Consider the following 54,631-nt stretch of genomic DNA (forward strand, 5'->3'; position numbering starts at 1 on the left):
CGCGCCGAGCCCTGAGCTGGCGCGGCTGTATGAAGCCATGCGCTACAGCGTGATGAACGGCGGCAAACGGGTGCGCCCGCTGCTGGCCTACGCTGCGTGCGAAGCCCTGGGCGGCAAGGCCGAGCAGGCCAATGGCGCGGCCTGCGCGGTAGAGCTGATCCACGCCTATTCGCTGGTGCACGACGATTTGCCGGCCATGGACGACGACGACCTGCGTCGCGGCCAGCCGACTACGCACAAGAAATTCGATGAAGCCTGCGCGATCCTCGCCGGCGATGGGCTGCAGAGCCTGGCGTTCAGCGCCCTGCTCGACCCGCGCCTGAGCAATGCCGACGCCGAGATCCGCCTGCAGATGGTCAGTGCGCTGGCACTGGCGGCAGGCCCGGCGGGCATGGTCGGCGGCCAGGCCATCGACTTGGGCTCGGTCGGCCTGAAGCTCGATCAGCAAGCGCTGGAATACATGCACCGGCACAAGACCGGCGCGCTGATTGAAGCCAGCGTCAAGCTCGGCGCCCTGGCCAGCGGCCGCGCCGAGAAGGACGAACTCAGGTCCCTGCAGACTTATGCACAGGCCATCGGCCTGGCCTTTCAGGTCCAGGACGACATTCTCGACGTCGAAAGCGATACCCAAACCCTCGGCAAACGCCAGGGCGCTGACATTGCCCGCGACAAGCCGACTTACCCGGCACTGCTCGGCCTCGACGCCGCCAAGGCCTATGCCCTGGAACTGCGCGATCAGGCGCTGCACGCGCTGCGACCGTTTGACGCGGCTGCCGAGCCCCTGCGCGAGCTGGCCCGTTACATCGTCTCGCGTCGCAGCTGACGGCGTATCCGCCAAAAAAGACCAACGCGTGGGCAGGGGCCGATGCATCAGGTAAACTGCCGCATCTTTTATACCTATAACGATTCGCCTGATGCCCACGACGTTCCATGAGATTCCCCGCAAGCGCCCGACCACGCCCCTGCTCGACCGCGCGAACACGCCGGACGGCCTGCGCCGGTTAGGCGAAGCCGAGCTGGAAACCCTGGCCGATGAGTTGCGCCTGGAATTGCTCTACACGGTCGGCCAGACCGGTGGGCATTTCGGTGCAGGCCTGGGCGTCATCGAGCTGACCATCGCGCTGCATTACGTTTTCGACACCCCGGACGACCGGCTGGTGTGGGACGTGGGTCATCAGGCTTATCCGCACAAGATCCTCACCGGTCGTCGCGAGCGCATGGGCACCCTGCGCCAGAAGGACGGCATTGCCGCCTTCCCGCGCCGTTCCGAGAGCGAGTACGACACCTTTGGCGTCGGCCATTCCAGTACTTCGATCAGTGCAGCCCTGGGCATGGCGATTGCCGCCCGCCTGCAGAACAGCGAGCGCAAGGCGATCGCCGTGATCGGCGACGGTGCACTGACGGCCGGCATGGCGTTTGAAGCGCTGAACCACGCGCCGGAAGTGGACGCCAACATGCTGGTGATCCTCAACGACAATGACATGTCGATCTCGCGCAACGTCGGCGGCCTGTCGAATTACCTGGCGAAGATCCTTTCCAGCCGCACCTACGCAAGCATGCGCGAAGGCAGCAAAAAAGTGCTGTCGCGCCTGCCCGGGGCCTGGGAAATCGCCCGTCGTACCGAAGAATACGCAAAAGGCATGCTGGTACCCGGCACGCTGTTCGAGGAGCTGGGCTGGAACTATATCGGCCCGATCGACGGCCACGACCTGCCTACCCTGATCGCCACCCTGCGCAACATGCGCGATCTCAAGGGCCCGCAGTTCCTGCACATCGTCACCAAGAAAGGCAAAGGCTTCGCCCCGGCTGAAGTCGACCCGATCGGTTACCACGCCATCACCAAGCTCGAACCCGTCGATGCGCCGGCCAACCCGCCGAAAAAAGCCAGCGGGCCGAAGTACTCCGGTGTGTTCGGCGAATGGCTGTGCGACATGGCGGCTGCCGACCCGCGCCTGGTCGGGATCACGCCGGCGATGAAGGAAGGCTCGGACCTGGTGGCCTTCAGCGAGCGTTTCCCGCTGCGCTACTTCGACGTGGCGATTGCCGAGCAACATGCGGTGACCCTCGCGGCCGGCATGGCCTGCGAAGGCGCCAAGCCGGTGGTGGCGATCTACTCGACCTTCCTGCAACGCGGTTACGACCAGTTGGTGCATGACGTCGCGGTGCAAAACCTCGACGTGTTGTTCGCCATCGATCGCGCCGGCCTGGTCGGCGAAGACGGCCCGACCCATGCGGGCAGCTTTGACCTGTCGTTCCTGCGTTGCATCCCCGGCATGCTGGTGATGACCCCGAGCGACGAAAACGAATTGCGCAAGATGCTCACCACCGGCCATCTGTACAACGGCCCGGCAGCCGTGCGTTACCCGCGCGGCAATGGCCCGAATGCGACCATCGAGAAAGACCTGGAGCCGATCGAAATCGGCAAGGGCGTGGTTCGCCGCCGGGGGAGCAAGGTCGCCCTGCTGGTGTTCGGCGTGCAACTGGCCGAGGCTCTGAAAGTGGCCGAGACGCTGGACGCAACCGTGGTCGACATGCGGTTCGTCAAACCGCTGGATGAGGAACTGGTTCGCGAGATTGCCGGCAGTCATGAGCTGCTGGTGACCGTCGAAGAAAACGCCATCATGGGCGGCGCCGGTGGCGCCGTCAGTGAGTTCCTCGCCCGCGAGAACATCCTCAAGTCGATGCTGCACCTGGGCTTGCCGGACGTTTACGTCGAACACGCCAAGCCAGCGCAAATGCTGGCTGAGTGTGGGTTGGATGAGGCCGGGATCGAAGCGTCGATCCGCGAACGCCTGCAGTTACTGAACATCTAAACATCAGACTTATGCAAAACCCTGTGGGAGCGAGCCTGCTCGCGATAGCGGACTGACAGTCAACTTGTTCATTGACTGACACACCGTCATCGCGAGCAGGCTCGCTCCCACATTGGTTTTCTGTGATCTTCAAATTCTGTTCGCTCCAACGCACCAACGGACTGCCATGAAACTCTCCCCCCTCGCCCTGACGCTGACCCTTCTGCCGTCCGGACAACTGCTGGCCGACACCTTCGAACGCGACCAGGCCCTGAAACTGCCCGACGTGCTGATCAGCGCCAACCGCCAGGTCGAGGCGCGCAACGACAGCAGCGCCGCCAACACGGTGTTCATCCGCGAAGACATCGATCGCCTGCAACCGAACAGTGTCACTGATCTGCTGCGCCGTGTACCGGGGGTGCAAGTGGTACAAACCGGCGGGCGCGGCAGCTTGCCGGGCATTTACATTCGCGGCACCCAATCGGCCCAGAGCCTGGTGCTGGTGGACGGTCAGCGGATCGGCAACTCGTCCTCCGGCGACAGCAACCTGCAACACATCAACATCGAACAGGTCGAGCGCGTGGAAGTGCTGCGCGGTTCCCGTTCGGTGATTTACGGCAGCGACGCGATTGGCGGCGTGATCCAGATCTTCACCCGACGTGGCGCCGAGCCTGGCCTGCAGCCACGCCTGCATATTGGCGTAGGCAGCAACCAGACCTGGGAACGCAGCCTTGGCTTGTCCGGTGGCGATGAGCAGACCCGCTTCAACCTAGGCGCCAGCCTCGATGAAACTGCTGGAATCGATCGCACCCATGAGTCGTACCCCAGCGACGGCGATCACGACGCCTACCGCAACAAATCCCTGAGCCTGAGCCTGAGTCATGCCCTCACCGATGACCTCGAGATCGGCGCCAACCTGCTGGATAACCGAGGCAAGAGCGAGTACGACAATCCGTTTGGCCGCTTCGACCTGGACACGTTCGAGTCAGTCCAGCAGCAGCCCTACAACGAATTCGACGTGAGCAGTGTCAGCAGCTACGTCGACGCACGGGTCAACGACATGTGGAAAACCCGCGTCGAATTCGGTCACAGCGAAAACCGCGAGAAGACGTTCGACAAGCTCAGCGATGAACGCAGTGTGTTCAATACCTACCGCGACTCGGTGAACTGGCAGAACGACCTGACACTCGACGAGCGCAACAGCCTGATGCTCGGCGGCGACTGGTATCAGGATCGGGTCAACAGCAGCACGCCGTTCGACGAAGACAGTCGCTGGAACCGCGCGGCATTCATCCAGCATCGCTATCAGGCCGACAGCTTCTCCACCGAACTGGGCCTGCGCCGCGACCAGAACCAGCAATTCGGCGGCCAGAACAGCTGGAGCGGCACCTTCACCCTGCCGCTGAACCCGGACAACGAAGTGCTGCTGACCTACAGCGAAGGTTTCCGCGCACCGACCTTCAACGACCTGTATTACCCGGACTTCAGCAACCCGGACCTGAAACCCGAGACTTCAAAAAGTTACGAACTGCAGTGGCGCAGCCAACTGACCGAGAACGCTCGCCTGGAGGCCTCGCTGTACCGCACGGACCTCGAAGACGCGATCATCTTCGGCAGTAATTCACGCCCCGAAAACGTCGCCTCGGCGCGGATCAACGGCTTTGAAGCGGCGTTGAAACAGGAACTGTTCGGCTGGCAAAGCAACCTTGGCCTGGCGATCATCGACCCGCGGGACCGTGACACCGGGCATACCCTGGCCCGTCGTGCCCGGCCTACCTTGAGCTGGGATCTGGATCGACAGTTCGACCGCCTGGGCCTGGGCGGCAGTTGGCAAGCGGTAAGCAGCAGCTACGACGACTTGAACAATCAACAGCCATTGGCGGGTTATGGGTTGCTGGGATTGCGCAGCAGTTGGGCGCTCAACCGTGAAGTCAGCCTGGAGCTGAAGGTCGATAACCTGCTGGACAAGGCATACAGCCGGGCGCTGTACAGCCATGAAGGCAGCCAGTACGGGTATCGCGAAGAGGGTCGGGCGTGGATGTTTGGGGTGACCTGGACCCCGGAGATTTGATTCGAAATTATTGCTGACCAGCCTGGCCTCTTCGCGAGCAAGCCCGCTCCCACACTAGATCGAGGTCAGACAGACAGGCTGTGTACAACACAGATCGAATGTGGGAGCGGGCTTGCTCGCGAAGGCCGCTACTCGGTTTCAGCGTTCGGGCGCAATCAATTGGCACAACTTTGCAGTCGCCTCAACCATCTGCCCACTCGGCCGCTCCAGCCCCTTGTCCGGCACCAACCGCAACTGCCCCTGCCGCACCGCCGCTACCTGCGGCCAAAGCTTCCACGCATCCAGTTGCGCCTGATCACCGGCCAGAATCACCTCGGGATCGCGCTGCAGGACCGCTTCGACACTGATCTGCGGCGCAGGGATTGTCTGGTCGCTGAACATGTTTTGCGCCCCGCACACTTCGAGCGCAGCGCTGATGATCTGCCCACCGCCCACGGTATAAAGTGGCCGGTCCCAGACCTGATAGAACACCCGCAACGGCTGATCGCGCCTGTAGCGCTGACGCAGTTCGGCCAGGCGCTGCCGCAAGCCGCCGGCCAGCGCAGCCCCACGCTCAGGTCGCCCCAGCTGCAAGGCAATCGCCTCGATCTGCGTGGTGAGTTGTTCGAAATCATGCGGTTCGGCGACGTAGGTCGGGATGCCCAGGCGCTTGAGTTGCTCACGCTGGGCCGGGCCGACACTGCCGGGCCACAACAGCAGCAGATCGGGCTTCAGGCTGAGCAGGCGCTCCACGTCCAGCTGGCCGTAACGGCCAACGGAGGGCAAACCCTTGAGTTCGACGAGACGCTCGCCAGCGTCCAGCACGCCGACCAGCAAGTCGGCCGAACCCAGCTCGACAACGATTTCGGAAAGTGAAGGTGCAAGACTGACAACCCGCTCGACCGCCGCGACCGAGCCGCTGCTGGCCAGCAGCAAAATCGCCAGCCAGACCGAGCGCTTCAACCGAGCTGGCGCGGAATACGGTAGAGGTAGAACAGCACCGCGGTCGACAGCGCCAGCAGCATCAGCGGCACCGCTTCGAGGCCGACGAACACCGCCAGTGCAGCGATCCACGCCGGCAGGCCTGCGGCGAGGAACGCCGTGCGCCGCCTGGCCGCCAGATGGATCCACGCGCCAGGCTCTTCAGGGGTATCGAGGGCTTTCTGGGTGTCGATCAACGCATGTTTGTAACCGCCAAAAAACTTCAGGCTGACAAACATCGAGGCGACACCGGCGATGAACAAGGGCATCGCCAGCACCGGCAGGATCGCCTCACTCTGACCGAACACGGCATTGATCACGAACAGCGGCAACAAGGCCAGCGCCAGGTATTGCCACCAGTTGACGGACAGTCGCCGCCGCACCTGTCCGCGGGTCACGCCCGGTCTACCTCGCCCTGATGTTCGTTGCCCATCATGTGATCGAGTTTGCTGGCCTTGGTCGCCAGGTAGAGTTTGTTGTGCGGATTGTGCCCGGTGTGCAGCGGCACGCGCTCAGCGACCACGATACCCATGTCGGTCAAGGCTTTGACCTTGCGCGGGTTGTTGGTCATCAGGCGCAGGGATTTCACCCCCAGGTGCTCAAGCATCGGCAGGCACATGGCGTAGTCACGCTGGTCGGCGGCAAAGCCCAGGCGCTCGTTGGCTTCAACGGTGTCGGCACCGCCGTCCTGCAACTCATAGGCGCGGATCTTGTTCAGCAGGCCAATGCCACGGCCTTCCTGACGCAAGTACAACAGCACGCCCCGACCTTCACGGGCGATGGCCTGCAGTGCGGCCTCAAGTTGCGAGCCGCAGTCGCAACGCTGGCTGAACAAGGCATCGCCAGTCAGGCATTCGGAGTGCAATCGGCCGAGTACCGGGGCACCGTCGGCAATCTCACCCAGGCTCAGCACAACGTGCTCGCGGCCGGTGGCCTCATCGAGAAAGCCGTGCATGATGAATTGCGCAAAAGGCGTTGGCAGCTTGGAAGCGGCGACAAAAACGACAGGCACCGGTGTGCTCCTGATCTAAAAGTCTGAAGATTCGCAGGCCGGCATTGTAACAGCAGGTTCCAACCGACGCTTAGGCTGAATTATCGGCCATAACAATCAAAAAGTTTGATGTCTGCCGACAGGTTAGTTCTCATCGAAGGGATAGGGTTGCTTCCAGTGTTCGAAGATCGGTTTGAGCTCACCGGTTTTCACCAATTGCGCCATGCGCTGGTCGAACAACGCCATCAGGCTGCGGGCCGCCGGGGTCTTGGCAAAGCACAGGTACAACGGCAATTCGGCGATATGCGTGCGGCGGAACTGGGAAGGGTCCTTCGCGCGGCTGAGCACCCAATCGACCTCGGTGAGTGCGTCTATGTAGAAATCGGCGCGGTTCTGCGTCAGCATCGAAACGATGCCGGTGCGCCGTAGCACTTCGTTGTAGCGGCGGATATTGGGCAGATAATCCTGATAATCGTAGCCACGCACCCACGCCAGGCGGTAATTGCCCAGGGTTTGTGGGGTTGGTTGCGGATTGCTGGCCAGGCCCAGGGCATAGATATGGTCGGTATCGAAGTTCCAGCGCGGGTAGAGCACATCGCTGGATTCGCCATGGTAGGAGCCGACACAGGCATCGACCTCACCGCGCTCAGCCAACCCCATCGAGCGCACATAGGGTTCGCTGCGGATGTCCAGCCTGACCCCCGCCGGCTCGAAGACTTTACGCAACACGTCCCAACCCAGGCCGTGGCCGTCGGCGGCGGTATAGTCTTCCCAATCTTCGCTGGCCAGATGAATCACCGATGGCGGGGTGGATGCCTCCTCCGCCTGGGCGAGCGCACCGAACACCGCAAACACCATCGCTACCAACCAGCGTCGAGCCATCCCTAGTTCTCCTAATTAATCCCTCAGGCGAAGATCCATACCAGCCCCTGCATCGCCAGCCAGGCAAATACCCCGGCCAATACATCGTCGAGCATGATGCCGACGCCTCCATGCACATGCCGGTCAACCCAGTGAATCGGCCACGGCTTGAGAATATCGAAGAAGCGGAACACCAGGAATCCCGCCAACAGCCACTGCCAGCCTTCCGGCACCAGCCACAGGGTGATCCACATTCCGACCATTTCGTCCCAGACGATACCTTCGTGGTCGTGTACCCGCAAATCGTCGGCCACCTTGCCGCACAGCCAGAAGCCGAACAGCATGGTAATGCCCAGCATCAGCCAGTAACCCCAGTCGGGCAACATCTGCCATAACGGGATAAAGGGTAGCGCAACCAGCGACCCCCAAGTGCCCGGCGCCTTTGGCAAGGTGCCCGAGCCGAAGCCGAACGCCAGGAAATGCCAGGGATTGCGCCAGACCGATGGCGGTACGAATTCCGCCGGGACCTGTTTGGGGTGATCTGTCACGGTGTCTCCCGAAAATGTTGATAGCCCCGGGTTTGCGGGGTGATGTCATGCCCATCGGTATCCAGCAGCGTCACGCCTTGCCCCGCCACGATCCGCCCGACCACATGAATTGGCCAGCCGTCGGCCACCAATCGAGGTAACTCGACGGACGGTAAGGTGAAGGCCAATACGTAATCGTCTCCACCACTCAGGGCGGCGTTTTGCGCGCCCGGTTGACCGAGGAAGGCGACCAGGGCTTTCGACAGCGGCAAGCGATCCCGTTCGACCAGCACGCCGACCTTCGACGCCAGGGCGATATGCCCGCAATCGGCGAGCAGCCCGTCGGAGATATCCATGGCTGAAGTGGCTTTGCCGCGCAACGCCTGCCCAAGGCGAAGCTGCGGTTGTGGTGACCAGTAATGCGCCAGCAGCGGATCGGCGATGGCGGCTGCTGCGCTACGCTGGCCGAGCACCAGCGGCAAGGCGCCAGCGGCATTGCCCAGCTCACCGCCGACACACAGCAAGTCGCCGGGCCGCGCGCCGCTGCGGGTCAGGGCCTGGCCACCCGGCACCCGGCCGAACACCGTCATGGTCAGGCTCAATGGACCGCGGGTGGTGTCGCCGCCCACCAGCGCCACGCCGCAGCTCGAAGCCATGAGGTTCAAGCCACGGGCGTAGGCCTGCAACCAATCGGCGGTCACCGTCGGCAAGGTCAGGGCAAGGGTAAAGGCAATGGGCGTGGCGCCCATGGCGGCCAGGTCGCTGACCGCAACGGCCAGCGAGCGCTGACCGAGCAGAAACGGATCGCAGGGGTCGGCAAAATGCACACCGGCCACCAACGTATCGGTAGAAATCGCCAACTGTTCCCCGGGAGGAACAGCCAGCAAGGCGCAGTCGTCACCAATCCCCAGGGCAACGCCTTCGCCGCCCTGGGCACAAGGCGCGGCGGCGAAGAAATTGCGGATCAGCTCAAATTCGCCCATGGCTGAGACAAAGTGCTCAAGCGCCAATCAGCGCTTGAACGCCTTCACTTCAGCTTCACGCAGACGCGGGGCCAGTTTGTCGAGCACACCGTTGACGAACTTGTGACCGTCGGTGGAACCGAAGACCTTGGCCAGTTCGATGCCTTCGTTGATCACAACGCGGTACGGCACGTCGACGCGCTTGAGCAGCTCCCAGGTGGACAGGCGCAGAACCGCCAGTTCAACCGGGTCCAGCTCTTCGATGGTCAAGTCCAGGCAAGGCGTGAGCGCCGTGTCGATTTCGGTCTTGAACTGCGGCACCCCGTGCAGGATCTCGCGGAAGTAGGCACCGTCGACATCGGTGAAATCGTTATCGACCCGGAACTGCGCTTCGATCTCGTTCAGCGACTGCTTGGCCATGTGCCATTGGTACAGCGCCTGAGTCGCGAGCTGACGGGCTTCGCGACGCTTGACGCTTTTCGATGGCTTGCCAGCATCCGCAGGTTTTGGATCGCGCGGGTTGAAACGATCGCTTTCGTCGCTAATCACTTGGCCTCCAACTGCGCCAGCAGGCTGACCATTTCCAGAGCGGACAGGGCAGCTTCGGCACCTTTGTTACCGGCCTTGGTGCCGGAACGTTCGATGGCTTGCTCGATGGAATCAACGGTCAGGACGCCGAAAGCGACCGGCACGCCGAACTCCATGGACACCTGGGCCAGGCCTTTGGTGCACTCGCCAGCCACGTATTCGAAGTGCGGAGTACCGCCACGAATGACCGCGCCCAGGGCGATGATTGCCGCGAACTCGCCCTTCTGAGCGACTTTCTGCGCAACCAGCGGGATTTCGAAGGCGCCAGGCGCGCGGATGATGGTGATGTCGCTTTCGCTCACGCCATGGCGAACCAGGGCATCAACAGCACCGCTGACCAGGCTTTCAACGACGAAACTGTTGAAACGGCCCACTACCAGAGCATAGCGGCCTTTAGGGGCGATGAAGGTACCTTCGATGGTCTTCAGGGTCATTCGATAGATCTCTTAAAGAGCCGGGACGCGTTTCGTACGCGCCCCTCAGTGATATTTGAACCGCGAATACAGGCCCGGATACGACCGGTCATTATTCGGAGGGCACGTATTCTACAACTTCCAGATCGAAACCGGATATCGCATTAAATTTCATCGGTGCCGACATCAGGCGCATTTTACGTACACCCAGGTCGCGCAGGATCTGCGAACCGGCACCCACAGTGCTGTAGGTAGTCGGTTTTTTCACCGCCGCGTGGTCGGCGGTTTCGCGGATATGCGCCAGCAACACGTCGCCATCGAGCGGGTGTCCGAGCAACAACACCACGCCACTGCCAGCCTCGGCAACCGCGGACATGGCGGCGCGCAGGCTCCAGCGGCCCGGCTGCTTGACCATCAACAGGTCGCGCAGCGGGTCCATGTTGTGTACGCGAACCAGAGTCGGTTCTTCGGCACATACATTGCCCAGGGTCAGGGCCATGTGCACGTCGCCTTCAACGGAGTCACGATAGGTCACCAGGTTGAATTGGCCCAGTTCGCTGTCCAGAGGCTGCTCGGCAATCCGCTGAACGGTACGTTCGTGGATCATCCGGTAGTGAATCAGGTCGGCGATGGTACCGATCTTGATGTTGTGCTCGGCAGCGAAAGCTTCCAGTTCAGCGCGACGGGACATGGTGCCGTCGTCGTTCATCACCTCGCAAATCACCCCGCTCGGCTCGAAACCGGCCATGCGCGCCAAGTCACACGCGGCTTCGGTGTGGCCAGCACGGGCCAGGGTGCCACCGGCCTGGGCCATCAGCGGGAATATGTGGCCGGGGCTGACGATATCTTCAGCCTTGGCATCACGGGCGGCGGCAGCCTGCACGGTGCGCGCACGGTCGGCGGCGGAGATGCCGGTGGTAACGCCGGTGGCCGCTTCGATCGACACGGTGAACTTGGTGCCGAAGCCGGAACCGTTGCGCGGCGCCATCAGCGGCAGCTTGAGCAGCTCGCAGCGCTCGCGGGTCATCGGCATGCAGATCAGGCCACGGGCGTGCTTGGCCATGAAGTTGATGTGTTCGGGCTGGCAGCACTCGGCGGCCATGATCAGGTCGCCTTCGTTCTCGCGGTCTTCGTCATCCATGAGGATGACCATCTTGCCTTGGCGGATGTCTTCAACCAGTTCTTCGATGCTATTGAGCGCCACTAGGCACCCCCCTTCTTTCGAAATTAGAGCTCAGGATTTGAGGTAGCCGTTTTGGGCCAGAAAGCTTTCAGTGATAGTGCTGCCAGCCGTTGGCTCAGCGGCCTTGTCGCCCAGCAGCAAGCGCTCCAGGTAACGGGCCAGCAAATCCACTTCCAGGTTCACACGGCGACCCGGCTGGTACGACGCCATGATGGTTTCGCTCAAGGTGTGCGGAATGATGGTCAACAGGAACTCGGCGCCATCGACCGCGTTCACGGTCAGGCTGGTGCCGTCGACGGTGATCGAGCCTTTATGGGCGATGTACTTGGCCAGGTCCTTCGGCGCGCGAATGCGAAACTCCACGGCACGCGCGTTCTCGGTACGGGCAACCACTTCGCCCACGCCGTCGACGTGACCGCTGACCAGGTGCCCGCCAAGGCGAGTGGTCGGGGTCAGGGCTTTTTCCAGATTGACCGGGCTGCCGCTTTTGAGGTCGTTCATGGCGGTGCAGTCGAGGGTTTCGCGGCTGACGTCAGCCGCAAATCCGTTGCCCGGCAGTTCAACCGCCGTCAGGCACACGCCGTTGACCGCGATGCTGTCACCCAGCTTGACGTCGCTCAGGTCGAGCTTGCCGGTTTCGACGTGAACCCGCACATCACCGCCCTTTGGGGTCAATGCACGAATACTGCCGATGGATTCGATGATGCCGGTAAACATGAGGTTCTCCTCGAGAACAAAGCCAGCGCTGTAGCGATGGCCGGAAATTATACGCTTGCTGCTGGCGAAGGAATGGCAGTGACCCGCCAGTCATCGCCAACTGCACGAATTTCAGTAATCTTGAGTTGCGGCGCATCCTTCATTTGCGCAAGCGGCCAATCCAGCAGCGGCCGTGCGCTAGAACCAAGGAACTTGCCGGCGATGAATATCTGGAACTCGTCCACCAACCCCAACTGGGCGAAAGCACCGGCCAGCCGTGGTCCGGCCTCGACCAATACCTCGTTGACACCTCGGTTGGCGAGTTCGACCAGAAGCTGACGCAGATCGACCTGACCGTCATAGCCGGGCACGATCAAGCATTCCGGGCCATTGGCGTATTGCTCTTCTACCGCGACGCAGGTAGCGACAAGCGCCGGGCCGGCCTTGAAAAACGGCGCATCCAGCGGCACCCGCAGACGCCCGTCGACCAGTACACGCAGCGGCGGACGGCTCATCACCAGCGCGGTTTGCCCGACGTCCAGGCCCAGCTCATCGGCACGCACGGTCAGGCGAGCGTTGTCCGCCAGCACGGTGTCGGCCCCGGTCAGCACCACACTGGCCTGGGCACGCAGGCGTTGCACCGCCGAACGCGCCGCGGGCCCGGTGATCCACTGGCTTTCGCCGCTTTCCATCGCCGTGCGACCGTCCAGGCTCATGGCCAGCTTGACCCGCACGAACGGCAAGCCGTGTTCCATACGCTTGAGGAAACCCTGATTGAGCTTGCGCGCCTCACCCTCCAGCACACCACTGTCGGTGGCGATGCCGGCCTCGGCCAGGCGTTGCAGACCACGACCGGCCACTTCCGGGTTCGGGTCCTGCATCGCCGCCACGACCCGCGCCACTCCGGCGTTGACCAACGCATCGGCGCAAGGAGGCGTGCGACCGTGGTGACTGCAGGGTTCGAGGGTCACGTAGGCCGTAGCCCCCCGGGCCAGCTCACCGGCGGCGCGCAAGGCGTGGACTTCGGCATGAGGTTCGCCGGCGCGTTCGTGCCAGCCTTCGCCGACGATCTGCCCGTCGCGTACGATCACGCAGCCGACTCGCGGGTTGGGATGAGTCGTGTAATGGCCCTTGCGCGCCAGTTCCAGGGCACGGGCCATGTAATGGGCGTCGAGGATGGCAAGTTCGGCGGACGTGGTCATTCTTTCACCGGTTCCCGGGCCAGGCGATCGATCTCTTCGCGGAACTCGTTGAGGTCCTGGAAGCGGCGATACACCGAAGCGAAGCGGATGTAGGCGACTTCGTCGAGCTTTTGCAACTCGGCCATCACCAACTCACCGACCACGAGGGACTTGACCTCGCGCTCGCCGGTGGCGCGCAGTTTGTGTTTGATGTGCACCAGCGACGATTCGAGGCGCTCGACACTCACCGGGCGCTTTTCCAACGCCCGTTGCATGCCGGCGCGGAGTTTTTCTTCGTCGAACGGCTGGCGACTGCCGTCGGTTTTGATCAGGCGCGGCAACACCAGTTCAGCGGTTTCGAACGTCGTGAAACGTTCGCCGCAGGCCAGGCATTCACGCCGGCGGCGCACCTGTTCGCCCTCGGCGACCAGACGCGAGTCGATGACCTTGGTGTCGTTGGCACCGCAGAAGGGACAGTGCATGGTGGCAGGCAACAAAAAAAGGGAGGGCCATGGTAGCGCATCCCCGTGGCAAGACAAGCCATAGGGTTTGCGGTATACAGATTGGCTATAAATGGATTACGTGTTGCCGGAGCCGCAAATGTCCCTGAGACCACTCGTTTTGCTCAGTTTTTTCAGCCTGTTGGTCGCCTGCAGCAGCGATGCACCCCAGCCCCAGCCGCCAACGCCAGGCCCTGCACCGGAACAGGCGCAGAAAAAAGCCCGGGAATCGGCGAACCTCGGCCCGTTGCCGGCCTATCAGCGCGAATTGAGCGGTACGCTGCAAGGTGTGCCGGCAGGTGCTGAAGTGGAACTGGCGCTGCTGGTGATCGACGAAAAAGATCGTCCACAGCAATTGCTTGCCAGTTCGAGCTTGATCGGCAACAACCAGGTGCTGCCATTTCACCTGCGCTTCAACCCGGAATCGTTTCCAGCCGGCGCCCGCGTAGAACTGCGTGGCCGCGCCAGCCAGTCCGGCCAATTGATTCTGCATCTGCCGTCACAGCCGATTACCCAGCCGACCACCCAGGCCCTGGGCCAACTGCAATTCGTCAAAGCCCCATGATTGCACCGTACGACCTGCAACAGGCCTTGGGTGAACTGCTGGGTGAAGCGCGACTGGTCGCCTGTGAATTACCGGGGACCGATCTGAAGTTGTGGCTGATCGATGGCGACAACATGGACCGCGCCTTCAGCCCGGAAGAAACCCGGCGGATTCTGCATGAACCGCCGTACTGGAGTTTCTGCTGGGCCAGCGGACTGGCGGTGGCGCGTTATCTCGCCGACTTCCCGGAGTGGGTCAAGGGCAAGCGTGTACTGGATTTCGGCGCAGGCTCCGGTGTCGCCGGGATTGCCGCGGTGAAGGCCGGCGCGCTGGAAGTGGTGGCTTGCGACCTTGATCCGCTGGCGATTGCCGCCTGTCGGGCGAATGCCGAACTCAATGACGTGCAGCTTGATTACTCGACGGATTTTTTCGCCGAGGCCGATCGCTTTGATCTGATCCTGGTGGCTGACGTGCTGTACGACCGGGCGAATTTGCCGTTGCTCGATGAGTTCCTGAGTCGCGGCAAAGAGGCACTGGTGGCGGATTCCCGTGTGAGGGATTTCCGTCATCCGCTGTATCAGCGCATCGAAATGCTCGAAGCCATGACCCTGCCGGACCTGGCCGAGCCACACGAGTTTCGGCATGTGAGCCTGTACCACGCCTCTCGGCCTTGATCGTTCCCACACTCCAGCATGGGAACGATCAGCCCCCCGCTTCCGGCCGCCCCCCACCAAGCCGTATAGTTGCCCTATTCACGCTTCCAAGAGATTGCCCATGAGTCAGCAAACGCCGTACATCTTCGACGCCACGACTGCCGATTTCGACCAGTCGGTGATCGAGAACTCCTTCCATAAACCGGTGCTGGTGGATTTCTGGGCCGAATGGTGTGCGCCCTGCAAAGTGCTGATGCCGATGCTGCAGACCATTGCCGAGAGCTATCAGGGCGAGTTGCTGCTGGCCAAGGTCAACTGCGACCTCGAACAGGACATTGTTGCCCGCTTCGGCATTCGCAGCCTGCCGACCGTGGTGTTGTTCAAGGATGGCCAGCCGGTCGATGGTTTTGCCGGAGCGCAGCCGGAGTCGGCCGTACGGGCGCTGCTCGAGCCCCATGTACAAATGCCGCCACCAGCCGCCGCCGATCCGTTCGAACAGGCCCAGGCCTTATTCGACGACAGCCGCTTCGCCGATGCCGAAGCCCTGCTCAAAGTGCTGCTGGGCGAAGACAACACCAACGCCAAGGCGCTGATTCTGTATGCCCGCTGCCTCACCGAGCGTGGTGAACTGGGCGAAGCGCAAGCCGTGCTCGACGCGGTCAAGAGCGATGAGCACAAGGCCGCCCTGGCTGGCGCGAAGGCGCAGATCAAGTTCCTCGGCCAGGCCAAGGACTTACCGGATGCCGCGGACCTGAAAGCACGCCTGGCGAAAAACCCGCAGGACGATGAAGCGGTCTACCAGCTGGCCGTTCAACAACTGGCCCGCCAGCAATACGACGCGGCGCTGGATGGGCTGCTCAAGCTATTCATCCGCAACCGCAGCTACAGCGAAGGTTTGCCGCACAAGACCTTGCTGCAGGTGTTTGAGTTGCTGGGTAATGACCATCCGCTGGTGACCACTTACCGCCGCAAGTTGTTTGCCGCTCTTTACTGACCGCAACTTGTAGGAGCTGGCTTGTCGGCTCGCCGCATCGCAGCGAAGGCGACCGCAAGGATAACGCGAGACTCAAGGCCGCCTTCGCCGGCAAGCCGGCTCCTACAACCAACGGTAGATCGGCGTGTCTGCGCCGCTTTCTACCTTCACATCCGGTGAATGACGCAAGCGCACCAACAGACGCTTGCCCGCCGCCGCACTGCCGGTCAGCCCTTCCAGTTGATCGAGCAACTCCGGCCCGCTCAATTGCCCGGCCTTGCGCAGCAAATCCCTGGCAACCTGCCACAGCGCCTCGTCCTGGTTCAGCGGTTTCGTCGCTGGCACACTGACCTCGGTTTTTTCCACCTGTAACTGTGCACCCAGCCGCGCCCAGTCGGCGTCATCCATCTCCAGCGTCAAATCCACCGGCCAGTCGCCGATGCTTCCGCGAATTCGCAACATGAATCAGCTCCCGAACATTTCTTCGCACCCATGCTCCCATGGGTCTTGTGCAACGCCAAGCAGGCAGTCACACTCTGCGCAACATGTTATAAGATTACATAACATTTTCTTCATCTTGTCTTTCGGAGACTCGCCATGCGTCACCTGCTTCTCGCCCTGCCGTTTGCCTTGTTGCCGCTGGCTGTCGCCCACGCCGCTGACGACCATGACCACAACCACGAGCACGGCAGCCTTGGCGCCCACGAGCACGGTGTCGGTCGCCTGAACGCGGCCCTGGACGGCCAGGCCCTGGAGCTGGAGCTGGACAGTCCGGCGATGAACCTGGTGGGCTTCGAGCACGTCGCCACGACCGATGCCGACAAGACCAAGGTCGCTGCGACCCGGGCTCGCCTCGAGCAACCGCTGGCGCTGTTCAACCTGCCGAAAGCCGCGGGTTGCGTGGTGGAAAACCAGGAGCTGGAAAGCCCGTTGTTTGGCGCTACGCCAGAGGCCGACGATGATCATGATGAAGACGCTGACGAGCACCATCATGACCACAGCGAAATCCACGCCCGCTACCAATTCACCTGCGCCACGCCAAACGCACTGACCACCCTGGACCTGGCGAATATCTTCAACAGCTTCCCGGCGACCCGGAAAATTCAGGTACAACTGATAGGCCCGAGCGGGCAGCAAGGGGTTGAAGTGACGGCCAAGGCTGCCGCCCTCAAATTTTGATCCACCGCACAACCAATGTGGGAGCGGGCTTGCTCGCGAAGGCAGTGTGTCATGCAACATAGATGTCGACTGACACTCCGCCTTCGCGAGCAAGCCCGCTCCCACAGGATAATCAACGCTCATGAAATCGGCGCCATGACCCAAGCACTCATCGAATTGTCCGACCTGGGCTTCAGCTGGCCCGGTCATCCGCCCTTGCTGGATATCCCGGCATTTCGCCTTTCACCTGGGGAAACCCTGTTCCTCAAGGGCCCCAGCGGCAGCGGCAAGACCACCCTGCTCGGCCTGCTCGGCGGCGTGCAAAAGCCCGATCGCGGCAGCATTCGCCTGCTCGGCCAGGAACTGACCAAACTCTCGGCGGGCGCCCGCGATCACTTTCGTGTCGATCACACCGGCTACATCTTCCAGCAGTTCAACCTGCTGCCGTTCCTGTCCGTGCGCGAGAACGTCGAACTGCCCTGCCATTTCTCGAAACTGCGTGCCCAGCGAGCGAAACAGCGCCACGGCAGCATCGACCAGGCCGCCGCCACCCTGCTCGCCCACCTGGGCTTGAAGGATGACAACATCCTCGCGCGCCGCGCCGACTCCCTGTCCATCGGCCAGCAACAACGAGTGGCCGCCGCGCGCGCGCTGATCGGCCAACCGGAACTGGTGATCGCCGACGAGCCGACCTCGGCGCTGGATTACGACGCGCGGGAGAACTTCATTCGCCTGCTGTTCGCCGAATGCCGCGAGGCCGGCTCAAGCCTGTTGTTCGTCAGCCACGACCAGAGCCTGGCGCCGCTGTTCGATCGCAACCTGTCGCTGGCCGAGCTCAATCGCGCCGCCACCCCGTCCGAGGTCTGAGATGTATCTGTTTCGTCTAGCCATGGCCAGCCTGGCTAACCGCCGTTTCACCGCGATCCTCACCGCCTTCGCCATCGCCCTGTCGGTGTGCCTGCTGCTCGCCGTTGAACGGGTGCGCACCGAGGCCAAGGCCAGTTTCGCCAGCACCATCAGCGGCACCGACCTGATCGTCGGTGCGCGTTCCGGCTCGGTCAACCTGCTGTTGTACTCGGTGTTCCGCATCGGCAATGCCACCAATAACATCCGCTGGGACAGCTTCGAACACTTCGCCAGTAACCCGAAAGTGAAGTGGGCCATTCCGATGTCCCTTGGCGATTCCCATCGCGGCTATCGGGTGATGGGCACCACCGAGGCGTACTTCGAACACTACCAGTACGGTCGCCAGCAACACCTGGAGCTGGCTGACGGGCGCGCCTTCGCCACCGATCCGTTCGAAGTGGTACTCGGCGCCGAAGTCGCGGATGCGCTGCACTACACACTCGGCGACAAACTGGTGCTGGCCCATGGCGTGGCCGCGATCAGCCTGGTCAAGCATGACGACAAGCCATTCACCGTGGTCGGCATCCTCAAGCGCACCGGCACCCCGGTGGATCGCACGCTGCACATCAGCCTCGGCGGTATGGAAGCCATTCACATTGACTGGCACAACGGCGTACCGGCCCGGGGCAACGGGCGGGTCAGCGCCGATCAGGCGCGCAACATGGACCTGACGCCCCAGGCGATCACCGCATTCATGCTCGGCCTCAACAGCAAGATCTCGACCTTTGCCCTGCAGCGCGAAATCAACGAATTCCGCGGCGAACCGATGCTGGCGATCCTGCCGGGCGTTGCGCTGCAAGAGTTGTGGAGCTTGATGAGCACGGCGGAAAAGGCCTTGTTCGTGGTGTCGCTGTTCGTGGTGCTGACCGGGTTGATCGGCATGCTCACGGCGATTCTCACCAGTCTCAACGAACGCCGGCGGGAGATGGCGATCCTGCGTTCGGTGGGCGCGCGGCCATGGCATGTCGCGACGCTGCTGGTGCTGGAGGCGTTTACCCTGGCGTTGGCCGGCGTGGTCGCCGGCGTGGCGCTGCTCTACGTCGGTATCGCGGCGGCCCAGGGTTACGTGCAAGCCAATTACGGTCTGTTTCTGCCACTGGCGTGGCCGAGTGAATATGAATGGACGCTACTCGGTGGCATCCTGATCGCTGCGTTGCTGATGGGCAGCGTGCCTGCCTGGCGCGCCTATCGCCAATCCCTGGCCGATGGCCTGTCGATCCGTTTATGAGGACGTTGAAATGCCCCGCGCTGTCTTTGCGCTGTTGATGCTGGTCGCCCTGCCTTTGTGGGCGGCCGAGCCGAAAGAACTGACCTGGTCGGAAATGATCCCACCGGATGCGGCACCGGAGGTGCCGAACATGACGCCGCTTCACGACCTGTCGAAGATGAGCGATGCGCTGTCCGCCGAGTCGGCGCCCGCAGCGAAGCAGGACCTGCCCAACGCCCCGGTGGTCAAGGCCCTCGACGGGCAGAACATTCGTTTGCCGGGCTACATCGTGCCGCTGGAAGTAAGTGAAGACGGCCGTACCACGGACTTTTTGCTGGTGCCGTATTTCGGCGCCTGCATCCACGTACCGCCACCGCCATCGAACCAGATCGTGCATGTCAAAAGCGAAGTTGGGGTGAAGCTCGACGAGCTGTATCAACCGTACTGGATCGAGGGTGCGATGCAGGTCAAGCCGTCTACCAGCGAACTGGCAGATGCCGGTTATCAGATGGAGGCGGACAAGATCTACCTGTATGAATTGCCGGAGTGAATCCGGGAGTTAGTCGGCGCCTGCAAAATTGCCTTCGCGAGCAAGCCCGCTCCCACACTGGATCTGTGCATAGACACAATACAAGTGTGGGAGCGGGCTTACTCGCGAAGAGGCCATCGAAAACACTATAAAAACCACACCCATCCCACTTTCATTGAGCTGAGTCAAAAGACCAAATCGTTAGCCGCCTTACCATTGGACATCGAAAAATTTTAACGTCCTCTGGAGCCCCCCATGAACAAGTCCTTGCTCGGTGCCTCGCTGGTAGCGCTGGCGCTTGCAGCCCCGTTCGCCCACGCTCACGAAGCGGGTGACATCATCCTTCGTGCCGGTGCGATTACCGTCAACCCCGAGGCCGACAGCTCCACGGTCAAGGTCGATCAGGGTCCGCTGAGCGGCGCCGACCTGGGTGGCAAGGCGACCATGAGCAGCGACACGCAACTGGGCCTCAACGTTGCCTACATGCTGACCAACCACTGGGGTATCGAACTGCTCGCGGCCTCGCCGTTCGAACATGAAGTGAAACTCAAGGGCACCGCGTTGAGCGCGGCGAACGGCAAGCTCGGTACGTTGAAACACCTGCCGCCGACCCTCAGCGTCGTGTACTACCCGCTGGATGCCAAATCCGACTTCCAGCCGTACCTCGGCGCCGGTATCAATTACACCTGGATCTACGACGAGCATGTCAGCAGCCAGGCCCAGGCCAACGGCTTCAGCAACTTCAAGGCAGAAAACTCCTGGGGCATGGCGTTCCAGGTCGGTGCCGACTACATGCTGACCGACAACGTGATGATCAACGCCCAGGTGCGTTACATCGATATCGATACCCGCGCGACCGTGGAAAACGATGCCGTGGCACCGGGTACCCGGGCACGGGTGAACCTGGATGTCGATCCGTTCATCTACATGGTCGGCCTGGGTTACAAGTTCTAAATATTCACGTGGTGGTGAATGGGTCGTTCGATCGTTCACACGCTCTGCGTGGGAACGATCACCAACAAACGATCCGCAACAAAAAAGGCGCCTCTCGAGGCGCCTTTTTCTATTGTCCCAGCAACCGCGCCAGCCCGACGCTCAACGGCGTCGGCTCGGGCGCCCGGAAGCGCTCCAGCAGACGCCGATTGTTCGCCCGGGAATGCCGAATGTCACCAGAGCGCGCGGGGCCGTAGCTCACCGCTGGCAGCTGGCCAACCACGACCTCAAGGGCTGCCAGCATTTGCTTGAGACTGGTCGCCTGGTTCCAACCGACGTTGACCGCGCCCTCTTCCACCTGTGGTTTCTCGATGGCCTGCACCAGCAGATCGACCAGGTCCTCGACGTAGAGAAAATCCCGCGTCTGCTCACCGTCGCCAAACACGGTGATTGGCAGGCCTTTTTGCGCGCGCTCGCTGAAAATGCTGATCACCCCCGAGTACGGCGAGGACGGATCCTGGCGTGGGCCGAAGATGTTGAAGAAGCGGAAAATCACCGGTTCCAGCCCATGCTCGCGGCGGTAGAAATCCAAGTATTGCTCGCTCGCCAGCTTGTCCACCGCGTAGGGCGTCAACGGCGCCTTGGGCGTGTCTTCATCGATTGACTCGCCTTCGCCATTGTTGCCATACACCGCGGCACTGGAAGCGAACAGCACGCGCTTGACGCCTGACCGGCGCATGGCTTCGCAGACATTCAACGAGCCGATGAAATTGCTCTGGTGGGTCTTCACCGGGTCATCCACCGACGCCTGAACCGACGCCACGGCCGCCAGGTGCGCCACGGCGCTACACCCGGTCATCGCACGGGCGACCAAGGCGGCATCGGAAACGTCGCCGACGATCAACTCGACCTTGGGATTGTCCAGCGGCAGGTTGCTGCGTTTACCGGTAGACAGATCGTCGAGAATCCTTACCGAATAACCCTTGGCGAGCAAGGCATCGGTGAGGTGGGAGCCGATGAAACCGGCGCCCCCGGTAATCAGAACGGGGCGATCAGCCATGACGATAGAACCTGTCCAGAAGGCTCGGAAGGGCCGCACGCCAGGCGCGTGGCTTGATTCCGAAGGTGTGCAGAATTTTCTTGCAGGCCAGTACCGCGTGTTGCGGTTCTTCCGCGGCGTCCGGGCGCGCGGCGTGGGCCTGGGCGGTCGGCGCTTCGATGGCCAGCGGGTGCAGGGCACGGGCTTCGGTGAGAATCGCCTGGCCCAAGGCCAGCGGCGTGGTCGCCTCATGCCCGGCGTAGTGGTAGGTGCCCCACAGGGGCGCGCTGCAGTCGAGTTGCTTGAGCACCGAAATGATCACCCGGGCCGCATCGTCCACCGGTGTCGGATTGCCCCGGCGGTCGTCGGCCAGCAGCAGTTCCTCGGGTTGCTCGGCACGGCCGAGGAAACGCCCGAGGGTGCCGTCGGGACTGTCATCGAGTAGCCAGCCGAAACGCAACAGCACGTGTTGCGGGCAGGTGGCGCGCACGCTTTGCTCGATCCGCCACAAGGCCTGGCCACGCAGGCCCAGCGGCAGCGGTTCGTCTTTTTCGCTGTAGGCGGTCGCCCGGGAGCCGTCGAACACGCGGTAGCTCGAGGGTTGCACCAGGACGATGTTGTGATGCTGGCACAGTTCGGCCAGGCGCTCGATCGCCCGCTCCTGGCCGGCCAGGCGCTGTTCACTGACCGTCTCCGCCTGGAACCAGTCGAAGTAGTAGGCAAGGTTGATCAACGCGTCCGGGCGGGTGTCGTCGAGCAGTTGCGTCAGGCTCGCGGCATCCCAGCCGTCTTGTGGTGGGCGGGGGGCGAGGAAACCGATGTCTTCCTCCGCACCGAGGCGAATCAGCGCCTGCCCAAGGGCATTTCCGCCGCCCAGTAACATAAGGCGCATTCGCATAGAGTCAGCAGGCCCAGTCTGATTGGAACGATGGCTTTATCGACAGCGCCCGCGGGCGATGTCATCGATAGTTGCCGGAATCGTTGCATTTTGCGGGTTTAGTGCGCAACCGTCATCCGTAAAGTGTAGATGTCCGGGATTTGTGGTGCTGCAACTGCCTCTTCGCGAGCAGGCTCGCTACGCCGATCCCTTGTGGGAGCGAGCCTGCTCGCGAAGAGGCCCTGTCATTCAGCAGGGATCCCTCAGCGGTACTTGCATCTTCCCCGCCTCGCCCGCATAAATCAGAACATGAACCTGCCCATCCCCGCCGACAGTGCCCTGGCCGGCTTCCACCCCGCCGTCAGCGCCTGGTTCAGTCACACATTCGCGACGGTCACCGCCGCCCAGGCCCGGGCGTGGCCGCTGATCCGCCAGCGCCGCTCGACCCTGATTGCCGCCCCAACGGGTTCCGGCAAGACCCTCACGGCCTTCCTCGCGGTGATCGACGACCTGGTCCACCGCGGTTTGGAACACGCTGAAGGCCTGCCGAACGAAACCCTGGTGGTCTACGTCTCGCCTCTCAAGGCGCTGTCCAACGACATCCAGATCAACCTGCAAGAACCGTTGGCTGGCATCACCGAACAGTTGCGGGTGATGGGCCTGCCCGAGCTGCGGATCACCACCGCCGTGCGCACCGGCGATACACCGCAAAAAGACCGCTCGGCGATGCGCAAGACCGCGCCGCACATCCTGGTCACCACCCCGGAATCGCTCTACGTGCTGCTCGGCTCCGACTCGGGGCGGCAGATGCTCAGCACCACCGGCACGGTGATCGTCGATGAAATCCACGCCATCGCCGCGAGCAAACGCGGCAGCCACCTGTCGCTGAGCCTGGAGCGTTTGCAGGCGCTGTGCGCCAAACCACTGGTGCGTATAGGCCTGTCGGCCACGCAAAAACCCATCGAGGCGGTGTCGCGCTTTCTGGTGGGGCGCGGGCGCCCTTGCGAGATCATCGATATCGGCCACGCCCGCCCCCGCGACCTCGACATCGAAGTGCCGCCCGTGCCGCTCTCGGCAGTCATGGCCAACGATGTCTGGGAACTGGTCTACGACCGCCTTGCCGCCCTCGCCCGCGAACACCGCACCACACTGATTTTCGTCAACACCCGGCGCCTGGCCGAACGCCTGAGCCGGCACCTGAGCGAGCGCCTGGGCAAAGAAGCAGTGGCCGCCCACCACGGCAGCCTGGCCAAGGAGTTTCGCCTGGACGCCGAACAGCGGCTCAAGCGCGGCGAGCTGCAAGTGCTGATCGCCACCGCGTCGCTGGAGCTGGGCATCGACATTGGCGACGTCGACCTGGTGTGCCAGATCGCCTCGCCGCGCTCGATCGCCGGCTTTCTGCAAAGGGTTGGACGCTCCGGACACCAGGTCGGCGGCACCCCCAAGGGCCGCCTGTTCGCCACCACCCGCGACGACCTGATCGAATGCGTCGCGCTGCTCGACTGTGTGCGCCGGGGTGAACTCGACACCTTGCTGATCCCCGAGGCGCCTCTGGACGTCCTGGCGCAACAGATCATCGCCGAAGTCAGTTGTCAGGAATGGCCGGAGCAGGCGTTGTTGGAAATGTTGCGCAAGGCCTCGCCCTACAGCGGACTCGACGAAAAACACTATCAGGCGTTGTTGCACATGCTCGCCGAGGGCTTCGACGGTCGCCAGGGCATCCGCAGTGCTTATCTGCATCGCGACGCCGTGAGCCGCACCCTGCGCGGTCGCCGGGGCGCCAAGCTGACGGCGGTGACCAGCGGCGGGACAATCCCCGACAATGCCGACTACAGCGTTTTGCTCGAGCCCCAGGGCCTGAACATCGGCAGCGTCAATGAAGATTTCGCGGTGGAAAGTATCGCCGGGGATGTGTTCCAGCTGGGCAATACCTCGTACCGCATCCTGCGGGTCGACACCGGCAAAGTCCGGGTCGAGGATGCCCAGGGTCAGCCGCCGACCATTCCGTTCTGGCTCGGCGAGGCACCAGGGCGCAGCGCCGAACTGTCGTTTGCCGTGGCGCGCTTGCAGTCCCGCCTCGACAGCCTGCTCGGCGAGACGCCGGGTAACTTGCAGCCCGCCCTCGACTGGTTGACCCAGACCCTGGGGCTGAATCTGGCCAGCGCCGAACAACTGGTGGAATACCTGGCCCGCGCGCGCCAGACACTGGGGGCCTTGCCATCGCAAGACACCCTGCTGATGGAGCGCTTCTTCGACGAGTCCGGTGGCACCCAGCTGGTTATCCACAGTCCGTTTGGCAGTCGTATCAACCGCGCCTGGGGCCTGGCCCTGCGCAAACGCTTCTGTCGCACCTTCAACTTCGAGTTGCAAGCCGCCGCCAGTGAGGACGCCATCGTGCTGTCGCTGTCCAGCAGCCACAGCTTTGAGCTGGCCGACGTGTGGCGCTACCTGCATAGCAACACGGCCGAGCACATCCTGATCCAGGCCGTGCTCGATGCACCGCTGTTTGGTGTGCGCTGGCGCTGGAATGCCGGTGTGGCGCTGGCGCTGCCGCGCTATCGCGGTGGTCGCAAGGTACCACCGCAGATCCAGCGGATGAAAAGCGAAGACCTCACCGCCAGTGTGTTCCCCGACCAGATCGCCTGCGTGGAAAACCTCGTGGGCGAGCGCGACATTCCCGACCATCCGCTGGTGGAGCAGACCCTCGACGATTGCCTGCACGACGCCATGGACAGCAACGGCTGGCTGGCCCTGCTGCGGCGCATGGAACGCGGCGAGGTTCGCCTGATCAGCCGCGACCTGCCCGCGCCCTCGCCCCTGGCCGCGGAAATCCTCAGCGCCAGGCCCTACACCTTTCTCGACGATGCGCCCCTGGAGGAACGCCGCACGCAGGCGGTGCTCAACCGTCGCTGGAGCGAACCGCAGTCCACTGACGACTTGGGCGCGCTGGACGCCGACGCCATTGACGCGGTGCGCAAAGAGGCCTGGCCTGCGCCCGGCAATGTCGATGAAATGCACGAGACCTTGATGAGCCTGGCCTGCATCACCGATGCCGAGGCCCGGGCCAACGCGCAATGGCTGGAATGGTTGAATGCCCTGGCTGACAGCGGCCGAGCCTGCCGCATCAACCCGTCACTGTGGCTGGCGCTGGAACGACTGACATGCCTGCAGGCGATTTATCCACAAGTGGATCTGTCCCCACCCTTGCAGGCCCTGCCGGGTTTCGATCAGGCCTGGGCACCGGATGACGCAGTCGTTGAAGTGATTCGAGCGCGCCTCAGCGCCTTTGGTCCATTGCCACTGCAGGCGATTGCCGCCCCTCTCGAGTTGCCAGCCATGGAAGTCAGCCAGGCCCTCGCGCAACTGGAACGCGAAGGGTATGTGCTGCGCGGGCGCTTCACCCCGGGCAATACCGAAGAAGAATGGTGCGAGCGACATTTGCTGGCGCGGATTCATCGCTACACCGTCAAGCGCCTACGCCGGGAAATCGAGCCCGTGGCCTTGCAGGATTTCATGCGTTTCCTGTTCGACTGGCAGCACCTGTCCAGCGCTACCCGCGGCCAGGGCAGCGCGGTGTTGCCGGCGATCGTCGCTCAGTTCGAAGGCTACCCCGCCGCCGCTTCAGCCTGGGACAGCGACCTGTTGCCCGCGCGGCTCAAGGACTATTCGCCCACCTGGCTCGACGATGCCTGCCGTAGCGGCAAACTGGCCTGGACCCGGCTGACCGCTCGCAACCGCAGCACCGGCACCGCCCTGCGCAGTACGCCGATCGTGCTGTTGCCACGTAATCGGGTTGGTCTCTGGAGCGACCTGACCGAACAGACGCCGGTGAGCGAACTGTCGCCCAAGACCCAGAAGGTGCACGCCGCCCTCAGCCAGCACGGCGCGCTGTTCTTCGATGAGTTGATCCACGAAGCCCACCTCTTACGCGCAGAACTGGAAATCGCCTTGCAGGAACTGGTGGGCGCGGGGCTGGTGAACGCCGACAGTTTTGCCGGCCTGCGGGCGCTGATCACACCCGCCAGTAAGCGCCAGCAGCGCGGCAGCCGACGCGGGCGTGGGGCCTTTGTCGGCGGCATGGACGATGCCGGGCGCTGGGCGCTGCTGCGACGCGGTGTTGCCGCGCCGAGCGTGGATAACCCGAGGCCGACGCCGACACCCGCCGACACCCTGGAACACATCGCCATGACCTTGTTGCGTCGCTACGGTGTGGTGTTCTGGCGCCTGTTGGAACGAGAGGCCGATTGGCTGCCGAGCTGGCGTGAATTGCTGCGCACCTTCCATCGCCTGGAAGCACGGGGCGAGATTCGTGGCGGGCGCTTCGTCAGTGGCCTGGCGGGCGAACAATTCGCCTTGCCGGAGGCCATTCCGTTGCTGCGCGAAGTCCGCCGCCGCCCCCATGACGGCAGCTTGATCGCGGTATGCGGGGTCGATCCGCTGAACCTTGCCGGTACCCTGTTACCTGGTGCAAAAGTGCCGGCGCTGGCGAGCAATCGGCTGGTGTATCGCGATGGTTTGCCGGCGGCGGCGGAGATCGCGGGCAAGCAGCATGTGTGGCTGGAACTGGACCAGCAGGCGATGGCTGAAGTGCACAGCAAGCTGATCCGGCATTGATGGGTTGGCTGGCCCGGCCTCTTCGCGAGCAAGCCCGCTCCCACAATGGCTTTGTGTACCCCGATCCCCTGTGGGAACGGGCTTGCTCGCGAAGGGGCCAGTACTATCGCCCACTTGTTAGCTATGCGGCCGATCCGGCAACAACACCGCATGCTCCGGCTCTACCACCCCATCATGCACAGGTTCCGCCGCCTGCCTCGGCATCAGAAACTGCTGTGGATAAGTCTGCGCGAAGTGCACCCAGGGACTGTTATCCACAAGCTTTTTCAAACGTTGGTTGAATGCCCGGCTCACTGCATATTGGCCGCCCGACACCGTGCGAAATTGTGCTGTCAGCACCACGCCATTGAGGTCCATCTTGTCGACGCCGAACACATCCAACGGCCCTTGCAGGTTGTACCTGAGGAACGGGTCCTCGCTGATCGAATGCCCGGCCTCGCGAATCAGTTCGATGGCCTTGTCGACATCGGTGTCATAGGTGAACTGCACGGAGAAGAACGCATAGGCAAATTGCCGCGATTGGTTGGTCACGGCCTTGATCTGGCCAAAGGGCACCGAGTGCACGAAGCCTTTGCCGTCGCGCAGGCGCAAGGTGCGGATGGTCAGGCCTTCGACCGTGCCGGCATGTCCGGAATCGAGCACCACCCAGTCACCGATGGACAAGGTATCTTCGATGATGATGAACAACCCGGTGATCACGTCCTGCACAAGCTGTTGGGAGCCGAAGCCGATGGCCAGGCCAATGACCCCGGCACCGGCCAGGAACGGCGCGACATTGATGCCAAGGTTGGCCATGGTGGTAATGGCGCAGATCACCACCAGGATGATTTTGATCGCATTGCGCAGCAACGGCAGGATGGTCTTGATCCGCGTACTCGGCTGGCGCGCACCGCGCTTGTTGGCTGGCGGTTTAAGGGCCTCCTGGATCGCCGTGTCGAGCACCACCCAGACCATCCACGTCACCAGGAAGATCAGGCCGATATGGCTCAATGAGTCACTGATCGCCCGTCCCACGGCATTGCTGACGGCAAAATCGAACAGCGACACGCCCCAGATTCGTCCGAGGATATCGATGAACACGATGGCCATGGCGATGCGCAACAACGCGTGGGAGAGGCTCAGGAAGCGCTCCTTGTAGGCACCACTGCGGCGCACGTCGGACCCGCTGCGGGACTTGAACAAGTGGTGCAGCGTCGTGCTGAGAAACACCGTCGCAATCAGCAGCACCGTGGTCAGCAGCGCGCTGCGCAGCACTTGCTGGTTGTCATCGCCAATGCCGATCAGGTTGACGATGGAAACCAGCACCATCAACAGGATTGGCCAGTACCAGAGCCCGGAAAAAATCCGCAGGGTTTCGCGCAAGGCTGGCTGCGCCCGACGCTGGGCCAGCGGCAGGATGCGGATTACCTGGGCGACCGGACGGCGCATGCGCAACACCAGCAAACCAAAGGATATCGAGGCCGCCAGGCCGGTGAACACGGCGATGCTGCTGGTGAGGTTGTTGCCCAGTTGATGGGCGATCTGCGGACTGGTCAAGGCGTCGCTCAGGGCGACCAGGAAGCCGACTGCGAACAACGGCCGGGGGCTGTCCTGGCGAATGATCTGCACCGCCCGGCGTTTGTGCCCGACATTGAACAGCACCACCAGGGACATCACCAGCGATGCAGCGAACACGCCACTGCTGGTGGCATAGGCAAAACACAATGCCAGCGCCCTGCCCGCCGAGACCGGCAAACGCTGGCTGGCATAAATCGTCAAGGGCAGGCTGATCAGCGCCGGGATGCTGTAGGGCAAGACATACGCCAGCAGGGCTTGCCCACGCTCACGGCTGAGCAACACACGATGGCGGCACAGGCGTTCGGTCAAGAACTTGCCGAACATCCAGAGCAGGCCGAAGACACCCGCCCACACCGCCGTCAGCAGCAGGAAATCCCCCGCCACGCTCCAGCTCGAACGCGCCGATGGTCGATTGACCAGTTGATCCACCTCATCGGCCGCACGGTCAGCGCGCAAACGCCAGGCGTCGAGCAGGTCCCTGTCGAGATTGAGCTTGCTCTGGATGTCGTCGATGCTCGAACTGATGGCGCCCAGCAACCCGCCCTGGACCAGGGGTTCAGGGTGTGCCGCCGGTGTGGCGGCCGCTGGCACTCCCGGTATGGCCGCTGCTTGCAGTTCTTCGCTGCCGAAAAACAACAGCGTTCCCAGCAATATCGCCGTCTTGAGCCTGATCAAGGCATCCGCTCCTTTGGATAGGACTGTAAGGAACTGATCGAGAAATGCCGGACTAGTTCGCTGCTGGCCGGCAAATGCCTGGCAATCTTTGCCTGCTGTTGTCGTGGATGGTGGCGCCGATCCCCTGTAGGAGCCGGCTTGCCGGCGATGGCGGCGACACATTCAACATCGATGTGACCAATGCATCGCTATCGCCAGCAAGCCGGCTCCTAGGGGCTTTGCGGTGGCTTGTAAAATGTGACCGTCCGTAGAACCGCCGAAACTTTCGCCCCTGCCCCACAGTCATCAAAAGATCAGGGTGCAGTCAGACGGGAGGCGACATGGCGGCGATTCACATCGGTATTTCAGGTTGGCGCTACACGCCCTGGCGGGGGGATTTCTACCCGAAGGGATTGGCCCAGAAGCGCGAATTGCAATTCGCCTCGCGGGCAGTCAACAGCATCGAGATCAACGGATCGTTTTACGCCCTGCAAAGGCCTGAACGCTATGCCCAGTGGTACGCCGAAACCCCGGTGCACTTTGTGTTCAGCGTCAAGGCCCCGCGTTTCATCACCCATATCAAGCGTCTGCGTGACATCCACAAACCCCTGGCAAATTTCTTTGCCTCCGGGGTTCTGGAACTCAAGGAAAAGCTCGGCCCGATCCTCTGGCAGTTTGCGCCCAACTTCAAATTCGACGCCGAACTGTTCGAAGCTTTCCTTGAGCAACTGCCCCGTGACACCGAACAGGCCGCGGCCCTCGCCCGCCAGCACGATGCCCACGTGAATGGCCACGCCAGCCTGAAGGCGAGCAGGAAACAGCCCTTGCGCCATGCCGTGGAAATCCGCAACGAAAGCTTCATCGATCCAGTATTCGTCCGCCTGCTCAAACGCCACAATACGGCCTTGGTCATCGCCGACACCGCCGGTAAATGGCCCTACCGCGAGGACCTCACCAGTGACTTCGTGTACCTGCGCCTGCACGGTGCCGAAGAGCTCTATGCCAGTGGCTATACCCCCCAGGCGTTGAAGCGTTGGGGCGACCGGATCGAGGCCTGGCATCAGGGCCGGCAACCGGCTGACCCGCAACTGATTGCGCCTCGCCTGAAACCCAGGGCGCGCAAATCCCGAGAAGTGTTTTGCTATTTCGATAACGACATCAAGGTCCGCGCGCCCTTCGATGCGCGTCGCTTGCTGGAACGCTTCGACCTCGACAAAGAGCTGCTCACCGCCCCCGGTGAACCGGCTGCCGAAGGAGTGCTGCCATGAGCATTTCCGAACCGGTTGGCACCACCGACGAGCAGGCGAACATTGATAGCACAGTGCACCGCTTCACCGTGCTGACGGTCAACACCCACAAGGGTTTCACTGCGTTGAACCGGCGTTTCATCCTGCCTGAACTGCGCGAAGCGGTGCGTAGCGTGTCCGCCGACGTGGTGTTTCTGCAGGAGGTGCACGGCACCCACGAACATCACCCCAAGCGCTACGACAATTGGCCGGCGATACCCCAGTACGAATTTCTCGCGGACACCCTCTGGCCTCAGTTTGCCTATGGTCGTAACGCGGTCTATCCGGCAGGCGATCATGGCAATGCCTTGCTGTCGAAATTCCAGATCATTCGCCACGACAATCTGGACGTGTCCATCAGCGGCCACGAAAACCGCGGCATTTTGCATTGCGTGCTGCGCCTGCCTGGCGAGGGCCCGGAGGTGCATGCCATTTGCGTTCATCTGGGCTTGCGCGAAAGCCACCGTAATGAACAGCTCAAGTTGCTGCGACGCCTTCTTGAGTCGTTCCCGGACGAAGCGCCCGTGATCGTGGCCGGTGATTTCAACGACTGGCGCCAACGCGCCGATGCCCTGCTCAAACCCTGCGGATTGCGCGAAGTTTTCGCCGAGCACCACGGCAAGCCGGCGCGCAGTTTTCCCGCGCGATTGCCGGCCCTGCGCCTGGACCGCATCTACGTTCGCAACCTCAAGGCCAGTCAGCCGCAAGTACTGGCCAGCCGGCCCTGGTCGCACCTTTCGGATCACGCGCCGTTGTCGGTGGAGATCGAGCTATGAGCAGCCCGTCGATGGAAAAAACCACGCTGGAAAAAACGCTAACCGCGCCGCCCATGAGCGAGCCGCAAAGGGTCGACGTCGAGTACGGCTGGCAAGGCAACAACCGGGTTGAACTGCTGGAAAACGGCGAAGCCTATTTCCCCAGGGTGTTCGAGGCCATGCGCCAGGCCAAGACCGAGATTCTCCTGGAAACCTTCATTGTGTTTGAGGACAAGGTGGGTGAAGAACTGAAGTCCGTGCTCATCGAAGCGGCCCAACGGGGCGTACGCGTGACTGCAAGTTTTGACGGGTTTGGCTGCGGAGAGCTGACTGCCGACTATCTCAACGCCCTGAGCGGTGCCGGCGTGCATTTGCAGATGTTCGACCCGGCCCCCAAGCGCCTGGGCATCCGCACCAACTGGTTCCGACGCCTGCATCGCAAGATCGTGGTGGTGGACGGGACGCTTGCGTTCATTGGCGGGATCAACTTCTCCGCCGATCATCTGGCCGACTTCGGCCCGGAAGCCAAGCAGGACTATTCCGTTGAAGTGCAAGGCCCGGCGGTGGCCGACATCCATCACTTTGCCCTGTTGCAATGCGGTCGCCCGGCCCATGCCAAATACTGGTGGCAACGCCGCCGGCAACGGCGCTCGGAACTGGTTGTAACTGATCACGATGGCCAGGTGCGGCTGGTGTACCGTGATAATGCCGAGCATTCGACCGACATCGAAGAGGTTTACCGCCTGGCGTTGCGTACGGCGCAGCGGCGCGTGGTCATCGCCAACGCCTACTTTTTCCCCGGCTACCGCTTGCTGCGCGAGATCCGCAACGCGGCGCGCCGCGGTGTCGAAGTGCGCCTGATCCTGCAGGGGCAGCCGGACATGCTGGTGGCCAAGCTGGCGGCGCGCATGACCTACGATTACCTGCTCAAGTCCGGGGTGAAAATCTTCGAATACTGCGACCGCCCCCTGCACGGCAAAGTGGCGTTGGTGGACGAGGACTGGAGCACCGTCGGCTCCAGCAATCTGGACCCGTTGAGCCTGTCGATGAACCTGGAGGCCAATGTGTTGATCCGTGACCGGGCGTTCAACCGTGACCTGTTCGAACGGCTCGAAGAGCTCGCCGATCACCATTGCAAAGCCATGTCGGTGGACAAAGCCCCGCGCGGGCGAATCTGGCACATGACCGTGGGCTTCCTGGTGTTTCACTTCCTGCGGCATTTTCCGGCATGGGCCGGCTGGTTGCCTGCGCACAAACCACGCTTGAAAGCATTCACCCCACCGACCGGGAGCGATCAACATGAGCCGCACTGAAGCACAGGCGGCGTCCCACGCCGAGCACCCGGCCAAGTCGCGCTGGAGCCGTTGGAAAAGACCGCTGACGATGCTGTTTTTCCTCGCGCTGATCGTCCTGTTGACGATGTTCGCCCAACGCATCGAATGGAACGAGGTGTTCGACACGCTTGCCGATTTCAAGGTGCGTACCTTGATCATCGCGTCCGCCCTGACCCTGGTGAGTTTTCTGGTCTACGCCTGCTTTGACCTGATTGGCCGCACCTACATACGCCAGGACCTGACGTGGAAACAGATCCTGCCGGTGGGCATCATCAGCTACGCCTTCAACCTCAACCTGAGCGCCTGGGTCGGCGGCATCGCCATGCGCTATCGCCTGTATTCGCGGCTCGGGGTGAGCAAGGCCAACATTGCGAAAATCCTCGGCCTGAGCCTGGCAACCAACTGGTTTGGCTACATGGTGATCGCCGGTGCCGTGTTCAGCAGCGGGCTGGTGCGTATGCCGCCAGGCTGGAAACTGAGCAGTGGCGCGCTACAAGCGGTGGGCGTGTTATTGCTGTTGGTGAGTGCGGGGTATCTGGTGGCGTGCCAGTTCTCCAAGCGTCGGGAATGGACGATTCGCGGGGTGGAAATCAATTTGCCGTCGCTGCGCATGGCGATCCTGCAACTGGCCCTGGGGGCGCTGAACTGGTCGCTGATGGCTGCGGTGATTTTTACCCTGCTGCCGAGCAAGCTGGACTATCCGCTGGTGTTGGGCGTGTTGCTGATCAGCGCCATCGCCGGGGTCATCACGCACATTCCGGCCGGGCTCGGTGTGCTGGAAGCAGTGTTTGTGGCACTGCTGCAACACGAGGCGTCCAGGGGCAGCCTGGTGGCAGGATTGCTGGCTTATCGGGCGATCTATTTCCTGTTGCCGCTGTTGATAACGCTGGTGATGTACCTGTTGGTGGAGGCCAAGGCCAAGTCGTTGCGGATCTCTAAAAGGCCCAAGTGATGGGTGCCCGAAAGAACACCACAAAATCATGTGGACTGAATGATGCTCAACCGCTCACCCACCACCATCTCCGTGATCCAGTCCACCAGGATCGAGGTGTAGGCCTGCTGTGAAATGGGGTCGCTCAGCGCATGATCGGCGCCGTCGATGATGCGGTGGGTCAGCGAGTGGGTCTGCTGACACGCCGCGCGATAACTCATGATGGTTGCATGGGGTACGTAGTCATCGGTTTGCGACTCCACCAGCAACACATCCCCGGTAAATTGCGAACAGGCATGCAGCGCCCGGTTGCTGTCAGCGCGCACCAACGTGCTGCGGTAATCGCGCAGGTCGAGCTTGTCCAGATCGCGTTTGGGCGTGTGCCATTGATCATCGCGGTATAGCGCCGGCACCCGCAACGCCAGCCAGCGCACCGGCCGCAGCGAGGTGAGGATCGAGGCCAGGTAACCGCCATAACTGGTGCCGACCACGGCAATTGCCGAGGTATCCAGCGCCGGGTGTGCGAGCAATCGGTCGTAGGCCGCCAGCAGGTCGCGCAGGTTGTCTTCACGGGTCACGCGGGTCAGCGGAATACCCGTGCCACCGGTGTGCCCGCGCAGGTCGAAAGTCAAGCAGACACAACCCAATCCGGCGATGCCCTTGGCCCGTTCCAGGTCGCGCTCCTGACTACCGCCCCAACCGTGCACGAACAGCACGCCGGGGACTTTCGATTTAGGGCTGAGAAAAGTCCCGCTCATCTGTTCGTCGTCGATGTCGATTTGAATGCTTTCGCTTCTAGCCGTCATAGGATTTGACCGTTACGTACTTGAGGAGGAAATCGCTGTTTTCCGCCGGCCCGCGGTACACCTCGATGGCGTCCGCCGGCAGCGGTTGATCGATGTAGGTCTCCACCGAAGACACGCGAATCGCGCGCATCCCCGGATCGTTGACGAAACTCTGCAAGGCTGCCACTTCAGCGCTGCTGGCACCGCCCATGCGCCAGGATTGCTCAAGCACGCCGCTGCGTTGCTGGCCGTCACTGGCAATGCCCTGGGCGATGTCGTAATTGCGCCGTGAGGCATAGAAACCGGGATAGGCTTCATCTGCGGCGCCATCAAATACCTGGGCCTGCCTGATCGCCAGTTGCACATTGTCAGGCAAATCCAGCGTCAGCAGATCGTCGTAGCCACCCTGCACCACCAGCAGGTTGGAACCACCATAGACCTCTTCGCCGTGGGCGTCTTTGGTCAAGTATTGATCACCGCAGTAACTGAGCACCTTGTCGCCGATGAAACTCTGCCCGACGCTGTGGGTAATCACCTGGTCCAGGTCCTGCTCGAGCACCACGCCCTCACTGAACAGCGCTTTCGCTTCAGGGCGGGCGAGAATTTCATCGAACTGATCGAGGCTCTTGATGACTTCCTGCCCACGCCCGGCACAGGCATGAATCGGCTTGATGCGGATCGCACCGCTGTAGAGCAGATGCTCCGCCGCCGGCCGCGCGTCCTCGAACGAGAAAACACTGAGACCATCAAGCACTACAGTGCGCACCCGCTCGGAAAACAACGGCGCCCAGCCTTGCGGTGCACGGGCATGTCTATTCAACAAACCATGGCTGATGGCTTTGGTGCAGATGAAATCATGCTCGACGTATCCGCCCCACAAATCCTCGGGTCCCTGGACGCCCAACTCCCGAGCAACAGCGGTGCCAACCAGGGTCTGGGTTGGCAACAGATAAATATCCCGCCCATTGTGCGCCTGCGGGTCGTAGCTGCCGCCAAATTTGAGTCCAAGGATTTGCGCCAGCCAACGGGCCAGGGCGCGATTGGTTTCGACTTCATGCTGTGGCGCACCGGGACGCACCGAATGGGCGACTACGAGTTTCTTGCGGTTTGTTGGGGTCATGCGTCCCCCTTCAGTTGTCGCGATATGAATGTAGCTGATGGAGTGCAGGGTTCAGGCCAACCGTTTCCTGAAAAAAAAGGTTTGGAAATCAGCCTGTTGCAGAATGGATGATGGCACCGAGCCAGCCTTATTCTGCACGACCGGATTGTTCAATCCGGCATTTTGCACGACTCGACCCTGACATCGCCTCCACAGGGGATTTGGGAGCTGCTTCTATCGGCCTGCAACACTCGGCATCACGCCAAACCGCGCCCGATAGTCACTCGGCGCCAGCCCGGTTATCTTCTTGAACGTCGAACGAAACGCCCCCGGATCCTGATATCCCACGGTCCAGGCAATGTGATCGATGGTGCCGTTGGTGAACTCGAGCATTTCCCGGGCCTTGCCGACTCGCAGGTGCTGGCAGTATTCCGTGGGCTTGAGTCCGGTCGCCGCGCGGAAACGGCGCAGGAACGTCCGCTCTTCCAACCCTGCCCGCTCAGCCATCGTCGCCAGCGAGACATCGGTGGCCCCAGTCCTTTGCAACCAGTGTTGAACCTTGAGAATCGAGGCGTCGCCATGGCTGAGAATCGGCGCGAAATTGCTGCCGCACTCACTGGCGCTGTCGCTGTGTTCCACCACCAGGAAACGCGCAGTGCCGGTGGCAATGCTCGGCCCCAATAGACGATCCACCAGGCGTAGGCCCAATTCAGACCAGGCCATCAGCCCGGCCGTGGTAATCAGGTCGCCGTCGTCGACAATGGGTGTATCGGCTTTGAGCTTGATCGCCGGGTAACGCTCGCTGAAGGATTTTGCCGAAGTCCAGTGAGTGGTGGCACTGCGACCGTCGAGCAAGCCACTTTCAGCCAACAGCAGCGAACCCACGCAGACACCACCGAGGGTTGCACCGCTGGCGTGCTGTTGGCGAAGCCAGCGCAACAGCGTCTGTGGCGCCTGGCCTTCGGTAAACCCGGCGATCGACGGTGGAATCAATACCGCCACCAATGCGCCGTCCCTAGCGGGATGGCTGTCATAGACACGAACTGGCGCCTGCTCGCCATCAACCTGCCAATGGCTCACCCGCAGCAAGGGCAAGCGCGCCTCCTGGTGCTCGGCGGCAATCCGGTTGGCCACCCCGAACAGGTCAGTCAATCCATGCACCGCCGCCATCTGCGCGCCGGGATAGATCAACACGCCCAGTTCGACGATCGCCCTTTGTGCATCCATTGTCAGTTTTCCCCCTTCTATTGTCGGTGCGGCCAATCCCCGGAATGCAGGCCAGGGCCAATACTCCATTCCACACCCAAACCGCACTTCGAGGAAACAGTCATGGCCAAGCAAGCACTCATCGTAGTCGATATCCAAAAAGACTACTTCCCCCAAGGCAAGTGGCCGCTGGTGGGGGCCGACGCTGCCGCGGACAACGCAGTGCGCCTGCTCAAAGCCTTTCGTGATGCTGGTGATTCGGTGGTACACATCCGCCACGAATTCACTTCCGAAGACGCACCGTTTTTCACCCCTGGCTCCGACGGCGCCAAGCTGCACCCGAAAGTCCTCAACCAGGACAACGAGCCGGTGGTGCTCAAGCACTTCGTCAACTCGTTCCGCGAAACCGAACTCCAGTCCATTCTCGACGAGCAAGGCATCAAGGAACTGGTGGTGGTCGGCAGCATGAGCCACATGTGTATCGATGGCATCACCCGCGCCGCCAACGACCTCGGCTACAGCGTCACGGTGATCCACGATGCCTGTGCCTCCCGGGATCTGGAGTTCAACGGCATGACCATTCCGGCGGCGCATGTACATGCGGCATTCATGTCGGCCCTGGGCTTTGCCTACGCCAAGGTGGTGTCGACCGACGAATTCCTCGCGAACTGAAGTTTCATCGCAAAAAAAAACCCGCACTTCAGACCGAAGTGCGGGTTTTGTTTTTCAGCTGGCGGCCAGTAGCCTGGGGCTTACAGCTGTTTTAGAACGGAATATCGTCATCAAAGCTGTCGAAGTCCGGAGCTGGCTGCGGAGCGGCCTGCTGAGGAGCCGGGCGCGACTGTTGCGGGGCCGACTGCTGCGGACGCGGGGCCTGCTGGCGAGGCGCGGATTGCTGGTAGTTGTTACCACCCTGGCCTTGCTGGTCACCCTGCTGTGGACGACCGCCCAGCAGTTGCATGGTGCCTTGCATGTCGACCACGATTTCGGTGGTGTAACGCTTGATACCGTCTTTTTCCCACTCGCGGGTCTGCAGCTTGCCTTCGATGTAGACCTGCGAACCTTTACGCAGGTATTCGCCGGCGATCTCTGCGACCTTGCCGAACATCGACACACGGTGCCATTCGGTTTTTTCGACTTTCTGACCGGTTTGCTTGTCGGTCCACTGTTCGCTGGTTGCCAGACTCAGGTTGGTCACGGCGTTGCCATTCGGCAGGTAACGAACTTCAGGATCCTGGCCGCAAGTGCCGACCAATATGACTTTGTTAACCCCACGGGCCATTACGTTCTCCTAGGCTACGCACGCTGCCCCGGCCGGGTTGTTCACCAGGCGCTCAAGGGTGGTGCGATCCAATAGTTCGGTGTCCAATTTGATGTAAATCGCCGCTTCGTCTGCGACTATCACTGCATCTGTTACCCCTACGACGGCCTTCAGGCGCTCAACCAGCCCCGCTTCGCGGATCGCCTCGGGCGACAATGGCAAGCGCAGGCTTGTCACGTAGGGAGGTTCACGCATGGTAACAGCAAAGGCCAGCCAGAGGGCAGCCAGACCGGCGCATCCAAGGAACACAACCGACAGACCGCCATGCTGGAACAGCCAGCCGCCGAGTATGCCGCCCAGTGCCGAGCCGAGGAACTGACTGGTGGAGTAGACCCCCATCGCCGTGCCCTTGCCGCCGGCCGGTGAAACCTTGCTGATCAGCGATGGCAACGAAGCCTCCAGCAGATTGAAGGCCGTGAAAAACACCACGGTTCCAATTACCAGAGCCCGCAAGCTGTCGCCGAACTGCCAGAAGAATAGCTCAGTGAGCATCAGCGTCACGACGGCACCGAGTAAAACTCGTTTCATTTTGCGTCTCTTCTCGCCGTAGATGATGAACGGGATCATGGCGAAGAAGGAAATCAGCAGCGCGGTCAGATACACCCACCAATGCTGCTCCTTGGGTAGCCCGGCTTTCTGCACCAGCGCCAGGGGCAAGGCAACGAAACTTGACATCAACATCGCGTGCAACACGAAGATACCAAGATCCAGGCGCAACAGGTCCGGGTGCTTGAGCGTCGGAATCAGCGCCTGCCGGGCGACACCGGACTCACGATGCTGCAACGGCCCCGTGGAGCGCGGCACCATGAACATCACAATGACAATGCCGAACAGCGCCATGCCACCGGTGGCAAGGAACAACCCGGACAGCCCGAAGGCACGGGTCAACAACGGCCCTACTACCATGGCGACAGCGAACGACAGGCCGATCGTCATGCCGATCATGGCCATGGCTTTTGTCCTATGCTGTTCACGGGTCAGGTCTGACAGCAACGCCATCACCGCTGCGGAAATCGCCCCGGCACCTTGCAGGATGCGCCCGGCGATCACGCCCCAGATCGAGTCGGCGTTCGCCGCCAGTACGCTTCCGAGCGCGAAGACGATCAGCCCCAGGTAAATCACCGGGCGGCGGCCGATGCGGTCGGAAATGAAGCCGAAGGGAATCTGGAAAATCGCCTGGGTCAGGCCGTAAGCGCCAATCGCCAGCCCGATAAGGGCCGGGGTCGCTCCCGCCAGGTCCATCCCATAGGTCGCCAGAACCGGCAACACCATGAACATGCCAAGCATACGGAAGGCGAACACCAGGGCCAGACCGCTTGCCGCGCGGGTCTCACTGCCACTCATGCGCTCGCTGTGGGGATCGTGCATGGAAAAACCTCATGTGAACCGGCGGCGATTCTACCAGTCCCATCGATTGGCGGGGTATATCGCGACGCTTTGCCGCGCGTAGATGACAGAGCTTTCATGTAAGGCTACGAAACCAGTATTCGATAGTGTGCATCCATCCAGTATTTGGCCGTATACTCCTACGTTTTCGACGCCCGCCGAGCGAGGCCACTTTGGACAAGATCCTGATTCGTGGGGCTCGAACCCACAACCTGAAGAACATCGACCTGACCCTGCCAAGGGACAAGCTGATCGTCATCACCGGCCTGTCCGGCTCCGGCAAGTCGTCCCTGGCGTTCGACACGCTGTACGCCGAAGGCCAGCGTCGTTATGTCGAGTCGCTGTCGGCCTACGCCCGGCAGTTCCTGTCAATGATGGAAAAACCTGACGTCGACACCATCGAAGGCCTGTCGCCGGCAATCTCCATCGAACAGAAGTCGACCTCGCACAACCCGCGCTCGACCGTCGGCACCATCACCGAAATCTACGACTACCTGCGCCTGCTGTATGCACGCGTCGGCATTCCGCGCTGCCCGGATCACGACATTCCCCTGGAGGCGCAGACCGTCAGCCAGATGGTCGACCTGGTGCTCGCCGAGCCGGAGGGCCGCAAGCTCATGCTGCTGGCCCCGGTGATTCGCGAGCGCAAAGGCGAGCACCTGTCGGTTTTCGAAGAACTGCGCGCCCAAGGATTCGTCCGTGCGCGGATCAACGGCAAGCTGTATGAGCTGGACGAAGCGCCCAAGCTCGACAAGCAGAAAAAACATACCATCGATGTCGTGGTCGACCGTTTCAAGGTCCGCGCCGACCTGCAACAACGCCTGGCCGAGTCCTTTGAAACTGCGCTGAAACTGGCGGACGGCATCGCTCTGGTGGCGCCGATGGACGATGAGCCTGGCGAAGAGATGATCTTCTCCGCGCGTTTCGCCTGCCCGATCTGCGGGCATGCCATCAGCGAACTCGAGCCCAAGCTGTTTTCCTTCAACAACCCGGCCGGCGCCTGCCCGACCTGTGACGGCCTGGGGGTGAAGCAGTTCTTCGACATCAAGCGCCTGGTCAATGGTGAACTGACCCTGGCCGAAGGCGCGATTCGCGGCTGGGACCGGCGCAACGTCTATTATTTCCAGATGCTCGGCTCGCTGGCCTCGCACTACAAGTTCAGCCTGGAAGTGCCGTTCAACGAACTGCCGGCTGATCAGCAGAAGAGCATTCTGCACGGCAGCGGGTCGCAAAACGTCGATTTCAAATACCTCAATGACCGGGGCGATATCGTCAAGCGCTCGCACCCGTTCGAAGGCATCGTACCGAACCTGGAACGTCGCTATCGCGAAACCGAGTCGGCCTCGGTGCGCGAAGAGCTGGCCAAGTTTCTCAGCACCCAGTCCTGCCCTGATTGCCGCGGCACCCGTCTGCGTCGCGAGGCACGGCACGTGTGGGTCGGCGAGAAAACCCTGCCGGCGGTGACCAACCTCCCAATCGGTGATGCCTGCGAGTACTTCGGTGAACTGAAACTAACTGGCCGCCGAGGCGAAATCGCCGACAAGATCCTCAAGGAAATTCGCGAGCGCCTGCAATTCCTGGTCAACGTCGGCCTCGACTATCTGTCGCTGGATCGTAGCGCAGACACCCTGTCCGGTGGCGAGGCCCAGCGTATTCGCCTGGCCAGCCAGATCGGCGCTGGCCTGGTCGGCGTTCTGTACATCCTCGACGAGCCCTCAATCGGCCTGCACCAGCGCGATAACGACCGGTTGCTCGGCACTTTGAAACACCTGCGCGACATCGGCAACACGGTGATCGTGGTGGAGCACGATGAAGACGCGATTCGCCTGGCCGACTATGTAGTGGATATCGGCCCGGGCGCAGGGGTCCACGGTGGGCATATCGTCGCCGAAGGTACACCGGCCGAAGTGATGGCGCATCCCGACTCCCTGACCGGCAAATACCTATCGGGCCGGGTGAAGATTGCGGTGCCGGCCAAGCGTACGCCGCGCAACAAGAAACTGTCGCTAACCCTCAAGGGTGCCCGTGGCAACAACCTGCGCAATGTCGACCTGGAGATCCCGATCGGCCTCTTGACCTGCGTGACCGGCGTGTCCGGCTCAGGCAAGTCGACGTTGATCAACAACACGCTCTTTCCGCTGAGCGCCACGGCACTCAACGGTGCAACCACCCTGGAAGCTGCCGCGCACGACAGCATCAAGGGCCTGGAACATCTGGATAAGGTCGTGGACATCGACCAGAGCCCCATCGGCCGTACGCCGCGTTCCAACCCGGCCACCTACACCGGCCTGTTCACACCGATCCGCGAGCTTTTTGCCGGTGTGCCGGAATCTCGCTCTCGCGGCTATGGCCCCGGGCGTTTCTCCTTCAACGTAAAGGGCGGACGCTGCGAGGCTTGCCAGGGTGACGGGCTGATCAAGGTGGAAATGCACTTCCTGCCGGACATCTATGTGCCCTGCGATGTTTGCAAGAGCAAGCGCTACAACCGTGAAACCCTCGAGATCAAATACAAGGGTAAGAGCATCCACGAAACCCTCGAGATGACCATCGAGGAAGCCCGGGAGTTCTTTGATGCGGTTCCGGCCCTGGCGCGCAAGCTGCAAACGCTGATGGACGTCGGCCTGTCGTACATCAAGCTGGGGCAATCGGCGACCACGCTGTCCGGCGGCGAAGCCCAGCGGGTGAAACTTTCCCGCGAGCTGTCCAAGCGAGATACTGGCAAGACCCTGTACATCCTCGATGAGCCGACGACTGGCCTGCACTTCGCGGACATCCAGCAACTGCTGGACGTGTTGCATCGCCTGCGCGACCACGGCAACACGGTGGTGGTGATCGAGCACAACCTCGACGTCATCAAGACCGCTGACTGGCTGGTGGACCTGGGTCCGGAGGGTGGTTCCAAGGGTGGGCAGATCATTGCCGTCGGTACGCCGGAAGAAGTCTCAGAAATGAAGCAATCCCATACCGGTTACTACCTCAAACCGCTGCTGGAGCGTGACAGGGCTTAACCGGGCTCCATGAAAAAGCCCCTGTCACTTCATCAGTGACAGGGGCTTTTTTTGTATCAGCAATCAGGTGTGGGATTGCAGATAGTTTTCGAGACCGATCAACTTGATCAGGCCCAACTGCTTCTCGAGCCAATAGGTGTGATCTTCTTCGGTGTCGTGCAATTGGACCCGCAGCATTTCGCGGCTGACATAGTCCTTGTGCTGCTCGCAGAGCTTGATGCCCTTGCACAGCGCGGCCCGCACCTTGTATTCCAGGCGCAGGTCAGCTTCAAGCATCTCGGTCACCGTGGTGCCGACATCCAGATCATCCGGACGCATGCGCGGCGTGCCTTCGAGCATCAGGATTCGGCGCATCAGGGCATCAGCGTGCCCGGCTTCCTCTTCCATCTCGTGGTTGATTCGTTCGTAGAGCTTGGTGAAACCCCAGTCCTCATACATCCGCGAGTGGACGAAATATTGATCACGCGCGGCCAGCTCGCCGGTCAGCAACGTGTTGAGGTAATCGATAACGTCTGGGTGGCCTTGCATCGCCCTACATCTCCCTGCTTGAAAGTCTGTAGTTTGAACCAACCTTGCCATAACGTCACCCGAAAGACGCAATAAAAGCGAAGATATTCTGAGAAAAGCAGCTTAAATAACGCAAAAACCGCCCAAACAAGGGCGGTTCTGCTTCTCATTTAGACTTCGTTAAGCTGTACGTTGAGCAGCGTTGCGATTGCTTCTCCATACGCCGGATCTGCCTTGTAGAAATGCTGCAATTGGCGATCGACGACGTCGCTCGATACGCCTGACATGGCTCCAGCGATGTTATTGACCAGCAGCGTTTTCTGCTCGTCACTCATCAGTCGGAACAGTGCGCCGGCATGACTGTAGTAGTCGGTATCTTCGCGATGATCGTAGCGATCGGCCGCACCACTTAAAGCCAGCGCGGGCTCAGCATAACGAGGCGCCTGTTTTGGCGACTGCGAATAGCTATTGGGCTCGTAGTTCGGTGCCGCACCTCCATTGTTGCCAAAAGCCATCGAGCCATCGCGCTGATAGGTGTTCACCGGGCTGCGTGGTGCGTTAACCGGCAACTGTTGGTGATTGGTGCCGACACGGTAGCGGTGCGCGTCAGCGTAAGCGAATACACGACCTTGCAGCATGCGGTCTGGCGACAGACCTACGCCTGGCACCATGTTGCTGGGGCCGAACGCGGCCTGCTCAACCTCGGCGAAGTAGTTCAATGGATTTCGGTTGAGTTCCAGCTCACCGACTTCGATCAGCGGGAACTCCTTCTGCGACCAGGTCTTGGTCACGTCGAACGGGTTCTCGTAGTGCGCTGCGGCCTGAGCCTCGGTCATGATCTGGATGCACACACGCCACTTCGGAAAGTCACCGCGCTCAATGGCTTCGAACAGGTCGCGCTGGGCGTAATCCGGATCGGTACCTGCCAGGCGCGCAGCTTCTGCAGGGGCGAGATTCTTGATCCCTTGCTTGGTCTTATAGTGCCATTTGACCCAATGACGCTCGCCCTGAGTATTGATAAGGCTGTAAGTGTGGCTGCCGAAGCCGTGCATGTGACGGTATCCATCAGGGATACCGCGGTCGGAAAACAGGATGGTGACCTGGTGCAGCGCCTCGGGCGAATGCGACCAGAAGTCCCACATCGCCTGGGCACTCTTCAGGTTACTTTGCGGCAAACGCTTCTGGGTGTGGATAAAGTCCGGGAATTTCAGTGGATCACGAATGAAGAACACGGGGGTGTTGTTGCCAACGATGTCCCAATTGCCTTCCTCGGTGTAGAACTTCAAGGCGAACCCGCGCGGATCACGCTCGGTATCGGCCGAACCACGCTCGCCACCCACGGTGGAAAACCGCAGGAAAGTGGGGGTTTGCTTGCCGACTGCCTCAAACAGCTTCGCGCTGGTGTATTGAGTGATATCGCGTGTGACGGTGAACGTACCGTAGGCACCCGAGCCTTTGGCGTGTACGCGGCGCTCTGGGATGTTTTCACGGTTGAAGTGGGCAAGCTTCTCGATAAGGTGAAAGTCATCGAGCAGCAGCGGGCCACGAGGGCCGGCGGAACGGGAATTCTGGTTATCGGCAACAGGAGCGCCACTGGCGGTAGTAAGCGTATTGTTTTGGCTCATGCGATGTTCCTTCCTCTGTCGGTCTTGAACTGCCGGCTATCGGCTGAGAAGGAGTATTGACCATCAATATGACAGCTACAAATTCATTAACTTGCAGGCATCGATAGAGAAAAACTAATGATCATCCCCATCACATCATGACGCTGTGAACGAAGGGCACGCTTGTACAAACGGCGCGTTTCTTACAGGCACAAAAAACCGGGCACTAGGCCCGGTTCTTTGTTTCAGACTGACGTCTTACTCGGCAGATACAGCTTCGCCAGCAGTAGCACGATCAACCAACTCGACGTACGCCATAGGCGCGTTGTCGCCAGCGCGGAAACCGCACTTGAGGATGCGCAGGTAGCCACCCTCACGGGTAGCGTAACGCTTGCCCAGGTCGTTGAAGAGCTTACCAACGATAGCTTTCGAACGAGTACGGTCGAAAGCCAGACGACGGTTAGCAACGCTGTCTGTCTTGGCCAAAGTGATCAGCGGCTCGGCAACGCGGCGCAGTTCTTTAGCTTTTGGCAGAGTAGTTTTGATCAGCTCGTGCTCGAACAGCGACACCGCCATGTTTTGGAACATGGCCTTGCGGTGCGAGCTGGTGCGGCTCAGGTGACGACCACTTTTACGATGACGCATGGTTCATTCCTTACCAAACACTACGTTCGGTGATTACGACGATCAGGCAGTCGCCTTGTCGTCCTTCTTAAGACTTGCAGGCGGCCAGTTGTCGAGGCGCATGCCGAGGGACAGACCGCGGGAGGCCAGAACGTCCTTGATTTCAGTCAAGGATTTCTTGCCCAGGTTCGGAGTCTTCAACAGCTCTACTTCGGTACGCTGAATCAGGTCGCCGATGTAGTAGATGTTTTCCGCCTTAAGGCAGTTAGCCGAACGTACAGTCAGTTCCAGATCGTCAACCGGGCGAAGCAGGATCGGATCGATCTCGTCTTCCTGCTCGACAACCACTGGCTCACTGTCACCTTTGAGGTCGACGAACGCAGCCAACTGCTGTTGCAGGATGGTTGCAGCACGGCGGATAGCCTCTTCAGGATCCAGGGTACCGTTGGTTTCCAGATCAATAACCAGCTTGTCCAGGTTAGTACGCTGTTCGACACGGGCGTTTTCCACCACGTATGCGATACGGCGAACCGGGCTGAACGAAGAGTCAAGCTGCAAGCGACCGATGCTGCGGCTTTCGTCTTCATCGCTCTGACGCGAGTCTGCCGGTTCATAACCACGACCACGAGCTACTACGAGCTTCATGTTCAGGGCGCCGTTAGACGCCAGGTTAGCGATTACGTGATCGGGATTAACGATCTCGACATCATGATCCAGCTGAATATCGGCAGCGGTAACCACCCCCGAACCCTTCTTCGACAAGGTCAGCGTAACTTCGTCACGGCCGTGCAGCTTGATAGCCAGACCTTTAAGGTTCAACAGGATTTCAATTACGTCTTCCTGTACACCTTCGATGGCGCTGTACTCGTGGAGCACACCGTCAATCTCGGCCTCGACTACTGCACAGCCGGGCATTGAGGACAACAGGATGCGGCGCAGCGCGTTGCCCAGGGTGTGGCCAAAGCCACGCTCGAGAGGCTCGAGCGTGATCTTGGCGCGGGTTGGACTGACAACTTGCACATCAATGTGGCGAGGTGTCAGGAACTCATTTACCGAAATCTGCATGGATGCACCTATTTTCTAGCCCTTACTTGGAGTAGAGCTCGACAATCAGGCTTTCGTTGATGTCGGCGGACAGATCACTGCGAGCTGGAACGTTCTTGAAAACGCCCGACTTCTTCTCAGTGTCTACTTCTACCCATTCTACGCGGCCACGTTGGGCACACAGATCGAGAGCTTGGACAATGCGAAGTTGGTTTTTTGCTTTCTCGCGAACAGCGACCACGTCACCAGCACGAACCTGGTAGGACGGAACGTTAACGGTTTGACCGTTTACGCTGATCGACTTGTGCGATACCAGCTGACGGGATTCGGCGCGAGTCGAACCAAAGCCCATACGGTATACAACGTTGTCCAGACGGCATTCGAGCAGTTGCAGCAGGTTTTCACCGGTTGCACCTTTCTTGCCAGCAGCTTCTTTGTAGTAGCCGCTGAATTGACGCTCGAGAACGCCGTAGATACGACGGACCTTCTGCTTTTCACGCAGTTGGGTGCCGTAGTCGGACTGGCGACCGCGGCGTTGGCCGTGGATACCAGGTGCTGCTTCAATGTTGCACTTCGATTCGATCGCGCGCACGCCGCTCTTCAGGAAGAGATCGGTGCCTTCGCGACGAGCGAGTTTGCATTTTGGACCAATGTAACGAGCCATTCTTTACAATCTCCTGGATTACACGCGGCGCTTCTTCGGCGGACGGCACCCGTTGTGCGGGATTGGCGTCACGTCGGTGATGCTGGCGATCTTGTAGCCACAGCCGTTCAAAGCGCGGACTGCGGATTCACGACCTGGACCTGGACCTTTGACGTTTACGTCGAGGTTTTTCAGGCCGTATTCCAGCGCAGCTTGACCAGCACGTTCAGCAGCTACTTGAGCAGCAAACGGGGTGGACTTGCGGGAACCGCGGAAACCCGAACCACCGGAGGTAGCCCAGGAAAGAGCGTTACCTTGACGGTCGGTAATGGTCACGATGGTGTTGTTAAAAGATGCATGGATGTGGGCGATGCCATCAACCACTGTCTTTTTAACTTTTTTACGAGGACGAGCAGCAGGTTTTGCCATGATAATTTTCCTGTCGATTCGCTGGGGCGATTACTTGCGGATCGGCTTACGCGGACCTTTACGGGTACGCGCGTTGGTCTTGGTACGCTGACCGCGTACTGGCAGACCACGACGATGACGCAGACCGCGATAGCAACCGAGGTCCATCAAGCGCTTGATTTTCATGTTGATTTCGCGACGCAGGTCACCTTCAGTGGTGAACTTCGCCACTTCGCCACGCAGCTGTTCAATCTGCTCGTCGCTCAGATCTTTGATCTTTGCTGCTGGGTTTACCCCAGTCTCTGCACAAATTTTCTGTGCAGTAGTGCGACCAACACCATAGATGTAGGTCAGCGAGATAACAGTATGCTTGTTATCTGGAATGTTAACGCCTGCAATACGGGCCATTCAGTGGGACTCCAATTGACAGCTACCTACGCCCCGGAAGCCAAGAAATAGGGCGCGAGATAATATCGCTGTAATAACAAATAATCAACCCGGCAGCGCACTAGCTGCCGGGCTTGAAGCACAATCACACTCAGCCTTGGCGCTGTTTGTGACGCGGTTCCGCGCTGCAAATTACTCGAACAACACCTTCGCGGCGAATAATCTTGCAGTTACGGCACAGCTTTTTCACCGATGCACGAACTTTCATCACCAACTCCTCGAACCTTATGGGTCAGCGCAGCATGCCGCTGCCGTAACCCTTCAGGTTGGCTTTCTTCATCAGGGATTCGTACTGGTGCGAAACGAGGTGCGATTGTACTTGGGACATGAAGTCCATCACAACCACGACGACGATCAGCAACGAGGTCCCGCCAAGGTAGAACGGAACGTTGGCTGCAACCACCAGGAACTGGGGCAACAGGCACACGGCCGTCATGTAAAGAGCACCGAACAGGGTCAAACGAGTCAGAACGCCATCAATGTAGCGCGCAGACTGCTCACCTGGACGGATGCCCGGAATAAAGGCACCGGACTTCTTCAGGTTTTCCGCTACGTCTTTCGGATTGAACATCAACGCCGTATAGAAGAAGCAGAAGAAAATAATCCCTGCACTAAACAGCAGAATATTCAACGGCTGACCAGGAGCGATCGACTGCGAGATGTCCTGCAACCAGCCCATACCTTCAGACTGACCGAACCAGGCACCCAGCGAAGCCGGGAACAGCAAAATGCTGCTCGCGAAAATGGCCGGAATAACACCGGCCATGTTCACTTTCAGCGGCAAGTGGCTAGTCTGCGCAGCGAAGACCTTACGGCCCTGCTGACGCTTGGCGTAGTGAACAGCAATACGACGCTGACCACGCTCAATGAACACCACGAAACCGATGATCGCTACTGCCAGCAAACCGATGGCAACCAGGGCGAAGATGTTGATATCACCCTGACGTGCAGACTCGAAAGACTGCCCGATCGCTCTCGGAAGACCGGCGACGATACCCGAAAAAATCAACATCGAGATACCGTTGCCAACACCACGCTCAGTAATCTGCTCACCCAGCCACATCATGAACATCGCACCAGCCACAAAAGTGGTTACCGCGACGAAATGGAAGCTAAAGTCACCAGTGAACGAAACGCCCTGCCCCGCCAGACCAATGGACATGCCAATGGCCTGGACAAGAGCAAGGACGACAGTGAGGTAGCGGGTGTACTGGCTGATCTTGCGACGGCCAGCTTCACCTTCCTTCTTCAACTGCTCCAGCTGCGGGCTGACGGCGGTCATCAGTTGCATGATGATCGATGCCGAAATGTACGGCATGATCCCCAGTGCAAAAATGCTCATCCGCTCCAGCGCGCCGCCGGAAAACATGTTGAACAAGCTAAGAATGGTCCCCTCATTCTGTCGAAACAGGTCCGCGAGTCGGTCCGGGTTAATACCTGGAACCGGGATGTGTGCGCCTATTCGGTAGACGATAATCGCCAGGAACAGAAAACGCAGACGAGCCCAGAGTTCAGACATACCGCCTTTGCCGAGCGCAGAGAGAGCACCTTGCTTAGCCATTTATTCCTCGAACTTGCCGCCAGCTGCTTCGATAGCCGCACGCGCACCTTTGGTGGCGCCGATTCCCTTGCCGATAGTGACAGCGCGAGTCACTTCACCGGACAGCATGATTTTCACACGCTGTACGTTGACGTTGATCACGTTGGCATCTTTCAGGGACTGCACGGTGACGATGTCGCCTTCCACTTTGGCCAGCTCGGACAGACGCACTTCTGCGCGGTCCATGGCTTTCAGGGAAACGAAACCGAACTTCGGCAGGCGACGATGCAGCGGCTGTTGACCGCCTTCAAAGCCTGGAGCAATGGTGCCACCGGAGCGGGAAGTCTGACCTTTGTGACCACGGCCACCAGTCTTACCCAAACCACTACCGATACCACGGCCCGGACGATGCTTTTCGCGACGGGAACCCGGCGCTGGACTCAGATCATTGAGTTTCATCGATTAACCCTCGACACGCAGCATGTAGTAAGCCTTGTTGATCATCCCGCGATTCTCGGGAGTATCCTGGACTTCTACAGTGTGACCGATGCGACGCAGACCCAGACCCTTAACGCACAGTTTGTGGTTAGGGATGCGGCCGGTCATGCTTTTGATCAGCGTAACTTTAACGGTAGCCATGATCAGAAGATCTCCTTGACGCTTTTGCCACGCTTGGCGGCAATGGATTCAGGAGACTGCATAGCCTTCAGACCCTTGAAAGTGGCGTGAACCACGTTTACAGGGTTAGTCGAGCCGTAGCACTTGGCCAGAACGTTCTGAACGCCAGCAACTTCGAGAACGGCACGCATTGCGCCGCCAGCGATGATACCGGTACCTTCAGAAGCAGGCTGCATGTACACCTTCGAAGCGCCATGGGCGGACTTCATTGCGTACTGCAGGGTGGTGCCGTTCAGATCAACCTGGATCATGTTGCGGCGAGCAGCTTCCATTGCCTTCTGGATCGCAGCAGGCACTTCACGCGACTTGCCACGGCCGAAGCCAACACGCCCTTTACCATCACCCACCACGGTCAACGCGGTGAAAGTGAAGATACGGCCGCCTTTAACGGTTTTGGCTACGCGGTTAACTTGAACCAGCTTCTCGATGTAGCCTTCGTCGCGCTTTTGGTCGTTATTTGACATAACTTAGAACTCCAGCCCAGCTTCACGAGCAGCATCAGCCAGCGCTTTAACGCGGCCGTGGTACTTGAAGCCAGAGCGGTCGAAAGCCACCTGCGAGACGCCAGCGGCCTTAGCACGCGTAGCGACCAGCTGGCCAACCTTAGTGGCCGCGTCGATGTTGCCAGTGGCGCCATCACGCAGTTCTTTATCCAAAGTCGAGGCGCTTGCCAGGACTTTGTTGCCGTCGGCCGAAATGACCTGGGCGTAGATGTGCTGCGAAGAGCGGAACACGCAGAGACGCACGACTTCGAGTTCGTGCATTTTCAGGCGTGCTTTGCGAGCGCGACGCAGTCGAGTAACTTTTTTGTCGGTCATTTGCTATGCCCTACTTCTTCTTGGCTTCTTTACGACGGACGACTTCGTCCGCGTAGCGCACACCTTTGCCTTTGTACGGCTCTGGTGGACGGAAGTCGCGGATCTCGGCGGCCACTTGACCTACCAGCTGCTTGTCGATGCCCTTGATCAGGATATCGGTCTGGCTAGGAGTCTCAGCGGTGATGCCTTCCGGCAGTTCGTAATCCACTGGATGCGAGAAGCCAAGAGCCAGGTTCAGCACTGTGCCTTTTGCTTGCGCTTTGTAACCAACACCGACCAGCTGGAGCTTGCGCTCGAAGCCTTGGCTTACGCCTTGGACCATGTTGTTTACCAACGCACGAGTGGTACCAGCCATTGCGCGAGTTTGTTGATCGCCATTGCGAGCAGCGAAACGCAGCTCACCAGCTTCTTCAACGATCTCAACGGACGAATGGATGTTCAGTTCGAGAGTGCCCTTGGCACCCTTCACCGAAAGCTGTTGGCCTGCGAATTTTACTTCGACGCCGGCTGGCAGCTTAACGGGGTTCTTAGCGACGCGAGACATGCTTATCCCCCCTTAGAACACAGTGCAAAGAACTTCGCCGCCGACACCGGCAGCGCGCGCAGCACGATCAGTCATCACACCCTTGTTGGTGGAGACGATAGACACACCGAGACCGCCACGAACTTTTGGCAGATCATCGACGGACTTGTACTGACGCAGGCCTGGACGGCTAACGCGCTTCACTTCTTCGATAACCGGACGGCCTTCGAAGTATTTCAGCTCGATAGACAGCAGTGGTTTGGTTTCGCTGCTGATCTGATAACCCGCGATGTAACCTTCGTCCTTCAGGACTTTGGCAACAGCTACCTTCAACGTGGAAGATGGCATGCTTACGACGGACTTTTCAGCCATCTGGGCATTACGGATTCGAGTTAGCATGTCCGCTAACGGGTCCTGCATACTCATGGGCTAGACGCTCCTAATACAGAAAAATTAGCCTTGCGGCTACTACGTGTCGCCGAGAATCTCCGGGTAAAAAAACACGGGCTCAGGCGAGCCGGGTATTCTAGACACACTCCGGAAATGAAACAAGCCCCAAAAGGGGCTTGTTCCAGATTCAAGGCCACCGGTGGTCAGGTTCTTGCGAACCTTCGCACCGAGACTTTGACAGTACTTACCAGCTGGCTTTAACCAGACCTGGTACGTCACCACGCATTGCCGCTTCACGCAGTTTGTTACGGCCAAGGCCGAACTTGCGGTAAACGCCGTGTGGACGACCGGTCAGGCGGCAGCGGTTACGCATGCGCGAAGCGCTTGCGTCACGTGGCTGCTTCTGCAGGGCTACTGTAGCTTCCCAACGCGCTTCTGGACTTGCGTTCAGATCAACGATGATAGCTTTCAGTGCTGCACGCTTCTTGGCGTACTTGGCAACCGTGAGCTGACGCTTCAGCTCGCGGTTTTTCATGCTCATCTTGGCCATGGTCCTACTCCAATCAGTTGCGGAACGGGAATTTGAACGCACGCAGCAGAGCGCGGCCTTCATCATCGTTCTTGGCAGTGGTGGTCAGGGTGATGTCCAGACCGCGGAGAGCATCGATCTTGTCGTAGTCGATTTCCGGGAAGATGATCTGCTCTTTCACGCCCATGCTGTAGTTACCACGACCATCGAAGGACTTGGCATTCAGGCCGCGGAAGTCGCGAACCCGAGGCAGGGAGATCGACAGCAGACGATCCAGGAACTCGTACATACGCTCACGGCGCAGGGTCACTTTGACGCCGATCGGCCAACCTTCACGGACTTTAAAGCCAGCGATGGATTTGCGAGCGTAGGTCACAACGACTTTCTGGCCGGTGATCTTTTCCAGGTCAGCAACAGCGTGCTCGATGACTTTTTTGTCGCCGATCGCTTCGCCCAGACCCATGTTCAGGGTGATTTTGGTAACGCGCGGAACTTCCATCACGTTCGAAAGCTTAAGTTCTTCCTTAAGTTTCGGAGCGATTTCCTTCCGGTAAATCTCTTTTAGTCGTGCCATGGTCTTCTACCTAGCAGTGTTCAAGCATCAACCGCTTTTTGGGTCGACTTGAAGACACGAATTTTCTTACCGTCTTCTACTTTGAAACCAACGCGGTCAGCCTTGTTGGTTTCGCCGTTGAAGATGGCTACGTTAGAAGCGTGCAGTGGCGCTTCTTTCTCGACGATACCGCCTTGTACGCCCGACATCGGGTTAGGCTTGGTATGACGCTTGACCAGGTTCAGACCACCAACAACCAGACGGTTGTCAGCAAGAACCTTCAGCACCTTACCGCGCTTACCTTTGTCTTTGCCGGCGATCACGATGATCTCGTCGTCACGACGAATCTTTTGCATGTCGGATCTCCTTACAGCACTTCTGGGGCGAGCGAGACGATCTTCATGAACTTCTCAGTACGAAGTTCACGGGTCACTGGCCCAAAGATACGGGTGCCGATCGGCTCTTGCTTGTTGTTCAGAAGAACAGCAGCGTTGCCATCAAAGCGGATAATGGAGCCATCAGCACGACGTACGCCGTGACGAGTGCGGACTACAACAGCAGTCATCACTTGGCCTTTTTTCACTTTACCGCGAGGAATTGCTTCCTTCACGGTAACCTTGATGATGTCACCGATACCAGCGTAACGACGATGGGAGCCACCCAGCACCTTGATGCACATAACACGGCGAGCGCCGCTGTTATCGGCCACATCGAGCATGGATTGAGTCTGAATCATATAATTTCTCCGACCCCTAGTCCTTAGACTTCCACAGCGCGTTCGAGAACATCAACCAGCGCCCAAGACTTGGTCTTGGCCAAAGGACGAGTTTCACGAATAGTGACTTTGTCGCCGATGTGGCACTGATTGGTTTCGTCGTGCGCGTGCAGCTTAGTCGAACGCTTAACGTATTTACCGTAGATCGGGTGCTTAACGCGACGCTCGATCAGAACGGTGATGGTTTTGTCCATCTTGTCGCTGACAACACGGCCAGTCAGCGTACGGACAGTTTTTTCGGCTTCAGCCATGATTACTTACCTGCCTGCTGGTTGAGCACAGTCTTCACGCGAGCGATGTCACGCTTAACTTGCGAGAGCAGATGAGACTGCCCCAACTGGCCAGTTGCTTTCTGCATACGCAGATTGAACTGGTCGCGCAGCAGGCCGAGCAGTTGCTCGTTCAGCTGCTGTGCGGATTTTTCACGAAGTTCATTCGCTTTCATCACATCACCGTCCGTTTAACAAAGGAGGTGGCGAGCGGCAGCTTTGCAGCAGCCAGGGCGAAAGCCTCACGCGCCAGCTCTTCAGAAACACCCTCGATTTCATACAGGACTTTGCCTGGCTGAATCTGGGCAACCCAGTATTCCACGTTACCCTTACCTTTACCCATCCGAACCTCGAGAGGCTTTTTGGAGATCGGCTTGTCCGGGAATACACGGATCCAGATCTTGCCGCCACGTTTTACGTGACGGGTCAGAGCACGACGCGCTGACTCGATCTGACGAGCGGTGAGACGACCACGAGCTACAGACTTCAGCGCGAACTCGCCGAAGCTGACTTTGCTACCGCGCAATGCCAGGCCACGGTTGTGACCAGTCATTTGCTTGCGGAACTTCGTACGCTTTGGTTGCAACATTTGGCGTACCCCTTACTTAGCAGCTTTTTTACGAGGCGCTGGTGCTTGTGGTTTCAGTTCTTCTTGGCGACCACCAATTACTTCGCCTTTGAAGATCCAAACCTTTACACCGATCACACCGTAGGTGGTGTGAGCTTCGTAGTTGGCATAGTCGATGTCGGCACGCAGGGTGTGCAATGGCACACGACCTTCGCGATACCATTCAGTACG

Annotated in this window: 62 protein-coding genes (2 of these 62 only partly in view); 18 read left to right on the forward strand and 44 right to left on the reverse strand. The window is 60.4% G+C overall.

What is annotated here, in order from left to right; translation table 11 throughout:
- From ispA to NQL71_RS18375, 3 genes are all read left to right on the forward strand, one after another.
- Window positions 1-823, forward strand: the 3' portion of a protein-coding gene (gene ispA / locus NQL71_RS18365; protein WP_046815874.1) for a (2E,6E)-farnesyl diphosphate synthase. 65 nt of this gene lie to the left of the window's left edge; the window shows 823 of its 888 coding nt (coding positions 66-888); its start codon lies beyond the left edge, outside the window; it ends in the stop codon at window positions 821-823.
- Window positions 824-914: 91 nt separating this feature from the next.
- A complete protein-coding gene (dxs, locus tag NQL71_RS18370) occupies window positions 915-2,813 on the forward strand; it encodes a 1-deoxy-D-xylulose-5-phosphate synthase (RefSeq protein ID WP_046815875.1) in 1,899 nt (632 codons plus the stop codon).
- 166 nt (window positions 2,814-2,979) lie between these two features.
- Window positions 2,980-4,863, forward strand: coding sequence for a TonB-dependent receptor domain-containing protein (locus tag NQL71_RS18375; protein ID WP_274643086.1), 1,884 nt, complete (start codon window positions 2,980-2,982; stop codon window positions 4,861-4,863).
- Window positions 4,864-5,001: 138 nt separating this feature from the next.
- On the opposite strand, the gene NQL71_RS18380 is transcribed toward NQL71_RS18375, so the two are convergent.
- The 12 genes from NQL71_RS18380 to nrdR all read right to left on the reverse strand — a co-directional run bounded on the left by NQL71_RS18380 (window position 5,002) and on the right by nrdR (window position 13,707).
- A complete protein-coding gene (locus NQL71_RS18380; RefSeq protein WP_274643087.1) occupies window positions 5,002-5,805 on the reverse strand; it encodes a cobalamin-binding protein in 804 nt (267 codons plus the stop codon).
- Entirely contained in the window at window positions 5,802-6,221 is a 420-nt protein-coding gene (locus NQL71_RS18385; RefSeq protein WP_077186316.1) for an MFS transporter, read from the reverse strand. Before NQL71_RS18385 ends, NQL71_RS18380 begins: the two co-directional genes overlap by 4 nt.
- Complete coding sequence (gene ribA / locus NQL71_RS18390; protein ID WP_046815879.1) at window positions 6,218-6,835, reverse strand: GTP cyclohydrolase II; 618 nt, start codon at window positions 6,833-6,835, stop codon at window positions 6,218-6,220. Before ribA ends, NQL71_RS18385 begins: the two co-directional genes overlap by 4 nt.
- Before the next feature lie 123 nt (window positions 6,836-6,958).
- A complete protein-coding gene (locus tag NQL71_RS18395) occupies window positions 6,959-7,696 on the reverse strand; it encodes a transporter substrate-binding domain-containing protein (protein WP_046815880.1) in 738 nt (245 codons plus the stop codon).
- Between the two features lie 23 nt (window positions 7,697-7,719).
- Window positions 7,720-8,223: a phosphatidylglycerophosphatase A family protein gene (locus NQL71_RS18400; protein ID WP_046815881.1), complete on the reverse strand. Its 504-nt coding sequence runs from the start codon at window positions 8,221-8,223 to the stop codon at window positions 7,720-7,722.
- A complete protein-coding gene (gene thiL / locus NQL71_RS18405) occupies window positions 8,220-9,185 on the reverse strand; it encodes a thiamine-phosphate kinase (protein ID WP_077186317.1) in 966 nt (321 codons plus the stop codon). The genes NQL71_RS18400 and thiL overlap by 4 nt, the downstream gene beginning before the upstream one ends.
- Before the next feature lie 27 nt (window positions 9,186-9,212).
- Window positions 9,213-9,713 carry a transcription antitermination factor NusB gene (gene nusB, locus NQL71_RS18410; protein WP_008053839.1) on the reverse strand — a complete coding sequence of 167 codons (501 nt, stop codon included), beginning with the start codon at window positions 9,711-9,713 and terminating at the stop codon, window positions 9,213-9,215.
- Window positions 9,710-10,186 (reverse strand): 6,7-dimethyl-8-ribityllumazine synthase, encoded by a 477-nt coding sequence (gene ribH, locus NQL71_RS18415; protein WP_003228649.1) that lies wholly within the window; start codon window positions 10,184-10,186, stop codon window positions 9,710-9,712. The genes nusB and ribH overlap by 4 nt, the downstream gene beginning before the upstream one ends.
- A gap of 91 nt (window positions 10,187-10,277) precedes the next feature.
- Window positions 10,278-11,369, reverse strand: a complete 1,092-nt coding sequence (gene ribBA / locus NQL71_RS18420) for a bifunctional 3,4-dihydroxy-2-butanone-4-phosphate synthase/GTP cyclohydrolase II (protein WP_046815883.1) — start codon at window positions 11,367-11,369, stop codon at window positions 10,278-10,280.
- Window positions 11,370-11,399: 30 nt separating this feature from the next.
- The gene (locus tag NQL71_RS18425; protein ID WP_046815884.1) at window positions 11,400-12,065 is read right to left on the reverse strand and encodes a riboflavin synthase; all 666 of its coding nucleotides are present in this window, start codon (window positions 12,063-12,065) and stop codon (window positions 11,400-11,402) included.
- A 47-nt stretch (window positions 12,066-12,112) separates the two neighbouring features.
- Window positions 12,113-13,246, reverse strand: coding sequence for a bifunctional diaminohydroxyphosphoribosylaminopyrimidine deaminase/5-amino-6-(5-phosphoribosylamino)uracil reductase RibD (gene ribD / locus NQL71_RS18430; RefSeq protein WP_046815885.1), 1,134 nt, complete (start codon window positions 13,244-13,246; stop codon window positions 12,113-12,115).
- Window positions 13,243-13,707, reverse strand: coding sequence for a transcriptional regulator NrdR (nrdR, locus tag NQL71_RS18435; RefSeq protein WP_003228656.1), 465 nt, complete (start codon window positions 13,705-13,707; stop codon window positions 13,243-13,245). The genes ribD and nrdR overlap by 4 nt, the downstream gene beginning before the upstream one ends.
- Before the next feature lie 118 nt (window positions 13,708-13,825).
- Here nrdR and NQL71_RS18440 point away from each other — a divergent pair, with 118 nt between their 5' ends.
- The 3 genes from NQL71_RS18440 to trxA all read left to right on the forward strand — a co-directional run bounded on the left by NQL71_RS18440 (window position 13,826) and on the right by trxA (window position 15,916).
- Window positions 13,826-14,290: a YbaY family lipoprotein gene (locus NQL71_RS18440; protein ID WP_046815932.1), complete on the forward strand. Its 465-nt coding sequence runs from the start codon at window positions 13,826-13,828 to the stop codon at window positions 14,288-14,290.
- The gene (locus NQL71_RS18445) at window positions 14,287-14,943 is read left to right on the forward strand and encodes a class I SAM-dependent methyltransferase (RefSeq protein ID WP_046815886.1); all 657 of its coding nucleotides are present in this window, start codon (window positions 14,287-14,289) and stop codon (window positions 14,941-14,943) included. Before NQL71_RS18440 ends, NQL71_RS18445 begins: the two co-directional genes overlap by 4 nt.
- Before the next feature lie 100 nt (window positions 14,944-15,043).
- Window positions 15,044-15,916 carry a thioredoxin gene (gene trxA / locus NQL71_RS18450; RefSeq protein ID WP_008065763.1) on the forward strand — a complete coding sequence of 291 codons (873 nt, stop codon included), beginning with the start codon at window positions 15,044-15,046 and terminating at the stop codon, window positions 15,914-15,916.
- A 102-nt stretch (window positions 15,917-16,018) separates the two neighbouring features.
- Here the strand turns inward: trxA and NQL71_RS18455 are convergent, their stop codons facing one another.
- Window positions 16,019-16,357 (reverse strand): hypothetical protein, encoded by a 339-nt coding sequence (locus tag NQL71_RS18455; protein WP_274643088.1) that lies wholly within the window; start codon window positions 16,355-16,357, stop codon window positions 16,019-16,021.
- A 135-nt stretch (window positions 16,358-16,492) separates the two neighbouring features.
- On the opposite strand from NQL71_RS18455, the gene NQL71_RS18460 reads away from it, so the two are divergent.
- The 5 genes from NQL71_RS18460 (at window position 16,493) to NQL71_RS18480 (ending at window position 20,649) form a co-directional block, all read left to right on the forward strand.
- The gene (locus tag NQL71_RS18460; RefSeq protein WP_046815888.1) at window positions 16,493-17,074 is read left to right on the forward strand and encodes a DUF2796 domain-containing protein; all 582 of its coding nucleotides are present in this window, start codon (window positions 16,493-16,495) and stop codon (window positions 17,072-17,074) included.
- Between the two features lie 135 nt (window positions 17,075-17,209).
- Window positions 17,210-17,920 (forward strand): ABC transporter ATP-binding protein, encoded by a 711-nt coding sequence (locus tag NQL71_RS18465; protein WP_046815889.1) that lies wholly within the window; start codon window positions 17,210-17,212, stop codon window positions 17,918-17,920.
- 1 nt (window position 17,921) lies between these two features.
- A complete protein-coding gene (locus NQL71_RS18470) occupies window positions 17,922-19,187 on the forward strand; it encodes an ABC transporter permease (protein WP_046815890.1) in 1,266 nt (421 codons plus the stop codon).
- 10 nt (window positions 19,188-19,197) lie between these two features.
- On the forward strand, window positions 19,198-19,716 hold the full coding sequence (locus tag NQL71_RS18475; protein ID WP_046815891.1) for a DUF3299 domain-containing protein: 519 nt from the start codon (window positions 19,198-19,200) through the stop codon (window positions 19,714-19,716).
- A gap of 234 nt (window positions 19,717-19,950) precedes the next feature.
- A complete protein-coding gene (locus NQL71_RS18480) occupies window positions 19,951-20,649 on the forward strand; it encodes an OmpW/AlkL family protein (RefSeq protein WP_274643089.1) in 699 nt (232 codons plus the stop codon).
- A gap of 109 nt (window positions 20,650-20,758) precedes the next feature.
- Here the strand turns inward: NQL71_RS18480 and pgnE are convergent, their stop codons facing one another.
- Window positions 20,759-21,688 carry a UDP-N-acetylglucosamine epimerase PgnE gene (pgnE, locus tag NQL71_RS18485; RefSeq protein WP_046815893.1) on the reverse strand — a complete coding sequence of 310 codons (930 nt, stop codon included), beginning with the start codon at window positions 21,686-21,688 and terminating at the stop codon, window positions 20,759-20,761.
- On the reverse strand, window positions 21,681-22,565 hold the full coding sequence (locus NQL71_RS18490; protein WP_046815894.1) for a sugar nucleotide-binding protein: 885 nt from the start codon (window positions 22,563-22,565) through the stop codon (window positions 21,681-21,683). Before NQL71_RS18490 ends, pgnE begins: the two co-directional genes overlap by 8 nt.
- Window positions 22,566-22,853: 288 nt before the next feature.
- Here NQL71_RS18490 and NQL71_RS18495 point away from each other — a divergent pair, with 288 nt between their 5' ends.
- Window positions 22,854-27,158, forward strand: coding sequence for a DEAD/DEAH box helicase (locus NQL71_RS18495; protein ID WP_274643090.1), 4,305 nt, complete (start codon window positions 22,854-22,856; stop codon window positions 27,156-27,158).
- Window positions 27,159-27,275: 117 nt separating this feature from the next.
- Here the strand turns inward: NQL71_RS18495 and NQL71_RS18500 are convergent, their stop codons facing one another.
- On the reverse strand, window positions 27,276-29,390 hold the full coding sequence (locus tag NQL71_RS18500) for a mechanosensitive ion channel family protein (RefSeq protein WP_274643091.1): 2,115 nt from the start codon (window positions 29,388-29,390) through the stop codon (window positions 27,276-27,278).
- Window positions 29,391-29,710: 320 nt separating this feature from the next.
- Between NQL71_RS18500 and NQL71_RS18505 the strand changes: the two genes are divergently transcribed.
- Genes NQL71_RS18505 through NQL71_RS18520 form a run of 4 tightly spaced genes read left to right on the forward strand, consistent with a single transcriptional unit; the run spans window position 29,711 to window position 33,696 of the window.
- Window positions 29,711-30,637 (forward strand): DUF72 domain-containing protein, encoded by a 927-nt coding sequence (locus tag NQL71_RS18505; protein WP_046815897.1) that lies wholly within the window; start codon window positions 29,711-29,713, stop codon window positions 30,635-30,637.
- A complete protein-coding gene (locus tag NQL71_RS18510) occupies window positions 30,634-31,431 on the forward strand; it encodes an endonuclease/exonuclease/phosphatase family protein (protein ID WP_046815898.1) in 798 nt (265 codons plus the stop codon). Before NQL71_RS18505 ends, NQL71_RS18510 begins: the two co-directional genes overlap by 4 nt.
- Window positions 31,428-32,723, forward strand: coding sequence for a cardiolipin synthase ClsB (clsB, locus tag NQL71_RS18515; protein WP_166619741.1), 1,296 nt, complete (start codon window positions 31,428-31,430; stop codon window positions 32,721-32,723). The genes NQL71_RS18510 and clsB overlap by 4 nt, the downstream gene beginning before the upstream one ends.
- On the forward strand, window positions 32,710-33,696 hold the full coding sequence (locus NQL71_RS18520) for a lysylphosphatidylglycerol synthase domain-containing protein (protein WP_166619742.1): 987 nt from the start codon (window positions 32,710-32,712) through the stop codon (window positions 33,694-33,696). Before clsB ends, NQL71_RS18520 begins: the two co-directional genes overlap by 14 nt.
- Window positions 33,697-33,722: 26 nt before the next feature.
- Here the strand turns inward: NQL71_RS18520 and NQL71_RS18525 are convergent, their stop codons facing one another.
- The 3 genes from NQL71_RS18525 to NQL71_RS18535 all read right to left on the reverse strand — a co-directional run bounded on the left by NQL71_RS18525 (window position 33,723) and on the right by NQL71_RS18535 (window position 36,786).
- Complete coding sequence (locus NQL71_RS18525; RefSeq protein WP_046815901.1) at window positions 33,723-34,481, reverse strand: alpha/beta hydrolase family protein; 759 nt, start codon at window positions 34,479-34,481, stop codon at window positions 33,723-33,725.
- Complete coding sequence (locus NQL71_RS18530) at window positions 34,471-35,580, reverse strand: DUF3182 family protein (protein ID WP_166619743.1); 1,110 nt, start codon at window positions 35,578-35,580, stop codon at window positions 34,471-34,473. The genes NQL71_RS18525 and NQL71_RS18530 overlap by 11 nt, the downstream gene beginning before the upstream one ends.
- A 213-nt stretch (window positions 35,581-35,793) precedes the next feature.
- Window positions 35,794-36,786, reverse strand: coding sequence for a GlxA family transcriptional regulator (locus NQL71_RS18535; protein ID WP_274643092.1), 993 nt, complete (start codon window positions 36,784-36,786; stop codon window positions 35,794-35,796).
- A gap of 102 nt (window positions 36,787-36,888) precedes the next feature.
- On the opposite strand from NQL71_RS18535, the gene NQL71_RS18540 reads away from it, so the two are divergent.
- On the forward strand, window positions 36,889-37,437 hold the full coding sequence (locus tag NQL71_RS18540) for a cysteine hydrolase family protein (protein ID WP_046815904.1): 549 nt from the start codon (window positions 36,889-36,891) through the stop codon (window positions 37,435-37,437).
- A gap of 91 nt (window positions 37,438-37,528) precedes the next feature.
- On the opposite strand, the gene NQL71_RS18545 is transcribed toward NQL71_RS18540, so the two are convergent.
- Window positions 37,529-38,047: a single-stranded DNA-binding protein gene (locus NQL71_RS18545; protein ID WP_274643093.1), complete on the reverse strand. Its 519-nt coding sequence runs from the start codon at window positions 38,045-38,047 to the stop codon at window positions 37,529-37,531.
- Between the two features lie 9 nt (window positions 38,048-38,056).
- Complete coding sequence (locus NQL71_RS18550) at window positions 38,057-39,454, reverse strand: MFS transporter (protein WP_046815905.1); 1,398 nt, start codon at window positions 39,452-39,454, stop codon at window positions 38,057-38,059.
- Between the two features lie 191 nt (window positions 39,455-39,645).
- Here NQL71_RS18550 and uvrA point away from each other — a divergent pair, with 191 nt between their 5' ends.
- On the forward strand, window positions 39,646-42,480 hold the full coding sequence (uvrA, locus tag NQL71_RS18555) for an excinuclease ABC subunit UvrA (RefSeq protein ID WP_046815906.1): 2,835 nt from the start codon (window positions 39,646-39,648) through the stop codon (window positions 42,478-42,480).
- A gap of 63 nt (window positions 42,481-42,543) precedes the next feature.
- On the opposite strand, the gene bfr is transcribed toward uvrA, so the two are convergent.
- From bfr to rpsC, 23 genes are all read right to left on the reverse strand, one after another.
- Window positions 42,544-43,008, reverse strand: a complete 465-nt coding sequence (gene bfr, locus NQL71_RS18560; protein ID WP_008053867.1) for a bacterioferritin — start codon at window positions 43,006-43,008, stop codon at window positions 42,544-42,546.
- A 149-nt stretch (window positions 43,009-43,157) separates the two neighbouring features.
- Entirely contained in the window at window positions 43,158-44,612 is a 1,455-nt protein-coding gene (locus tag NQL71_RS18565; RefSeq protein WP_274643094.1) for a catalase, read from the reverse strand.
- Window positions 44,613-44,849: 237 nt separating this feature from the next.
- Window positions 44,850-45,236, reverse strand: coding sequence for a 50S ribosomal protein L17 (gene rplQ, locus NQL71_RS18570; protein ID WP_007970429.1), 387 nt, complete (start codon window positions 45,234-45,236; stop codon window positions 44,850-44,852).
- A gap of 42 nt (window positions 45,237-45,278) precedes the next feature.
- Window positions 45,279-46,280, reverse strand: coding sequence for a DNA-directed RNA polymerase subunit alpha (locus NQL71_RS18575; RefSeq protein ID WP_007970428.1), 1,002 nt, complete (start codon window positions 46,278-46,280; stop codon window positions 45,279-45,281).
- A gap of 22 nt (window positions 46,281-46,302) precedes the next feature.
- A complete protein-coding gene (gene rpsD / locus NQL71_RS18580) occupies window positions 46,303-46,923 on the reverse strand; it encodes a 30S ribosomal protein S4 (protein ID WP_003176404.1) in 621 nt (206 codons plus the stop codon).
- Window positions 46,924-46,941: 18 nt separating this feature from the next.
- Window positions 46,942-47,331: a 30S ribosomal protein S11 gene (gene rpsK, locus NQL71_RS18585; RefSeq protein WP_002555466.1), complete on the reverse strand. Its 390-nt coding sequence runs from the start codon at window positions 47,329-47,331 to the stop codon at window positions 46,942-46,944.
- A 30-nt stretch (window positions 47,332-47,361) separates the two neighbouring features.
- Window positions 47,362-47,718, reverse strand: coding sequence for a 30S ribosomal protein S13 (gene rpsM, locus NQL71_RS18590; protein ID WP_009045849.1), 357 nt, complete (start codon window positions 47,716-47,718; stop codon window positions 47,362-47,364).
- A 130-nt stretch (window positions 47,719-47,848) separates the two neighbouring features.
- Window positions 47,849-47,965, reverse strand: a complete 117-nt coding sequence (gene rpmJ, locus NQL71_RS18595; RefSeq protein WP_002555468.1) for a 50S ribosomal protein L36 — start codon at window positions 47,963-47,965, stop codon at window positions 47,849-47,851.
- Window positions 47,966-47,989: 24 nt separating this feature from the next.
- Complete coding sequence (gene secY / locus NQL71_RS18600) at window positions 47,990-49,318, reverse strand: preprotein translocase subunit SecY (protein ID WP_008065724.1); 1,329 nt, start codon at window positions 49,316-49,318, stop codon at window positions 47,990-47,992.
- Window positions 49,319-49,756, reverse strand: coding sequence for a 50S ribosomal protein L15 (rplO, locus tag NQL71_RS18605; protein ID WP_003228720.1), 438 nt, complete (start codon window positions 49,754-49,756; stop codon window positions 49,319-49,321).
- Window positions 49,757-49,759: 3 nt separating this feature from the next.
- A complete protein-coding gene (gene rpmD, locus NQL71_RS18610; protein WP_003176408.1) occupies window positions 49,760-49,936 on the reverse strand; it encodes a 50S ribosomal protein L30 in 177 nt (58 codons plus the stop codon).
- Between the two features lie 2 nt (window positions 49,937-49,938).
- Window positions 49,939-50,439 carry a 30S ribosomal protein S5 gene (rpsE, locus tag NQL71_RS18615; protein WP_003186035.1) on the reverse strand — a complete coding sequence of 167 codons (501 nt, stop codon included), beginning with the start codon at window positions 50,437-50,439 and terminating at the stop codon, window positions 49,939-49,941.
- A gap of 3 nt (window positions 50,440-50,442) precedes the next feature.
- Entirely contained in the window at window positions 50,443-50,793 is a 351-nt protein-coding gene (gene rplR / locus NQL71_RS18620) for a 50S ribosomal protein L18 (RefSeq protein WP_003186037.1), read from the reverse strand.
- Window positions 50,794-50,803: 10 nt separating this feature from the next.
- Window positions 50,804-51,337 carry a 50S ribosomal protein L6 gene (rplF, locus tag NQL71_RS18625; protein WP_003176412.1) on the reverse strand — a complete coding sequence of 178 codons (534 nt, stop codon included), beginning with the start codon at window positions 51,335-51,337 and terminating at the stop codon, window positions 50,804-50,806.
- A gap of 12 nt (window positions 51,338-51,349) precedes the next feature.
- Window positions 51,350-51,742 (reverse strand): 30S ribosomal protein S8, encoded by a 393-nt coding sequence (gene rpsH / locus NQL71_RS18630; RefSeq protein ID WP_008065722.1) that lies wholly within the window; start codon window positions 51,740-51,742, stop codon window positions 51,350-51,352.
- A gap of 208 nt (window positions 51,743-51,950) precedes the next feature.
- Window positions 51,951-52,256 carry a 30S ribosomal protein S14 gene (gene rpsN, locus NQL71_RS18635; RefSeq protein WP_003176414.1) on the reverse strand — a complete coding sequence of 102 codons (306 nt, stop codon included), beginning with the start codon at window positions 52,254-52,256 and terminating at the stop codon, window positions 51,951-51,953.
- Window positions 52,257-52,269: 13 nt separating this feature from the next.
- The gene (gene rplE, locus NQL71_RS18640) at window positions 52,270-52,809 is read right to left on the reverse strand and encodes a 50S ribosomal protein L5 (RefSeq protein ID WP_003210069.1); all 540 of its coding nucleotides are present in this window, start codon (window positions 52,807-52,809) and stop codon (window positions 52,270-52,272) included.
- Window positions 52,810-52,829: 20 nt separating this feature from the next.
- Window positions 52,830-53,144, reverse strand: a complete 315-nt coding sequence (gene rplX / locus NQL71_RS18645; RefSeq protein ID WP_003186046.1) for a 50S ribosomal protein L24 — start codon at window positions 53,142-53,144, stop codon at window positions 52,830-52,832.
- An 11-nt stretch (window positions 53,145-53,155) separates the two neighbouring features.
- Window positions 53,156-53,524 carry a 50S ribosomal protein L14 gene (gene rplN, locus NQL71_RS18650; RefSeq protein ID WP_002555479.1) on the reverse strand — a complete coding sequence of 123 codons (369 nt, stop codon included), beginning with the start codon at window positions 53,522-53,524 and terminating at the stop codon, window positions 53,156-53,158.
- Between the two features lie 23 nt (window positions 53,525-53,547).
- Window positions 53,548-53,814, reverse strand: coding sequence for a 30S ribosomal protein S17 (rpsQ, locus tag NQL71_RS18655; RefSeq protein WP_003176419.1), 267 nt, complete (start codon window positions 53,812-53,814; stop codon window positions 53,548-53,550).
- 2 nt (window positions 53,815-53,816) lie between these two features.
- Complete coding sequence (gene rpmC / locus NQL71_RS18660; protein WP_002555481.1) at window positions 53,817-54,008, reverse strand: 50S ribosomal protein L29; 192 nt, start codon at window positions 54,006-54,008, stop codon at window positions 53,817-53,819.
- Complete coding sequence (gene rplP, locus NQL71_RS18665; protein ID WP_003228729.1) at window positions 54,008-54,421, reverse strand: 50S ribosomal protein L16; 414 nt, start codon at window positions 54,419-54,421, stop codon at window positions 54,008-54,010. Before rplP ends, rpmC begins: the two co-directional genes overlap by 1 nt.
- Before the next feature lie 12 nt (window positions 54,422-54,433).
- On the reverse strand, window positions 54,434-54,631 hold the 3' end of the coding sequence (gene rpsC / locus NQL71_RS18670) for a 30S ribosomal protein S3 (RefSeq protein ID WP_008065719.1). 489 nt of this gene lie beyond the right edge of the window; only the last 198 of its 687 coding nucleotides appear in the window; its start codon lies beyond the right edge, outside the window — the gene reads right to left on this strand; the stop codon is at window positions 54,434-54,436.

The organism is Pseudomonas serbica (assembly GCF_028823535.1).
Taxonomy (GTDB): Bacteria; Pseudomonadota; Gammaproteobacteria; order Pseudomonadales; family Pseudomonadaceae; genus Aquipseudomonas; species Aquipseudomonas serbica.

What these genes read in the sequence shown, in the direction of transcription:
- NQL71_RS18565 (WP_274643094.1), bottom strand. Translation starts at nt 44,612, where the DNA reads ATGAGCCAAAACAATACGCTTACTACCGCCAGTGGCGCTCCTGTTGCC.
- pgnE (WP_046815893.1), bottom strand. Translation starts at nt 21,688, where the DNA reads ATGGCTGATCGCCCCGTTCTGATTACCGGGGGCGCCGGTTTCATCGGC.
- NQL71_RS18460 (WP_046815888.1), top strand. Translation starts at nt 16,493, where the DNA reads ATGCGTCACCTGCTTCTCGCCCTGCCGTTTGCCTTGTTGCCGCTGGCT.
- NQL71_RS18545 (WP_274643093.1), bottom strand. Translation starts at nt 38,047, where the DNA reads ATGGCCCGTGGGGTTAACAAAGTCATATTGGTCGGCACTTGCGGCCAG.
- rpsE (WP_003186035.1), bottom strand. Translation starts at nt 50,439, where the DNA reads ATGTCAAATAACGACCAAAAGCGCGACGAAGGCTACATCGAGAAGCTG.
- NQL71_RS18520 (WP_166619742.1), top strand. Translation starts at nt 32,710, where the DNA reads ATGAGCCGCACTGAAGCACAGGCGGCGTCCCACGCCGAGCACCCGGCC.
- rpsN (WP_003176414.1), bottom strand. Translation starts at nt 52,256, where the DNA reads ATGGCCAAGATGAGCATGAAAAACCGCGAGCTGAAGCGTCAGCTCACG.
- dxs (WP_046815875.1), top strand. Translation starts at nt 915, where the DNA reads ATGCCCACGACGTTCCATGAGATTCCCCGCAAGCGCCCGACCACGCCC.
- rpsQ (WP_003176419.1), bottom strand. Translation starts at nt 53,814, where the DNA reads ATGGCTGAAGCCGAAAAAACTGTCCGTACGCTGACTGGCCGTGTTGTC.
- NQL71_RS18425 (WP_046815884.1), bottom strand. Translation starts at nt 12,065, where the DNA reads ATGTTTACCGGCATCATCGAATCCATCGGCAGTATTCGTGCATTGACC.
- NQL71_RS18465 (WP_046815889.1), top strand. Translation starts at nt 17,210, where the DNA reads ATGACCCAAGCACTCATCGAATTGTCCGACCTGGGCTTCAGCTGGCCC.
- rpmD (WP_003176408.1), bottom strand. Translation starts at nt 49,936, where the DNA reads ATGGCTACCGTTAAAGTTACGCTGATCAAAAGCATGACCGGCCGCATC.
- NQL71_RS18395 (WP_046815880.1), bottom strand. Translation starts at nt 7,696, where the DNA reads ATGGCTCGACGCTGGTTGGTAGCGATGGTGTTTGCGGTGTTCGGTGCG.
- NQL71_RS18540 (WP_046815904.1), top strand. Translation starts at nt 36,889, where the DNA reads ATGGCCAAGCAAGCACTCATCGTAGTCGATATCCAAAAAGACTACTTC.
- rpmJ (WP_002555468.1), bottom strand. Translation starts at nt 47,965, where the DNA reads ATGAAAGTTCGTGCATCGGTGAAAAAGCTGTGCCGTAACTGCAAGATT.
- NQL71_RS18550 (WP_046815905.1), bottom strand. Translation starts at nt 39,454, where the DNA reads ATGCACGATCCCCACAGCGAGCGCATGAGTGGCAGTGAGACCCGCGCG.
- NQL71_RS18525 (WP_046815901.1), bottom strand. Translation starts at nt 34,481, where the DNA reads ATGACGGCTAGAAGCGAAAGCATTCAAATCGACATCGACGACGAACAG.
- clsB (WP_166619741.1), top strand. Translation starts at nt 31,428, where the DNA reads ATGAGCAGCCCGTCGATGGAAAAAACCACGCTGGAAAAAACGCTAACC.
- NQL71_RS18510 (WP_046815898.1), top strand. Translation starts at nt 30,634, where the DNA reads ATGAGCATTTCCGAACCGGTTGGCACCACCGACGAGCAGGCGAACATT.
- bfr (WP_008053867.1), bottom strand. Translation starts at nt 43,008, where the DNA reads ATGCAAGGCCACCCAGACGTTATCGATTACCTCAACACGTTGCTGACC.
- rplR (WP_003186037.1), bottom strand. Translation starts at nt 50,793, where the DNA reads ATGACCGACAAAAAAGTTACTCGACTGCGTCGCGCTCGCAAAGCACGC.
- NQL71_RS18375 (WP_274643086.1), top strand. Translation starts at nt 2,980, where the DNA reads ATGAAACTCTCCCCCCTCGCCCTGACGCTGACCCTTCTGCCGTCCGGA.
- rplX (WP_003186046.1), bottom strand. Translation starts at nt 53,144, where the DNA reads ATGCAAAAGATTCGTCGTGACGACGAGATCATCGTGATCGCCGGCAAA.
- rplF (WP_003176412.1), bottom strand. Translation starts at nt 51,337, where the DNA reads ATGTCTCGCGTCGCTAAGAACCCCGTTAAGCTGCCAGCCGGCGTCGAA.
- NQL71_RS18470 (WP_046815890.1), top strand. Translation starts at nt 17,922, where the DNA reads ATGTATCTGTTTCGTCTAGCCATGGCCAGCCTGGCTAACCGCCGTTTC.
- NQL71_RS18475 (WP_046815891.1), top strand. Translation starts at nt 19,198, where the DNA reads ATGCCCCGCGCTGTCTTTGCGCTGTTGATGCTGGTCGCCCTGCCTTTG.
- NQL71_RS18575 (WP_007970428.1), bottom strand. Translation starts at nt 46,280, where the DNA reads ATGCAGATTTCGGTAAATGAGTTCCTGACACCTCGCCACATTGATGTG.
- thiL (WP_077186317.1), bottom strand. Translation starts at nt 9,185, where the DNA reads ATGGGCGAATTTGAGCTGATCCGCAATTTCTTCGCCGCCGCGCCTTGT.
- NQL71_RS18440 (WP_046815932.1), top strand. Translation starts at nt 13,826, where the DNA reads ATGTCCCTGAGACCACTCGTTTTGCTCAGTTTTTTCAGCCTGTTGGTC.
- NQL71_RS18455 (WP_274643088.1), bottom strand. Translation starts at nt 16,357, where the DNA reads ATGTTGCGAATTCGCGGAAGCATCGGCGACTGGCCGGTGGATTTGACG.
- NQL71_RS18530 (WP_166619743.1), bottom strand. Translation starts at nt 35,580, where the DNA reads ATGACCCCAACAAACCGCAAGAAACTCGTAGTCGCCCATTCGGTGCGT.
- rplN (WP_002555479.1), bottom strand. Translation starts at nt 53,524, where the DNA reads ATGATTCAGACTCAATCCATGCTCGATGTGGCCGATAACAGCGGCGCT.
- rplE (WP_003210069.1), bottom strand. Translation starts at nt 52,809, where the DNA reads ATGGCACGACTAAAAGAGATTTACCGGAAGGAAATCGCTCCGAAACTT.
- NQL71_RS18505 (WP_046815897.1), top strand. Translation starts at nt 29,711, where the DNA reads ATGGCGGCGATTCACATCGGTATTTCAGGTTGGCGCTACACGCCCTGG.
- nrdR (WP_003228656.1), bottom strand. Translation starts at nt 13,707, where the DNA reads ATGCACTGTCCCTTCTGCGGTGCCAACGACACCAAGGTCATCGACTCG.
- NQL71_RS18445 (WP_046815886.1), top strand. Translation starts at nt 14,287, where the DNA reads ATGATTGCACCGTACGACCTGCAACAGGCCTTGGGTGAACTGCTGGGT.
- rpsK (WP_002555466.1), bottom strand. Translation starts at nt 47,331, where the DNA reads ATGGCAAAACCTGCTGCTCGTCCTCGTAAAAAAGTTAAAAAGACAGTG.
- trxA (WP_008065763.1), top strand. Translation starts at nt 15,044, where the DNA reads ATGAGTCAGCAAACGCCGTACATCTTCGACGCCACGACTGCCGATTTC.
- rpsM (WP_009045849.1), bottom strand. Translation starts at nt 47,718, where the DNA reads ATGGCCCGTATTGCAGGCGTTAACATTCCAGATAACAAGCATACTGTT.
- rpsH (WP_008065722.1), bottom strand. Translation starts at nt 51,742, where the DNA reads ATGAGTATGCAGGACCCGTTAGCGGACATGCTAACTCGAATCCGTAAT.
- secY (WP_008065724.1), bottom strand. Translation starts at nt 49,318, where the DNA reads ATGGCTAAGCAAGGTGCTCTCTCTGCGCTCGGCAAAGGCGGTATGTCT.
- rpmC (WP_002555481.1), bottom strand. Translation starts at nt 54,008, where the DNA reads ATGAAAGCGAATGAACTTCGTGAAAAATCCGCACAGCAGCTGAACGAG.
- ribD (WP_046815885.1), bottom strand. Translation starts at nt 13,246, where the DNA reads ATGACCACGTCCGCCGAACTTGCCATCCTCGACGCCCATTACATGGCC.
- NQL71_RS18495 (WP_274643090.1), top strand. Translation starts at nt 22,854, where the DNA reads ATGAACCTGCCCATCCCCGCCGACAGTGCCCTGGCCGGCTTCCACCCC.
- rplP (WP_003228729.1), bottom strand. Translation starts at nt 54,421, where the DNA reads ATGTTGCAACCAAAGCGTACGAAGTTCCGCAAGCAAATGACTGGTCAC.
- rpsD (WP_003176404.1), bottom strand. Translation starts at nt 46,923, where the DNA reads ATGGCTCGTTACATTGGTCCAAAATGCAAACTCGCTCGTCGCGAAGGC.
- NQL71_RS18535 (WP_274643092.1), bottom strand. Translation starts at nt 36,786, where the DNA reads ATGGATGCACAAAGGGCGATCGTCGAACTGGGCGTGTTGATCTATCCC.
- ribH (WP_003228649.1), bottom strand. Translation starts at nt 10,186, where the DNA reads ATGACCCTGAAGACCATCGAAGGTACCTTCATCGCCCCTAAAGGCCGC.
- NQL71_RS18490 (WP_046815894.1), bottom strand. Translation starts at nt 22,565, where the DNA reads ATGCGAATGCGCCTTATGTTACTGGGCGGCGGAAATGCCCTTGGGCAG.
- NQL71_RS18480 (WP_274643089.1), top strand. Translation starts at nt 19,951, where the DNA reads ATGAACAAGTCCTTGCTCGGTGCCTCGCTGGTAGCGCTGGCGCTTGCA.
- rplO (WP_003228720.1), bottom strand. Translation starts at nt 49,756, where the DNA reads ATGAAACTCAATGATCTGAGTCCAGCGCCGGGTTCCCGTCGCGAAAAG.
- rplQ (WP_007970429.1), bottom strand. Translation starts at nt 45,236, where the DNA reads ATGCGTCATCGTAAAAGTGGTCGTCACCTGAGCCGCACCAGCTCGCAC.